This is a genomic window from Streptomyces sp. NPDC088732, assembly GCF_044751205.1.
In the GTDB taxonomy this organism is placed as follows: Bacteria; Actinomycetota; Actinomycetes; order Streptomycetales; family Streptomycetaceae; genus Actinacidiphila.
This window is the reverse complement of the sequence record NZ_JBIVLI010000037.1, coordinates 1-57,671: the sequence shown is the minus strand read 5'-3', so window position 1 is coordinate 57,671 and position 57,671 is coordinate 1. Positions and strand designations below refer to the sequence as shown.

41 protein-coding genes and 1 riboswitch (1 of these 42 running past the window's edge) are annotated in these 57,671 nt (G+C 72.8%); of the genes, 11 read left to right on the top strand and 30 right to left on the bottom strand.

The window, feature by feature from the left end; translation table 11 throughout:
- On the bottom strand, window positions 1-515 hold the 5' portion of the coding sequence (locus ACIP9H_RS39595) for a sulfurtransferase (protein ID WP_401963790.1). Its footprint begins 328 nt before the window's first position; only the first 515 of its 843 coding nucleotides appear in the window; it begins with the start codon at window positions 513-515; the stop codon falls past the left edge of the window.
- Between the two features lie 126 nt (window positions 516-641).
- Here ACIP9H_RS39595 and ACIP9H_RS39590 point away from each other — a divergent pair, with 126 nt between their 5' ends.
- Window positions 642-1,424 (top strand): VOC family protein, encoded by a 783-nt coding sequence (locus ACIP9H_RS39590; RefSeq protein WP_401594562.1) that lies wholly within the window; start codon window positions 642-644, stop codon window positions 1,422-1,424.
- Window positions 1,425-1,470: 46 nt separating this feature from the next.
- Here ACIP9H_RS39590 and ACIP9H_RS39585 read toward each other — a convergent pair whose 3' ends face one another.
- Complete coding sequence (locus ACIP9H_RS39585) at window positions 1,471-2,985, bottom strand: hypothetical protein (RefSeq protein ID WP_401963787.1); 1,515 nt, start codon at window positions 2,983-2,985, stop codon at window positions 1,471-1,473.
- A gap of 154 nt (window positions 2,986-3,139) precedes the next feature.
- Between ACIP9H_RS39585 and ACIP9H_RS39580 the strand changes: the two genes are divergently transcribed.
- The 3 genes from ACIP9H_RS39580 to ACIP9H_RS39570 all read left to right on the top strand — a co-directional run bounded on the left by ACIP9H_RS39580 (window position 3,140) and on the right by ACIP9H_RS39570 (window position 13,200).
- On the top strand, window positions 3,140-8,305 hold the full coding sequence (locus ACIP9H_RS39580; RefSeq protein WP_401963785.1) for a hypothetical protein: 5,166 nt from the start codon (window positions 3,140-3,142) through the stop codon (window positions 8,303-8,305).
- Window positions 8,306-8,345: 40 nt separating this feature from the next.
- Window positions 8,346-8,642, top strand: coding sequence for a WXG100 family type VII secretion target (locus tag ACIP9H_RS39575; RefSeq protein WP_360905839.1), 297 nt, complete (start codon window positions 8,346-8,348; stop codon window positions 8,640-8,642).
- A gap of 91 nt (window positions 8,643-8,733) precedes the next feature.
- Complete coding sequence (locus ACIP9H_RS39570) at window positions 8,734-13,200, top strand: FtsK/SpoIIIE domain-containing protein (RefSeq protein ID WP_401963783.1); 4,467 nt, start codon at window positions 8,734-8,736, stop codon at window positions 13,198-13,200.
- 58 nt (window positions 13,201-13,258) lie between these two features.
- Here ACIP9H_RS39570 and ACIP9H_RS39565 read toward each other — a convergent pair whose 3' ends face one another.
- The 6 genes from ACIP9H_RS39565 to ACIP9H_RS39540 all read right to left on the bottom strand — a co-directional run bounded on the left by ACIP9H_RS39565 (window position 13,259) and on the right by ACIP9H_RS39540 (window position 19,600).
- Complete coding sequence (locus ACIP9H_RS39565) at window positions 13,259-13,870, bottom strand: hypothetical protein (protein WP_401594572.1); 612 nt, start codon at window positions 13,868-13,870, stop codon at window positions 13,259-13,261.
- A 48-nt stretch (window positions 13,871-13,918) separates the two neighbouring features.
- Window positions 13,919-14,194, bottom strand: a complete 276-nt coding sequence (locus ACIP9H_RS39560) for a hypothetical protein (protein ID WP_401594575.1) — start codon at window positions 14,192-14,194, stop codon at window positions 13,919-13,921.
- 177 nt (window positions 14,195-14,371) lie between these two features.
- On the bottom strand, window positions 14,372-15,022 hold the full coding sequence (locus ACIP9H_RS39555) for a thymidine kinase (protein ID WP_360905843.1): 651 nt from the start codon (window positions 15,020-15,022) through the stop codon (window positions 14,372-14,374).
- 42 nt (window positions 15,023-15,064) lie between these two features.
- Window positions 15,065-16,255 (bottom strand): alkaline phosphatase family protein, encoded by a 1,191-nt coding sequence (locus ACIP9H_RS39550; RefSeq protein WP_401594578.1) that lies wholly within the window; start codon window positions 16,253-16,255, stop codon window positions 15,065-15,067.
- Complete coding sequence (locus tag ACIP9H_RS39545; RefSeq protein ID WP_401594580.1) at window positions 16,255-16,842, bottom strand: DUF5998 family protein; 588 nt, start codon at window positions 16,840-16,842, stop codon at window positions 16,255-16,257. Before ACIP9H_RS39545 ends, ACIP9H_RS39550 begins: the two co-directional genes overlap by 1 nt.
- Before the next feature lie 28 nt (window positions 16,843-16,870).
- The gene (locus tag ACIP9H_RS39540; protein ID WP_401594583.1) at window positions 16,871-19,600 is read right to left on the bottom strand and encodes a GNAT family N-acetyltransferase; all 2,730 of its coding nucleotides are present in this window, start codon (window positions 19,598-19,600) and stop codon (window positions 16,871-16,873) included.
- Between the two features lie 133 nt (window positions 19,601-19,733).
- On the opposite strand from ACIP9H_RS39540, the gene ACIP9H_RS39535 reads away from it, so the two are divergent.
- Window positions 19,734-20,015 (top strand): HPr family phosphocarrier protein, encoded by a 282-nt coding sequence (locus ACIP9H_RS39535; protein ID WP_360905847.1) that lies wholly within the window; start codon window positions 19,734-19,736, stop codon window positions 20,013-20,015.
- A 212-nt stretch (window positions 20,016-20,227) separates the two neighbouring features.
- Here ACIP9H_RS39535 and ACIP9H_RS39530 read toward each other — a convergent pair whose 3' ends face one another.
- The 4 genes from ACIP9H_RS39530 to ACIP9H_RS39515 all read right to left on the bottom strand — a co-directional run bounded on the left by ACIP9H_RS39530 (window position 20,228) and on the right by ACIP9H_RS39515 (window position 25,123).
- Complete coding sequence (locus ACIP9H_RS39530) at window positions 20,228-20,920, bottom strand: GntR family transcriptional regulator (protein ID WP_401594587.1); 693 nt, start codon at window positions 20,918-20,920, stop codon at window positions 20,228-20,230.
- A 254-nt stretch (window positions 20,921-21,174) separates the two neighbouring features.
- On the bottom strand, window positions 21,175-21,945 hold the full coding sequence (locus ACIP9H_RS39525) for a M23 family metallopeptidase (protein ID WP_401594590.1): 771 nt from the start codon (window positions 21,943-21,945) through the stop codon (window positions 21,175-21,177).
- Between the two features lie 14 nt (window positions 21,946-21,959).
- Window positions 21,960-22,123, bottom strand: a riboswitch (cyclic di-AMP (ydaO/yuaA leader).
- 259 nt (window positions 22,124-22,382) lie between these two features.
- The gene (locus ACIP9H_RS39520; RefSeq protein WP_401963800.1) at window positions 22,383-23,753 is read right to left on the bottom strand and encodes a M16 family metallopeptidase; all 1,371 of its coding nucleotides are present in this window, start codon (window positions 23,751-23,753) and stop codon (window positions 22,383-22,385) included.
- 17 nt (window positions 23,754-23,770) lie between these two features.
- On the bottom strand, window positions 23,771-25,123 hold the full coding sequence (locus tag ACIP9H_RS39515; RefSeq protein ID WP_401594592.1) for a M16 family metallopeptidase: 1,353 nt from the start codon (window positions 25,121-25,123) through the stop codon (window positions 23,771-23,773).
- A gap of 205 nt (window positions 25,124-25,328) precedes the next feature.
- On the opposite strand from ACIP9H_RS39515, the gene ACIP9H_RS39510 reads away from it, so the two are divergent.
- On the top strand, window positions 25,329-27,779 hold the full coding sequence (locus ACIP9H_RS39510) for a DNA topoisomerase (ATP-hydrolyzing) subunit A (RefSeq protein WP_401594595.1): 2,451 nt from the start codon (window positions 25,329-25,331) through the stop codon (window positions 27,777-27,779).
- A gap of 605 nt (window positions 27,780-28,384) precedes the next feature.
- Here ACIP9H_RS39510 and ACIP9H_RS39505 read toward each other — a convergent pair.
- The 5 genes from ACIP9H_RS39505 to ACIP9H_RS39485 form a co-directional block, all read right to left on the bottom strand.
- Complete coding sequence (locus ACIP9H_RS39505; protein ID WP_401593386.1) at window positions 28,385-29,998, bottom strand: glycoside hydrolase family 13 protein; 1,614 nt, start codon at window positions 29,996-29,998, stop codon at window positions 28,385-28,387.
- 100 nt (window positions 29,999-30,098) lie between these two features.
- The gene (locus ACIP9H_RS39500; RefSeq protein ID WP_401593383.1) at window positions 30,099-30,980 is read right to left on the bottom strand and encodes a carbohydrate ABC transporter permease; all 882 of its coding nucleotides are present in this window, start codon (window positions 30,978-30,980) and stop codon (window positions 30,099-30,101) included.
- A gap of 15 nt (window positions 30,981-30,995) precedes the next feature.
- Entirely contained in the window at window positions 30,996-31,970 is a 975-nt protein-coding gene (locus ACIP9H_RS39495; protein ID WP_401593380.1) for a carbohydrate ABC transporter permease, read from the bottom strand.
- A gap of 42 nt (window positions 31,971-32,012) precedes the next feature.
- Window positions 32,013-33,428: an ABC transporter substrate-binding protein gene (locus tag ACIP9H_RS39490; RefSeq protein WP_401593377.1), complete on the bottom strand. Its 1,416-nt coding sequence runs from the start codon at window positions 33,426-33,428 to the stop codon at window positions 32,013-32,015.
- A 319-nt stretch (window positions 33,429-33,747) separates the two neighbouring features.
- Complete coding sequence (locus ACIP9H_RS39485) at window positions 33,748-34,755, bottom strand: LacI family DNA-binding transcriptional regulator (protein WP_401593374.1); 1,008 nt, start codon at window positions 34,753-34,755, stop codon at window positions 33,748-33,750.
- Between the two features lie 214 nt (window positions 34,756-34,969).
- On the opposite strand from ACIP9H_RS39485, the gene ACIP9H_RS39480 reads away from it, so the two are divergent.
- The gene (locus ACIP9H_RS39480) at window positions 34,970-35,869 is read left to right on the top strand and encodes a sucrase ferredoxin (protein ID WP_401593371.1); all 900 of its coding nucleotides are present in this window, start codon (window positions 34,970-34,972) and stop codon (window positions 35,867-35,869) included.
- Here the strand turns inward: ACIP9H_RS39480 and ACIP9H_RS39475 are convergent.
- The 3 genes from ACIP9H_RS39475 to ACIP9H_RS39465 are packed head-to-tail and all read right to left on the bottom strand — an operon-like array spanning window position 35,836 to window position 38,612.
- Complete coding sequence (locus ACIP9H_RS39475) at window positions 35,836-36,873, bottom strand: ABC transporter substrate-binding protein (RefSeq protein WP_401593368.1); 1,038 nt, start codon at window positions 36,871-36,873, stop codon at window positions 35,836-35,838. The two genes, ACIP9H_RS39480 and ACIP9H_RS39475, sit on opposite strands and share 34 nt — an antisense overlap.
- Window positions 36,874-36,925: 52 nt before the next feature.
- Window positions 36,926-37,807 (bottom strand): ABC transporter permease, encoded by an 882-nt coding sequence (locus ACIP9H_RS39470; RefSeq protein WP_401593365.1) that lies wholly within the window; start codon window positions 37,805-37,807, stop codon window positions 36,926-36,928.
- Window positions 37,797-38,612, bottom strand: a complete 816-nt coding sequence (locus tag ACIP9H_RS39465) for an ABC transporter ATP-binding protein (protein WP_401593363.1) — start codon at window positions 38,610-38,612, stop codon at window positions 37,797-37,799. The genes ACIP9H_RS39470 and ACIP9H_RS39465 overlap by 11 nt, the downstream gene beginning before the upstream one ends.
- A 229-nt stretch (window positions 38,613-38,841) precedes the next feature.
- Here ACIP9H_RS39465 and ACIP9H_RS39460 point away from each other — a divergent pair, with 229 nt between their 5' ends.
- Complete coding sequence (locus tag ACIP9H_RS39460) at window positions 38,842-40,458, top strand: ATP-binding protein (protein WP_401593360.1); 1,617 nt, start codon at window positions 38,842-38,844, stop codon at window positions 40,456-40,458.
- Window positions 40,455-41,150 (top strand): response regulator, encoded by a 696-nt coding sequence (locus ACIP9H_RS39455; protein WP_401593357.1) that lies wholly within the window; start codon window positions 40,455-40,457, stop codon window positions 41,148-41,150. Before ACIP9H_RS39460 ends, ACIP9H_RS39455 begins: the two co-directional genes overlap by 4 nt.
- Window positions 41,151-41,337: 187 nt before the next feature.
- Here the strand turns inward: ACIP9H_RS39455 and ACIP9H_RS39450 are convergent, their stop codons facing one another.
- From ACIP9H_RS39450 to ACIP9H_RS39440, 3 genes are all read right to left on the bottom strand, one after another.
- Window positions 41,338-42,939, bottom strand: coding sequence for a cation acetate symporter (locus ACIP9H_RS39450; RefSeq protein ID WP_401963775.1), 1,602 nt, complete (start codon window positions 42,937-42,939; stop codon window positions 41,338-41,340).
- Window positions 42,936-43,382, bottom strand: a complete 447-nt coding sequence (locus ACIP9H_RS39445) for a DUF485 domain-containing protein (RefSeq protein WP_401593352.1) — start codon at window positions 43,380-43,382, stop codon at window positions 42,936-42,938. The genes ACIP9H_RS39450 and ACIP9H_RS39445 overlap by 4 nt, the downstream gene beginning before the upstream one ends.
- Window positions 43,383-43,565: 183 nt before the next feature.
- Window positions 43,566-45,695: a type IIA DNA topoisomerase subunit B gene (locus ACIP9H_RS39440; RefSeq protein WP_401593349.1), complete on the bottom strand. Its 2,130-nt coding sequence runs from the start codon at window positions 45,693-45,695 to the stop codon at window positions 43,566-43,568.
- A gap of 426 nt (window positions 45,696-46,121) precedes the next feature.
- Between ACIP9H_RS39440 and ACIP9H_RS39435 the strand changes: the two genes are divergently transcribed.
- The gene (locus ACIP9H_RS39435; RefSeq protein ID WP_360912738.1) at window positions 46,122-46,352 is read left to right on the top strand and encodes a hypothetical protein; all 231 of its coding nucleotides are present in this window, start codon (window positions 46,122-46,124) and stop codon (window positions 46,350-46,352) included.
- Window positions 46,353-46,472: 120 nt separating this feature from the next.
- Here ACIP9H_RS39435 and ACIP9H_RS39430 read toward each other — a convergent pair whose 3' ends face one another.
- From ACIP9H_RS39430 to ACIP9H_RS39405, 6 genes are all read right to left on the bottom strand, one after another.
- Window positions 46,473-47,264: a serine protease gene (locus tag ACIP9H_RS39430; protein WP_401963798.1), complete on the bottom strand. Its 792-nt coding sequence runs from the start codon at window positions 47,262-47,264 to the stop codon at window positions 46,473-46,475.
- Window positions 47,265-47,686: 422 nt separating this feature from the next.
- Window positions 47,687-49,258, bottom strand: a complete 1,572-nt coding sequence (locus ACIP9H_RS39425; protein WP_401963773.1) for an RNA polymerase sigma factor — start codon at window positions 49,256-49,258, stop codon at window positions 47,687-47,689.
- Window positions 49,259-49,570: 312 nt separating this feature from the next.
- Complete coding sequence (locus ACIP9H_RS39420; protein ID WP_401963771.1) at window positions 49,571-50,488, bottom strand: FadR/GntR family transcriptional regulator; 918 nt, start codon at window positions 50,486-50,488, stop codon at window positions 49,571-49,573.
- A 92-nt stretch (window positions 50,489-50,580) separates the two neighbouring features.
- Window positions 50,581-52,209 (bottom strand): ATP-binding cassette domain-containing protein, encoded by a 1,629-nt coding sequence (locus ACIP9H_RS39415; RefSeq protein ID WP_401963769.1) that lies wholly within the window; start codon window positions 52,207-52,209, stop codon window positions 50,581-50,583.
- Window positions 52,210-52,241: 32 nt separating this feature from the next.
- On the bottom strand, window positions 52,242-52,958 hold the full coding sequence (locus ACIP9H_RS39410; RefSeq protein WP_401593393.1) for an NUDIX hydrolase: 717 nt from the start codon (window positions 52,956-52,958) through the stop codon (window positions 52,242-52,244).
- A 152-nt stretch (window positions 52,959-53,110) separates the two neighbouring features.
- A complete protein-coding gene (locus ACIP9H_RS39405) occupies window positions 53,111-55,093 on the bottom strand; it encodes a glycogen debranching N-terminal domain-containing protein (protein WP_401963767.1) in 1,983 nt (660 codons plus the stop codon).
- Window positions 55,094-55,220: 127 nt separating this feature from the next.
- Between ACIP9H_RS39405 and ACIP9H_RS39400 the strand changes: the two genes are divergently transcribed.
- The gene (locus ACIP9H_RS39400) at window positions 55,221-56,531 is read left to right on the top strand and encodes an alpha/beta fold hydrolase (RefSeq protein ID WP_401593336.1); all 1,311 of its coding nucleotides are present in this window, start codon (window positions 55,221-55,223) and stop codon (window positions 56,529-56,531) included.
- On the opposite strand, the gene ACIP9H_RS39395 is transcribed toward ACIP9H_RS39400, so the two are convergent.
- Window positions 56,443-57,561: a DUF4192 domain-containing protein gene (locus ACIP9H_RS39395; RefSeq protein WP_401963766.1), complete on the bottom strand. Its 1,119-nt coding sequence runs from the start codon at window positions 57,559-57,561 to the stop codon at window positions 56,443-56,445. The two genes, ACIP9H_RS39400 and ACIP9H_RS39395, sit on opposite strands and share 89 nt — an antisense overlap.
- Between the last annotated feature and the right edge of the window lie 110 nt (window positions 57,562-57,671).

The window sequence follows — 57,671 nt, the reverse complement described above, 5'->3', positions numbered from 1 at the left end:
GCGTCGAGCAGTACACCGCTGCGCGCCAGTTCCGCCGCGCCGTCGGCGTCGAGCAGCGGCAGCCCGCCGGGGACGGCCGTGAAGTCCCCGTCCTCGTCGGCCGGGACGTCCGTCTCCAGGGGAAGGCCGGCCGCCGTCCAGGCGGAGAGGCCGCCGTCCAGCACCCGTACCCGCTCGTGCCCGGCCCAGCGCAGCAGCCACCAGGCGCGGGCGGCCCCCCAGCCCTGCCAGTCGTCGTAGACGACGACGTCGCGGTCCCGGCCGACGCCGGCGCGCCGCATGGCGGCGGCGAACACCTCCACGTCCGGCAGCGGATGGCGGCCGGTGTCACCGGGTGCCCCGGCGAGTTCGGACTCCAGGTCGACGTAGTGCGCGCCGGGGAGGTGGCCCGCCTCGTACTCGGGGCGTCCGGGCGGCCCGCCCATCCGGTAGCGCACGTCGAGCAGGACGGGCCCGCCGTCTGACGCGCCCTTCGGCTGCGCGGCCAATTCGGTTACGGTAATGACAGGATGCATAAGCCCATTGTGGTCACCCGGCGCGGGGACCCTGCGGCGCGGCCCCCGTAGCGGCGCGCCCTGTGGTGCGAGCATTGCTGTGGTACCTCCTCCGCACCCCCGAGCGCCGCTTCCAGGAGAGAACCGATGACCGAGGTAGGGAACCGCCACCCGCACGGGACACCGTGCTGGGTCAGCCTGCTGGCACGCGGTGTCGAGGCCACGCAGGAGTTCTACGGCCACCTGTTCGGCTGGGAGTTCCACCCCGGTCCGTCCTCGCTGGGCACCTATGTGCGCGCCACCTTGGACGGGAAGAGTGTGGCCGGCATCGGCGAACTGCCCCGGGACCGGCATCTGCCGCACGCCTGGACCACGTACTTCGCCGCCGACGACGCCGACAAGACCGCCGAACTGGTCCGGGGTTGCGGCGGCACGGTCGGCGTGGGCCCGCTGGACGCGGACGACGCCGGGCGGCTGGCCATCGCCCTGGACCCGCTGGGCGCGGTGTTCGGGATCTGGCAGGCCGTGCGCCACCGGGGCATCGAGACCTCCGGCGAACCGGGCTCGCCCGTCTGGAACGAACTGGTCACCCGTGAGTCGTCGATGGTCGCCGCCTTCTACTCGCTGGTCTTCGGCTTCGAGACCCAGCACATCGTCTCGACGGACTTCGACTACCTCACCCTGCAGCTCGACGGCCGCCCGGTGGGCGGCATCCACGGCGTCGGCCAGGGTCTGCCGCGCGATCGCGGCGCGCACTGGATGGCGTACTTCGAGGTGGCCGACACCGACGCGGCGGCCCGCCAGGTGGTCCAGCTCGGCGGCAGCGTGCTGCGCGCGCCGCGCGACTCCGCGTACGGGCGGGTCGCGACCGTCACCGACCCCGAGGGCGCGGTGTTCACCGTGATCCGCACGGAGCCGCTGCCGGCCTGAGCCGGTCCGCGGGCCGCCTCGCGGACGGCCCGGACGGCGCCCGGCGTCACCCCGTGCCCGCGTGCGCCGGCGCGCTCTGGACCGGGACGAAGGCCTTGTGGCCGAGGATCCCGGTGTCGACGGTGCCGTCCTCTTCCGCGTACCACCGCCAGTGGGCGCCCGGGACGTCCCCGGCGGCGAGCACGATCCAGCCGCCGTCCCGGGAGGAGAGCCGGGCGAGTGCGGGCAGGTCCTTCTCGGCGGGCGGCCGGGCCAGGACGAGAACCCCGGTGACGGGGCCGGTGCGGGTGGCGCTGCGGATGAGGCCGGCGCCGACTTCCGGTGCGGGGACGGCCATCGGGGACCGGGATCCGCCGCTGACGTCCTCCAGGCCGGGGACGCGCAGCAGTCCGTGCTGGGCGTGCAGGTCGGGCAGTACGGTGCGGGCCGGGTCGACGGCCACCACCGTCAGCGCGTCGCCGTCCCGGCCGACGGTCTCCAGCAGGCTGCGCACCATCGCCGCCAGGGTGTCCCGGGCGACCGGCAGGTCGCCGAGGATGCTGAGGGTCCCGTTGAGCTGGCCGAGGTCGACCAGGACCTGGGCGTGGCCGCGCTCGGTCACGCCCACCCGGGCCAGGAGCGGGAGCGGCAGGCCGGCGGCCAGGTCGCCGTCCTCGACGGAGGCGGGAACTCCGCTGCGCTCCCAGCGGGTTGCGTCGAGGGCGTTCCACCCCTGCGGTGCGGGCGCGGCGGAGGAGACGGCGGCGAGCATCTTGGTGGGGAGCGCGAGCACGCTGTAGACGCGGGTGCTCGCGCCGCCGTGGCCGGTGCCGGGGGCGGCCAGCAGTTCGCGCAGGGTGTGCCGTACGACCGCGAGCGTGCGGGTGTCGGTGACCAGGGAACGCCGCAGGGCGGCCCGGCGCCGGCGGCGCAGCGCGCGCTGGGCGGCGCGCGGCAGGCGCGGGCGCAGCACCCGGGCGGCGGCGCGCACGGCGGTGCCGGCGCGGCGGGCGAACCGGGCCAGGGGGCGGCGGGCGGTGATGAGGACGGTCAGCAGGGCGAGGCCGACGCCGCCGAGGACGAGGGGGCCGACCGGAATCCGTGCGCCGGCGGAAGCCGTTACGTTCTCGGTCCGTCCCGGGGACGTCAACACCGTAGAGGCGGCCGTTGCCCCGGGCAGCGGGCCCACCTGCACGCCGTCACCGGTCGCGTCGTCGGGCAGGCGCAGCGCGAAGCCGGGGACCAGTTGCTCGGGCCTGGTGAACGTGGCGCCGCCGGGGAGCGTGCGGCCGGTGTTGAGGCCGAGGATCTCGGGGAACCGGTCGCCGTCGCCGAGGGTGCGCTCGGCGAGGGTGCGCAGGGTCTCCGCCTGCCCGCCGTTCTCCTCGGGGGAGGTGACGACGTAGTACCTGACGTCGTCCGCGGCGCTCGCCGTGACGGCCGCGCGGGCCGGGGCCGCCGACGCCGTCCGCGCGGGCAGCAGGGCGGTCGCGGCGACGGCGATCCCGAGGGCCAGGACGAGCGCGACCGGGCGCCTGGCCGCGGCCGCGGCGCGGGTGTCCGGATCGTGTGCGGAGCGCAATCTCCATCCTCCTGAGCAGTGCTCGCCCGCAACACTGCTGTCATGGACAGTTCACCCGGGCGCGAGAAAGTTGAGTTGTGAACTGAGCCTAGCCATACCGGAGTTACTACTGGCACGGCCGAGCGGTGAACGATCGGAGAAGGGCGGCTGCGCTATGGCGAGACGGCACACCACGGGGTGGGAAGCGCTCGGTTTCGACAGCGACCCCACCCCGGGCGACCCGGAGGCCATCCGCACCCTCTCCCGGACGTACCGGGACCTCGGCGACCAGGCGGACCAGGCCTACCGGTTGCTCGGCACCGACGCCGCGATCCGGCACGGCAAGGGCCAGGCGATGGCCGCCCTGCAGGACAAGATCAAGGACATGCCGCGCTTCCTGGACCAGACGCGGACGTCCTTCCACTCGGCGGCCGACGCGTACTCCGTCTACGCCGGTGTGCTCACCGAGGCGCAGAGCCTGCTCGACCGGGCGATCGACCAGGGCGGGCCCGTCGCGACGACCGCCTCCGTCGTGGTCCCCGACCTGCCGCAGAACGCCACGCCCGAGGAGACGACCCGTCACGGCGAGCGGGTGACGGAGGTCGGCAACGCCAAGTCGGAGCTGTCGGCGGCGACGGCGCTGGCCCAGCAGGCCCAGCAGATGCGCGCGGACGGGTCCGCCGCGGCGTCCCGGGCCCTGGACGAGGCGGCGGACCAGGCCATTCCGGCACGGAACATCTTCCAGAAGATCGGCGACTGGCTCGCCGACCATCCCATCTTCGAGATCATCATCGGCATCTTCGCCGGTCTCGTCGCGATCTTCTTCCCGGTGGTGGGCATCCTCATCGGCGCCCTCGCCTTCGGCCTGTCGGTGATCCGGATGGTCTCCCAGGGCCATCTGGAGATAGGCGAGTTGATCGTCGGCCTGCTCACCATCGTCCCGGGCGGGGTACTGCTGGGGCAGTTGGGCAGGCTCGGCAACGTCGTCTCGAAGTTCGCGCCGCTGGGCAAGGCGCTGGCGACGGCGGGCCGGGGCGCGGGCACCATGTCGGCCGCGGTCAAGGGCTGGATGAAGACCTCGACCTTCACCCGCAAGGTGCTCACCCCGCTGGGCCGGGGTGTCAACTACGACGGACTCAAGGTCAGACCGGCCTTCGTGGTGACGCAGAAGGCGGTCGCGGAGGGAACCACCGAGTTCGCGCTCGGCGCGACCGCGACGGTCATCTCGGACCTCGCCGCGGGCAAGCAGCTCGACGCGGGAAGGATCCTCGCCGGCGCCGCGGTGGGCGCGGCCGTCGGCGGCGGCTTCGCCGTGCTCGGAGGCACCAAGTTCGCCAACAACCTCAAGGACGCCTTCACCACGGAAGGCAAGTTCAAGAGCAACATCGGCAAGGCGTTCTCCGCGTCGAGCTTCACCCCGGGCAGCCTCCTGCACGTCAACGGCCGGGAGATGCCGCAGAAGACCGGCTTCCACGGCATCACGAGCAAGACCGAGGGCGACCAGACCACCGGCGCGCTGAAGACCAAGGTCACCACGCCGGACGGCACGACGACCGAGACCAAGACCGAGCCGCCCACGCCCAAGCCGGCCGCGACCGCGGACGGCAACCCGCCGCCGGATCCGAAAACCACGACGAAGACCACCACCCCGGACGGCTTCACCTCCAAGACCTCGGGCGGCACCAACACGATCGAGAGCCCGCAGGGCGACAAGGTGACGTACAACGGCACCCGGACCAGTGTGGACACCCCGGCCGGGAACGGCTCGCACCTCACCACCACGCTGACCGACCACGGGTTCAGCACCGCCAACGGCCCGTTCGGCGGGGGCGTCACCCAGGGCGCCGACGGCACGGTCGCCTTCAGCGGAACCGTGGAGGCAGGGACGCACGGCCCGAACCCGCCCGCCTTCACGGTCGGCGCGGGCGGCGACATCCACACCGGGGGCCTCACGGTCCACGACGCGGGCGGCACCACCACGGTGTCCGGGGACGGGGTCTCGGTCCAGCACCAGGGCCAGGTCACCTCGGTGTTCCACGGCGCCCCCGGCAATCCCCCGGTGGTCACGCACGACACCGGGGCCGGGCCGGGCGGGACGGTCGACGTCGGTCTCGCCGGGCACCACGTGACGGCTCCCGCGAACGGCATCGGCGGCGGTGTCGACCTGCCGGGCCACCAGCACGTCGCACCGCCGCAGGCCGACGGCGGTGTCCCGGTCCAGGACAACGGGGTGACCGGCACGCTCCATCCGGACGGCACCGCGACGGTGAGCTCGATCGGCGGACCGGCCACGCACCTGAGCGGCGACGGCTTCACGGTCGTCCCCGACCCCCATTCCCCGCACACCACCGTGCAGTTCGACAGCAGCGCCGGGCACTACGGACTCGATTCCGCGGTGCACGTGACAACGCAGGACGGCCCGTCCGTCAGCACGGACAGCGACGGCATCGTGACCGTGCAGGGCGGCCCGGGCGGGGACGGCGGCACGGCGTTCTTCACCCCGGACGGCGTCACGCTCACCGGTGCCGACGGCGCCCACTTCACCGTCGGCCAGGACGGTGCCTTCACCGCCGGCGGCATCGACCGGGGCGCGGACGGCACGATCACGGCGGGCGGCACCACCGTCCACGCGGACGGCACCGCCGACTTCACCCAGGGCGGGTTCCAGTACCACGTCGGCCCGGACGGTGCGATCACCCCTGTCCCCGGCCAGATCGGCCCTCCGGGGCCGGACGGCGTCCCCACCCAGCCCCCGCCGCCGGCCCAGGCGGCCCCCGGCCACCCGGTGACCCACGGCAACCTCACGGTCTCCGTGGACGGCCACGGAACGCCGACGGTCGGCGTGCAGGGAACGAGCACCGTGGACGGCGGCGGGCATGTCGTCACCACGACGGCCTCGGTCTCCGGCGGCACCACGACCCTCGACTCCGGCGGCTTCCACGTGACGACCGGCCCGAACGGCACGACCGCCACCGGGCCCGGGTTCACCGCCCACAGCGGCCCCGGCGGCATCACGGCGGGGGCTCCCGGCGGGCCGCCCGCGGTGTCGGTGACGCTCGGCCACAACGGCGGGGCCACGGTCGCCGTCGGCGGCAGCACGACGACGCTCGGCCCGAACGGCGCCACGACGCACGTCAACGGCGGCCTGGTGGCCACCGGCGACGGCACGGTCTCCAGCGCGCCGGTCGGGCAGGGCACCACCGTCGACAGCGGCGCGGGCGGCGCGGCCGCGACCGTGAACGACGGCCAGGGCGGGGCGTTCACCGTCCGCCCCGGCACGGACGGCGCCCACCACCCGACCGCCGACATCACCCACCCCGACGGTCAGGGCGCCCCGGTCCGCGCCCAGGTAGGCGCGAACGGGATCAGCTCACAGGGCGTCACCGTGCAGAGCGGGCCGGGCGGCAACGGCGTCAGCTTCAGCCAGCAGGGCAACAGCGGGACCACCACCACGACCTCCTCCGCCGACGGCTCGGTGCACGTGACCGGCCCCGACGGCACCGTCGAGGTCGGCGGGCCGTCCGTCACCGTCACCAACACCTCCGGGCAGAGCGTCAGCAGCGCCCACGGCACGGTCACGGCGGCAGGCAACGGCCACACCACCACGCTCACCCCGGACGGGAACGGCCACTTCACCACGCGGACGGTCGACGACAGGTCCGGCACCGGCCACACCGTCAACGGCAACGGGCAGCTCAGCGTGGAGAATTCACCCAGCGGGGCGACGATCACGGCCACGCACGACGGCGGGGCGGTCCACACCCCGCCGGGCAAGGGCCCCGGTTACGTCGGCGGCCCCCCGCTCGTCGGCGGCGACAACACGCTGACCAACGGAGCGGCCGGCACCACCGTCACCACCCACGGCGCCCACCCGTACGCCGCGCCCGGCAGTACCGTCACCCACAACGGCGACGGGCACGTGACCGTCGAACACGGCGCGGGGACCGGGAGTTACAGCCCCGGCGGTGTCACGCACCTGGGTCCCAACCCGAACGGCCCGGTCGACGCGCACGGCAGTCCCGTCGACACCGGCGGCACCCCGATCGGCAACGGACCGGGTCAGACGCCCGTGTCCACCGTGACCGGCGACGGCCAGGGCGGCATCACCGTGCGGACGCCCGGCGGGGGTCCCGCCATCCATCACACCGGCGGTTTCGGCGGCCGGTCCACGGTGGACACCGGCAACGTCACGGTCACCAAGTCCGACAGCGGCTTCCCCAACGCGACCACCCCGGCCGAGAAGTCCGGTGTCCTGCCCGGCAAGGACAGCCCCTTCGCCCCGCAGGGACCGCCCGCGACCTTCACCGTCGGCGCGAACCACCCGGGCGGCCCGACCGTGCAGGTGCCGATCTGGGGCGGCGGCTCAAGCGTCACCAGCGGCGGCCTCCACGTCGGCCACACCGGCAACGGGACCTTCCAGGTGGGCGGCCCGGGCGGCGCGGGCGACTCCGTCACCGTACGGCCCGACAACAGCCTCGTCGGCGGCCCCGGCGTCCATGTCACCGACCACCCCGCCGTCACCCCGCCGCCCGGACAGCAGGGGCCGTCGGTCCCCGCCCACCAGACGGCCGCGCTCAGCGACGGCACCACGGTCACCACCCTCGGCGGTCCCGCCGCCTTCACCCCGCCCGGCGGGGCCCCGGGCACCACCGTCGACCACGGCACCGCCACCACCACCGACCCCGCCGGCGGTGTGACCATCACGCAGAACCCGCACGGCTCGGCCGACTTCCGGTACACGGGCAACGGCGAGACCACCACGCTGCACGTCGGCCACAGCGGGGTCACCGGGTCGGTGGACAGCAACGGCACCACGCACACCTTCACCGCGGGCGACAGCAGCGCCGTCACCGTCCGGGACGCCGGCGGCACCAAGGTGGCCGGCATCGACGGCGCCGGCGGCTTCACCGAGCAGCACTCGGCCGTGGACGACTACGACTTCAACGTGGGCAGCACCCTGAAGCCCGACGACTACCGGGAGTTCGCCTGGGAGGCCGCCCGCGGCGCGCTCAAGGGCGTCATCCAGAACTTCTCCGTCGCCGGTGTCCAGATCGGCCTGGGCGCGGACCCCACGACCGCGCTGGAGAACGCCGGCCTCGGGGTGGGCACCTCGGTCGCCAACGGTGTCACCAACAAGCAGCTGGAGAACAGCCACATCTTCAACACCAAGGGCCCGGAGGTCCTCTACACCGACATCCCGGTGAAGTTCATCAACACCGCCAACGACAACCAGAACCGGGAACTGCTCAACCCCCCGCAGCCGGAGGGCCCGGTGTCGCTCACCCCCGAGGAACTCGCCCACATCCGGGCCGAGCAGAGCGGGCAGCCCCCGGGCCACTGACCGACCCACCAGCCCGCACCACAGGAGAGGACCAGCCCCCATGCCCCAGTTCGACGTCAAGACCGAGATCACCGACTCCACGTCGGCGACGGTCACCAACGAGTACGACCAGGCCATCGCCCAGCTCCGCAAGATCAAGACCGATATCGACAACCTCCTCGCCGACGGCTATCGCACCCCCGCCGCCGAGACGAAGTTCCGCCCCTTCTTCGAGTCCTTCCACAAGGGCTACAACGACGTCATCGAGGGCCTCCCCGGCATCTCCCAGTACGTCAAGAGCGTCGGCGAGGGCTTCACCGAGACCGACAACCAGCTCGGCAACAGCCTCCCCCACTGACATCCCGAAGGGGCGGACGGGCCGGACATGCCTGCGGTCCGGCCCGTGCCGCTCCGTCCGTTCGCTTCGGAAGGAACCGAGGATCAGCCCCATGCGCCTGACCGTCACCGTCGTCGACCCGGATCCCCGGTCGGGCCGGGCGGCCGACATCGTGATCGACACCGAGCCCGGTGTCCCGGTCGGCGAACTCGCCGGAGAAATCGCCCGGTCCGTGCGCGGTACGGCTCCCGACGACGACCCGCCCGCCCTGTACGCGGGCGCCGAGCGGCTTCCCGAGGAGCAGGCCGTGGCCGCCGCCGGACTGCGCGCGGGCGGCCTGCTCTCGCTCGGGACGCCGCTCGACGTGCCGCCGGCCGGCCGGGAGCCCGAGGGCGTGGCCGAGCTGCGCGCCATCGGCGGCACCGGTGCCGGATCGGTGTTCCGGCTGCCGCCGGGCAACTTCGACATCGGCTCCGCCGCGACGGCCCGCGTCCGCCCGCCCGCGGGCGACCTCCCCGCCGTCGCCGCCCATCTCGTCGTCGCCGTGAACGGCGGCGTCTCGGTACGCGCCGCGCACGGCCAGAGCCTGCGGCTGGACGGCACCGAGCTGACCGGCGACGACTGGCAGGACTGGCCCGTCGGCGGCGTGCTCACCTGCGGGCCCGTCCTGCTGGAACGGGCCGTACCCTCCGCGCCCGACGCCGCCGTGGTCCCCTCGGCCGACGGGACCGGGCTCGACTACAACCGGCCACCCCGGCTGCTCCCGCCCGCCCCGAAGAACCGTTTCACGCTGCCGCGACCGCCCGGCAAGCAGGCCCGCGGCAGACTCCAGCTGCCGATGATCTTCGCACCGCTCGTCATGTCCGGTGCCATGACGGCGCTGACCGGCAACTCCCGCATGCTCCTGTTCGGCCTCCTCTCGCCGGTCATGGCCCTGGTCAGCCAGCTCACCGCCAAACGGCGCGGCAAGGAGACGTACGCGGAGCAACTCGCCGTGTACAAGGAGACCAAGGCCGAGCTCGACCAGGAGGTCGAGGAGGCGGTGCTCGCCGAACAGGCCGCCCGCCGCGCGGCCTGCCCCGACCCGGCCACCGCCCTGCTGATCGCCGCGGGCCCCCGCCGCCGGCTGTGGGAACGCCGGTGGCGGGACGACGACTTCCTGCTGCTCCGCCTCGGGGTGGCCGACCGTCCCGCCTGGGTCGAACTGGACGACCCCGCCGAGGCCGAGCACCGCCGCCGGGTCACCCGCACCACGCACGCCGTGCCCGTCGCGGTCCCGTTCCGCGAGGCGGGCGTCGTGGGCCTGGCCGCCGACGTACGCGCCTCCGACGCGGCGCTGCGGGTCGGCGGCGCCCCCGCCGACGGCAGCGGCGCCGACATCATGGCGTCCCTGGCACGCTGGCTCGTCGCCCAGGCCGCCGTCCTGCACAGCCCCTCCGACCTGCGGATCCACGTGCTGTCCGGCTCGTCGGGCGCGGACCGCTGGTCCTGGGTCCACTGGCTGCCGCACTGCGCCCCGCAGGGCGAGGACACCGTGAGCCTCGTCGGCTCCGGCGCCGAGTCCCTGGGCCGCCGCGTCGCCGAGCTCAGCGCGCTGATCGCCGCCCGCAAGGCCGCGGGCCGCAGCGCCCCGCGCGGTGGCGCCGCCGGGGAGCCCGATGTGCTCGTGGTCCTGGACGGCGCCCGCCGGCTGCGCGCCCTGCCCGGTGTCATCCAGATCCTCCGCGACGGCCCCGAGGTCGGCGTGTACGCGCTCTGCCTGGACGACGAGGAACGGTTGCTGCCCGAGGAGTGCCAGGCCGTCGCGGTCGCCGGGGTCGGCGGTCTGTGGATCCGCCAGGCCGGCGTGGAACCGGTGACCGGCGTCCTCATGGACGCGCCGGAGCCCGTCTGGTTCACCGGCGTGGCCCGCGCGCTGGCTCCCGTGCGGGACGTCGGCGACGACGGCGAGGAGGGCCTGCTGCCCACGTCGGCGCGGCTGCTGGACGTCCTCGGCCTGGAACCGCCCACCGCCGAGGCCGTCGCCGCCGGATGGGCGGTGTCCGCGCGCAGCACCCGGGCCGTCCTCGGGGAGGGCGTCGACGGGCCGTTCGCCGTCGACCTCAAGGCGGACGGGCCGCACGGCCTGATCGCCGGCACCACCGGCTCCGGCAAGTCCGAGCTGCTGCAGTCGCTCGTGGCCTCGCTGGCCGTCGCCAACCGGCCGGACGAGCTGAACTTCGTCCTCGTCGACTACAAGGGCGGCAGCGCCTTCGCCGAGTGCGAACAACTCCCGCACACCGTGGGCATGGTCACCGACCTCGACACCCATCTCGTCGAGCGCGCCCTGACCTCCCTCGGCGCCGAACTGCGCCGCCGCGAGCACATCCTGGCCGACGCCGGCGCCAAGGACATCGACGAATACACGGACAAGCGCGCCCGCCGCGGCGAACTCGGCCCGATGCCGCGGCTCGTCCTGGTCATCGACGAGTTCGCCTCCATGGTGCGCGAACTGCCCGACTTCGTCTCCGGACTGGTCAACATCGCCCAGCGCGGCCGGTCGCTCGGCATCCACCTGATCCTCGCCACCCAGCGCCCCTCCGGCGCCGTCACCGCCGACATCCGCGCCAACACCAACCTGCGGATCGCGCTGCGCACCACCGACCCGGCGGAGAGCCGCGACATCATCGACGCCCCCGACGCCGGGCAGCTCTCGCCCCGCACCCCGGGCCGCGCCTACGCCCGGCTCGGCCACGCCGTCCTGCTGCCGTTCCAGACGGGCCGGATCGGCGGCCGCCGCCCCGACCTCACCGCCGCCGCCGAGGGCGGCCACCCGGCTCCCCTCGTCACCGAACTGCACTGGGAGGAGCTCGGCGACCCGCCGCCCACCCGCCGCGGGGACGGCGAGCAGCGCGCCGTCCAGACCGTCACCGACCTCGCCGTCCTGGTCCAGGGCATCGGCGCCGCCACCGAACTGCTGGGCATCCCCGAACCCCGCCGCCCGTGGCTGCCGCCCCTGCCGGACGCGTACGCGCTGCCCGAGGGCAGCGGCCCGTCCTACGACGCCGAAGGCCGCCTCACCCCGGTCGTGTTCGGCCAGGTCGACGTGCCCGCGGAACAGGCCAGGACCGATCTCGCCTTCGACTTCGACCAGATGGGCCACCTGCACCTCATCGGCGCCCCGCGCAGCGGCCGCTCCCAGGCGCTGCGCACCCTGGCCGCCGCCGTGGCCCGCGACCACAGCACCGCCGACGTCCACCTCTACGGCCTGGACTGCGGCAACGGAGCCCTCCAGGCGCTGGCCGGGCTGCCGCACTGCGGCGCCGTCGTCGACCGCGGTCAGGTCGAGCGCGTCGTCCGGCTGCTCAACCGGCTGGTCGCCGAACTGAACAGCCGCCGGGCCCAGCTCGGCCGCGGCGGCCTCGCCGACCTCACCGAGCTGCGCCGCCGCCGCGCCCCCCTCAAGCGCCCGCCCCACCTGCTGGTCATGGTGGACCGCTTCGAGGCGTTCGAGCGCGACTTCGGCACCTACGACCAGGGCAGCGTCATGGAGAAGATGCTCCTGCTGCTGCGCGAGGGCGCCGCCGTCGGCATCCATCTCGTCCTGACCGGCGACCGGATCCTGACCTCGTCCCGGTTCGTCTCCACCACCGAGGACAAGCTCGTGCTGCGGCTCAACGACCGCAACGACTACTCCGCCGTCGGCGTGCCCTACCGGGAGATACCCGCCGAGCTGCCCGCCGGCCGCGCGATCCGGCTCAAGGACACCTGCAGCGTCCAGATCGCCCTCGTCGACGCCGACCCCAGTGGCGCGGCGCAGGCGGCCGCCCTGGACCGGATCGCCAAACTGACCACCGAGCGGGACCGGGCCGTTCCGGCCCAGCTCCGCCCGTTCCGGGTGGACGTGCTCCCCGACCGGTTCTCCTTCGAGGACGCCCTGGCCCGCGTCCCCGAGGGCGCCTCCCCGCTGTGGGCGATGGTCGGTGTGGGCGGCGACGAACTGGCCGCCGTGGGCACGGACCTGGCCGCCGTCCCCACCTTCGTCATCGCCGGCCCGCCCCGCTCGGGGCGCAGCACGGTCCTGCTCACCATGGCCCGGTCGCTGCTCGCGCGCGGCAACAAGCTGGTCGTCGTCGCGCCCCGGCCCTCACCGCTGCGCTCGCTGGCCGGCCGGCCGGGGGTCGTGGACGTCCTCACCGACCCGGACGTGGCCCTGGCCGACTTCCGCAGGGCCCTGCACGGTGTCGACAGCCCGACCGGCGCCATCCTGCTGGACGACGCCGACATGCTGGCCCACTCCGAGATCGACTCCGACCTCACCACCTTCGCCCGCGGCGCGGCGGGCGACGGCTGGGGCCTGATCGCGGCCGGCAACAACGAGGCGTTCCTCAGCAGCATGACCGGCTGGCAGGTCGCGCTCCGCCGCAACCGCTGCGGGGCGATCCTGGCCCCGCGCAACCTCAGTGACGGCGAACCCGTCGGTGCCCGGCTGCCGCACGGCCTGCTGGGGGCCGATCCCGAACCCGGCAAGGCGCATCTGCACCTCGGGGACGGCAAGTACGTGACCGTGCGCGTCCCCGAGCCGGGCGGCGCGCGCTGAAACAAAGCGACGGGCCCGGACCTCCCCAGGGGGTCCGGGCCCGTCGCGCCTGCGCCACTCAGGACGGGGTGATCACGCCGAAGCTGAACGTCGAGGTGATCGCGTCGAACACGTCGTACAGCGGCTCGGCCAGCGGCAGGTTCGGGCTGGAGCAGGTGATGACCAGCACCTGCCCGCTCTCGTCCGGGAACGGCACCACCGTGTGCATGATCAGCAGGCGGGTCCTGATCCCGTGCGCGACCTCGGCCTCCTCGATCCCCTTCACCCGGCCCACCGGGCCGATCCCCGGCAGCTCCACGGTGCCGAACGTCCGGGTCGTGCCCTCGCCCTGACGGCCGCCGGCGGCCGAGAACTCCTTGCTCAGGTCCTGCAGCGAGAAGCTCTGTCCCGGCGGCGGCGTGACCTTGAAGATCATCACATTCGCCATCAGCAGGCCGTCCTCGTACATCGTGAACGTGCCGGCCGCGTACACCGCCCCGCGCCGCCGCGCGCCCTGCGCGATCCGCCGCACATTGCGGAAGGTCTCGTTGAGCCGGTCCCGCTCCGCCTTGTCCGGCGTCTGCCTCAGCAGCGCGGCGCGGATGCCGGCCAGTGCCTCGCCGGACAGGTCGTACTCCACCCAGCCGTCCGGTATCCGAAGGCCGAAGGCCAGGGTTCCCTCAAGGGCCATCGCCGCGCGCTCCTCTGTCATTCCCGTGTGGACCGGTGGTGGGGTCGGCTACTTCGCGGTCAGGGAGTCCGCGCTCTGGTTGTCGTAGTCGGTGAACGCCTTGACGATCTGGTCGCAGGCGTCCTTGAGCTGGTTCCCCTGGCGCTTGAGCTGGGTCCGCCCGTCGCTCCACGCGCTCTCGAAGTTGCCGCCGGAGTGCGCCAGCGGCGCGCCCACGGCCGTCTCGTCGAAGCCCGTGGGCTTGGTGTCGATGAGTTCCATCACGCGGCCCAGGAGCCCGCTCAGATCCTCCAGCTCGTCACCCGGAATCTGGATCTCTGCCATGGGGGCCTCCCTCTCGGCCGACGGGGACGCGGTGCGCGCAGTGCATCACCGTCAAGAACCTAGTGGCCGCAGGTGTGTTCGGGCTCCGGCGCGATTGAACCCCGCCTGAATCGTTGTCAATCTCTGTGCGCACGGCGGACGATGAACGCGCGCGGCCCCCGGGCCGTCCGGCGGAACTCAGTCGGAGGCGACCGGCAGGACGTCCGGCGAGAGGGCGGAGGCACGGGCCGAGGCGGCGGTCACCCGGCGGCGGTGGTGCCGGCGGCACAGCACCTCGTAGCCGATCTCGTCCCCCGGACCGTGCACGTCGCCCACCACCACCTGGGCACCCGCGACGACCATCTCGCCGCCCACCGTACGGGCGTTGTGCGTGGCCCGCGCCCCGCACCAGCACAGGGCCTCCACCTGCAGCTGCTCCAGCCGGTCCGCCAGTTCGACCAGGCGCTGCGAACCGGGGAACAGCCGGGTGCGGAAGTCGGTGGTGATGCCGAAGGCAAAGACGTCCTTGTCCAGGTCGTCCACGATCCGGGCGAGCTGGTCGATCTGCTCCGGAGCCAGGAACTGCGCCTCGTCCACGATCACGTAGTCCGCCTTGCCGCCCCTGGACAGCAGGTCCACGACGTACCCGTACAGGTCCATCCCCTCGGCGGCCTCCACCGCCTCCGTGACCAGGCCCAGCCGCGACGACAGCTTCCCCTCCCCCGCCCGGTCGTCCCGGGTGAAGATCACACCCTGCAGCCCCCGCGCCGAACGGTTGTGCCCGATCTGAAGCGCCAGTGTGCTCTTTCCGCAGTCCATCGTTCCGGAGAAGAACACAAGCTCAGGCATGAGGGGGCGACGGCCTTTCGGGGTGGGGGGCGAACAAGGGACTCAGGAGCGTACTTCGAGCAGGGGGACCAGTTGCTCGACGGGGGTCATCGAACCGTGCAGGCCCACCATCGAGGACTCCCCCGGCTCCCGGCGCGTGGCGACGACGGCGATGTCGTCCCGGGCGACGGCGACGACATCGCCGATACGGCCGCGCACCCGGTCCTCCACGTGCGGGCCGAACCAGCCCGCCGCGACGGCCTCGTCGCGGGTGGCGACCCACATCTGCTCGCCGAGGACCTCGCTCCACACGGCGTGCACGTCGGCGACGGCACCGGGGACGGCGTAGACGTGCCGGGCCCGGGCCTCGCCGCCGAGGACGGCGACGCCGGCGCCCAGCTCCCAGTCCTCGTCGAAGTCGATCCGCGACTCCGGGTCGAAGGGAATGTCGATCATGCCGTGGTCGGCGGTGACGTAGAGCGCGCTGCGCGGCGGCAGCTGCTCCGCGAGCCGCTGGACCAGGCGGTCGGCCGTCATGAGCTGGCCGCGCCAGGCGTCGGAGTCGACGCCGTGCCGGTGGCCCATCGAGTCCAGCTCGCTGTAGTACGTGTAGACCAGCGCCCGGTCGGACGCGGCGAGCCGCTCGGCGGTGAAGTCCATGCGGTCGTCCCCGGTGAGCCGCCCGTGGAAGGTGCCGCCGCTCAGGGCGATCTTCGTCAGCGGGGTGTGCTGGAACGTCGGCGAGGTGACCTGGCAGGTCTCCACACCGGCGTCCTGGACGAGCTGGAAGACGGTGGGGTGCGGCTGCCACTCCTGCGGCGACGTCCAGGGCTGCCAGCGCAGCTGGTTCATCAGCTCGCCGCTGTCCGGGTTGAGGACGGTGTACCCGGCCAGCCCGTGGGCGCCGGGCGGCAGGCCCGTGCCGACCGACGCGAGCGAGGTCGCGGTCGTCGAGGGGAAGCCCGCGGTGAGCGGCTGCCCGGTACCGCCGGTCGAGGTGCCCAGCAGCGAGGTGAGGAAGGGGGCCTCGTCCGGGTGGCGCCGGATCAGCTCCCAGCCCATGCCGTCCACGAGGAAGACGCAGACGCGGTCGGCCGGAGCCAGCCGCAGCGCGGTCGGCGGGGCCGTGGTCACGCCGAGGCCCGCGGCCACCGCGGGCAGCACGTCGCTCAGCGAGGCGGTGCCGTAGCGCGGGGCGGGCGCGTCGGCGGGGTCCAGTGGCGCGGACTCGTACGGGGGGACGGGATGGGCCATCAGGCGGCCGTGCTCGCTGTCGCCTCGGAGAGTGCCTGCGCGAAGGCGAGGGTCTGGCGGACGGTCTCGGGACCGTCGCCGGCCTCGCTGACCCGCAGGCTCAGGTCGTCGGCCGTGGAGGAGCCCGTGTAGCCGTGGTCGGCCTCGCAGTTGGGGTCGCCGCAGGCGGCGGGCTCCAGGTCGATGCGGCTGACCGCGCCCCAGCCGATGGTGAGCACGACCTCGCGGGGCAGGGTGCCGACGGTGTAGGACTCGGGGTTGGCGACCACCCGGCTGAGCACGACCGAGGAGATGCGCTCCAGCTTGACCGACTCGGTGGAGGTGGTGGCGTACGGCGTCGGGGACGTGTCGTCGGCGCCCTGCTCGTCGGTGTGGCTGACGATGAAGCGCGTGCTGGTCAGGACGAGCACGGTGACGTGCCGGCGGACCTCGTTGGCGTCGAAGGTGGTCTCCTGGTGCACCAGGTACGAGTGGACCGGCTCCCCGCCGACGGAGGCCTCCACGGCCTCGGCCACAAGGGTCGGGTAGTAGCCGCTGCGCTCGATCGCCGCGCGCAGCCCCTGGGTGGTCGTACCGCTCTTCGCCATGCGCACCATCCTAGTGCGGCGCATGTGTTCAGAAGGACGACAGTGCGCGCGGTCCGAGGTCCGTTCGAGCAGGGGGGCGCGCGAGGCGGACGGACGCGCCGAGGACCGTCAGCCCCTCCGCGGCCACGACGACCGGTTCGAGGTCGACGGACACCACCTCGGGCAGGTCGTCGACCAGGAGCGAGACCCGCAGCAGCAGCTCCTCCAGGGCCGGGGTGTCCACCGGCTCGGCGCCGTGCCAGCCGAAGAGGAGCGGGGCGGCCTTGATGGAGCGCACCAGCTGGGCGGCGTCCCGGTCGGTCGCCGGGACGAGGCGGTGCGCGGTGTCGCCGAGCAGTTCCGAGGCCGCGCCGGCGAGGCCGAACGACAGCACGGCGCCCGCGCCGGGGTCGACGGTGGCGCGCACCACGGTGTCCACCCCGCGCGGCGCCATGGCCTGCACGACCAGGTGCAGCTCCCCGGGCTTGCCGAGGCGCGCGGTCAGCTCCTCGTAGGCCCGGCGCAGGTCGTCGGGGTCGGCGAGGTCCAGCCGTACGGCGCCGAGGTCGGCGCGGTGGCGCAGGTGCGGGGCGGTGGTCTTCAGCGCCACGGGGTAGCCGAGGCGGCGGGCGGCCGCCAGGGCGGCGGCCACGTCGGGCGCGGGCAGCGCGGCGCGCACGGCGATGCCGTAGCGGGCCAGGAGCGCGGCGGTGGCGGGCTCGTCCAGGGTGACGCCGGGGGCGCCGTCGACGGCCCGTTCCCCGGTGCCCTCCAGCAGCCGGGCCACGTCGCGGCGGGCCCCTGCCTCATCGACGTCGTCGAACTCGGGCACCCGGCCGGGCGTCCCGGCGTCCCGGCGCCACTGGGCGTGGCCGGCCGCCTGGGCGAGGGCCTTCACGGCGCGTTCGGCGGCGGCGTAGGCGGGGATCCCGGGGACGGCGAGGCGGGTGCCCATGGCCTCCAGCGCGGTGTGCACGACCACCACGGGCTTGGTGCCGCCCGCCTCGGCGACGGCGCGCTCCAGGGCGGCGGCGAGCTCGGGGTCGTCACCGGTCTCGGGGTGGCCCTGCAGTTCGTCGCCGACGCGCGGGATGGCCGTGACGACGACGGCGTCGTGAGCGGGGTCGCGCAGCGCGGCGGTGAGCGCGGCGGCGAAGTCCTCGGGCGTCGCGGAGGTCGTGAGGTCGGCGGGGCGGCCGGGTTCCAGCCCGGCGGTCAGGCACGCGTCGTAGGTGAGCAGGCCGAGCGACTCGGAGTTGCCGAGGACGGCGACGCGGGGTCCGCCCGGCAGCGGCTGGCAGGACAGCAGCAGTCCGGTGTCCAGGAGCTCGGTGACGGTGTCGGTGCGGATGACACCGGCCTGGCGCAGCAGCGCGGAGACGGTGCTGTCGGGGATGCGGGTGACCGGCACGGTGTGGCCGGGCGGCGTGGCCGCGAAGTGGCGGGCGCCCTTGACGACCACGACCGGCTTGACGGCGGCGGTGCGGCGGGCGAGGCGGTAGAACTTCCGCGGGTTGCCGAGGGTTTCCAGGTAGAGCAGCGCGACGTCGGTGGCCGGGTCGTCGTGCCAGTACTGGAGGATGTCGTTGCCGGAGACGTCAGCGCGGTTGCCCGCGGAGACGAAGGACGACAGCCCGGCGCCGCGCCGGTGCAGCCCGGACAGCATGGCGATGCCGATGGCCCCGGACTGGGTGAACAGCCCGAGCCGCCCGGCCCGCGGGGTCTCGGGGGCCAGCGAGGCGTTGAGCCGGACGCCGGCGGCGGAGTTGAGGACGCCGAAGGCGTTGGGCCCGATGACGCGCATGCCGTACGAGCGGGCCTGGCGGACCAGGGCGCGCTGCCTCCGGCCGCCCTCCGCGCCGGACTCGGCGTAGCCGGAGGACAGGACGAGCAGGCCGAGGACGCCGTGCCGGCCGCACTCGGCGACCACCTCCGCGACGTTCTCCGCGGGGACGGCGATCACGGCGAGGTCGACCTGTCCGGGGATCTCCGCGACGGAGCGGTGGGCCGGGACGCCCTCGGGTTCGAGGATCCGCAGGCCGGGATCGAAGGAACGGTTCACCGCGTGCACCTGCCCGGTGAAGCCGCCCTCGGTGATGTGCCGCAGCGTGCTGCGGCCGACGCCGCCGGGCCGCCGTCCGGTGCCGATCACGGCGATCGAAGACGGGCTGAGCAGCCGCGCCACGGACCGGGCCTCGGCCCGCTGCTCGCGGGCGCGCATCACGGCCACCGACTGCTCGGTGGGTTCGAGGTCGAACTCGAGCCGGACGACGCCGTCGGTGAAGCTGCGCTGCTGGGTGTAGCCGGCGTCCGTGAACACCTTGATCATCTTGCGGTTGGCGGGCAGCACCTCGGCGATGAAGCGCCGGATGTCGCGCTCACGCGCCACGGCCGCGACGTGCTCGAGCAGCGCGGAGGCGACCCCGCGGCCCTGGTGCGCGTCCTGGACGAGGAAGGCGACCTCTGCCTCGTCGCTCTCGGTGCGGTCGTAGCGCACGGTGGCGATGAACTCTCCGCCCACCAGGGCCGCCAGCCCCACCCGGTCGCGGTAGTCGTGGTGCGTGAAGCGGTGCACGTCCCGGTCGGACAGCCGCGGGTAGGGCGCGAAGAAGCGGTAGTACTTGGACTCGTCCGAGACCTGCTCGTAGAAGCTGACCAGCCGCCCCGCGTCGTCGGGCCTGATGGGCCGGACATGGGCGATCCCGCCGTCGCGCAGGACGACGTCCGCCTCCCAGTGGACCGGGTACTCACGCTCTTCCGTGGACGGCGGGGTCGTCATGGGGCCAGCGTACGGGCATCGGCACGGGCGGGATCGGTGCGACGATGTCAGGGACGGAAGGGCAGGACCGACCGGTGGGCCCGGCATGGCAGACTGGTCTAGACCTCCTTGGAACGACCCGAAGGACAACACCATGGCTGAGCGCCGCGTCACCGTCGGCTGGGCCGAGGGACTCCACGCCCGTCCCGCAGCGATCTTCGTCCGCGCCGCGACCGCCGTCGGCGTCCCCGTCACCATCGCCAAGGCCGACGGTGCCCCCGTCAACGCCGCCTCGATGCTCGCCGTGCTCAGCCTGGGTGCCGCGGGCGGCGACGAGATCGTCCTGGCCTCCGACGCCGAGGGCGCCGACGCCGCGCTCGACAGCCTGGCGAAGCTGGTGTCCGAGGGCCTGGAAGAGCTTCCCGAGACCGTCTGACCCGCCGCCCGGCATGCCGGGGCCGGTGCCGCGGAATCCGGCCGGATTCCGCGGCACCGGCTTTTCCGGCCACCGGAAGAATTCGACGCGACGCACCGCGGAAACGCGCGGCGACCGCGCACAGGTCAGAATTCGGCCCTATTCTCCCCGTTGTATACGGCAGCGCTGTTAAAACCGACGACCCGGCGTGTGTCCGGCATGTTTCCGTTTCCTCACCGAAGGGTCGCGCCACGGCCCGCGCGCTCCGGGCGGCGCAACCGGTGCACCGCCGCGGCGCGCTCCACATGGCCGGCCATCGCCGCGCGGGCGCGCTCCGCGTCACCCCGGGCGACGGCGTCCACGACGGATGCGTGCTCCTCCCAGGACGCCGCCGCGCGGCCCGGTGAGTCCACCGCGTACACCCAGGCGATCTTGCGCCGCAACTGCGTCAGCAGCGTCACCAGGGTGGGGCTGCCGGAAGCCTGCGCCAGCGTCTCGTGGAACCAGCCGTCGAGCGCCGGCAGGTCGGACAACTGCCCCTGCACGGACCGCTCCTGACCGAGCCGCACCAGCCCGCGCAACACCTTGACGTGCGCCTCCGTACGCCGCTCGGCGGCGCGTGCGGCACCCAGCGGCTCCAGCAGGCCGCGGATCTCCAGGAGGTCCGCCGCCTCCTGGTCGGTGGGCTCGGCCACGGAGGCCCCGGCGTGCCGGCGGGTGCGGACGAAGCCCTCGGACTCCAGGGTGCGCAGCGCCTCGCGGACGGGCACCCGCGACACCCCGTAGCGCTTGGCGAGCTGCTCCTCGGTCAGCCGGCTGCCCGGCGCGAAGTGCCCGCCGACGATGTCGTCACGGATCGCCGCGCACACCGCCTGGGCGGAAATACGGCGCCCCGCGCCGCCCGTCCCGTTCACGTCCGGTCCCACATCGCCGGTTTCCTTTCCCTGCGTGCCGACGGCTGCGGCTCAATTCCGCGTGACGCAGGTGCCGGCGCTTTCGTGGCGACCCTATTCCAGCACGTGGCCGATTCCGGCGGCAGCCCTGAATTCATGGAGCGTTTTTGGACACACGTCCGCGCGCGCCGAAGGCCCCGGCGTGGGGGAGCCGGGGCCTTCGGGGTGGGGGGAGGGGGGTGGAACGGTGGAACGGTGGACCGGTGGACCGGGAGATCAGAAAGCGCTCAGAAGAGGACGCCGTGGGAGCGCAGGTACGCCACCGGGTCGACATCGGAGCCGTACACCGGGGTGGTCCGGGCCTCGAAGTGCAGGTGCGGGCCGGTCACGTTGCCCGTGGCGCCCGACAGGCCGATCCGGGTGCCGGCGGACACCGCCTGGCCGACCGAGACCGCGATCGAGGACAGGTGGCCGTACTGGGTGTACATGCCGTCCGCGTGCCGGATCACGACGTTGTTGCCGTACGAACCGCCCCAGCCGGCCTCGACGACCGTGCCGGCACCGGCGGCGTGCACGGGCGTGCCGATGGCCGCCTGGAAGTCCACGCCGGTGTGGTAGCCGGACGACCACAGGCTGCTGGTCGCGTGGTACGGGGTGCCGATGGCGCCGTGGACCGGCAGCATCCAGGAGGTGAGGGACGTGCGGGCGCGGGAGCGCGAGGCGTGCGCCGCGCCGTCGCGGGCCGCGGCCCTCGCCTTGGCGCGTACCGCGGTGGCCTTGGCGGCGGCCTCGGCCTTCTCGGCCGCCCGCACCTTCGCCACGTGCGCGACGTGCGCCGCGTGCTGCTTCGCGGCCTTCTTCGCCGCGGAGACCGCCGCCTTGCGCTGCGCGTCCGCCTGCTCGGCCAGGTGGTCCGCCAGGTCGCCGCTGACGGCGGCGCACTTGGCGAACGCGGAACGCTCGGTGTCCGCGGCCTGCGCGGAGGTGGTGAGCGTACCGGCGGTGACGGCGGTGAACGCGGCGGCGCAAGCGACGGTGGTGCGTATGGTGAACGCCATGGGCAGGCGGGGATCCTTTCCTTCCTTCTCGCCTACCGGGTTAGCTGACGGGTTCGGAGCAGGAAGGTCTCCTACGGGAGCCCCGGTGAGGGCAGGCCCGATTCACCCCAGGGGACGACTCATGTGGGTCCCCGGCTCCCCAGGCTCACGCCCGACGGGGACTCGGCGATCGTTGCTCCGGTGCCGCGGGAGGCGGCTGATTCCGCCGGACAACCCGAGGACGCTAACCGCGCCCCTGCGGCGGTTCCAAAAAAATCCGGGCTTTTGTGCGGGATGCCACACCGACCCCCAACCGTCACCAACCGTTCCCCGAACGGCAAAACCCCAGTTCCCACCGGGTGCAGCGGCGCCCTGCGCGGCTGGAGCCCTGAGCCCACACGCACCGCGGCCCCGGGCGCCGATGGGGCGTCCGGGGCCGCGGTGCGGGCGGGGTGGCGTCAGGCGCCCGTGACGACCGTCACGGGGCCGATGCCGAGGTCGCGGACCGGGTCGGCGATCACCGAGGCGTCACCGACCAGCACGACCACGAGGCGGTCCAGCGGGAACGCGGCGACGGCCGCCGCCGTGGCCTCGACCGTGCCGGTGGCCGCCAGGCGCTCGTACAGCCGCGCCTGGAAGTCGTCGGGCAGTGACTGCTCGACCTGGTCGGCGAAGGTGCTGGCGACGGCCGAGGCCGTCTCGTAGCGCAGCGGGGCGACGCCCACGAGGTTCTGGACGGCGACGTCCCGCTCGTCGTCGGTGAGCCCCTCCGCCGCCAGGGTGCGCAGCACCTGCCAGGTGTCGGCCAGCGCCGGCGCGGTGACGTCGGTCGCCACGGAGCCGCTGATGCCGAGCAGCGAGATGCCGGTGCCCTCCGGCGTGGAGAGCAGGACCTGGCCGAAGGCGCGGACGCCGTAGGTGTAGCCCTTCTCCTCCCGCAGCACGCGGTCCAGGCGCGAGGTCAGCGTGCCGCCGAGGCAGTACGTGCCGAGCACCTGGGCCGGCCAGACCGGGTCGTGGCGGTCCGGGCCCGTCCGCCCGATGAGCACCTGGGTCTGGACGGAGCCGGGGCGGTCGACGACGATCACGCGGGCGGTGTCGTCCGCGGTGATCGACGGCAGCGGGCGGCGCTCGGCGGGCTTGCCGCTCCACTCCCCCAGGGTGCTGCCGAGCAGCGCGTCGAGGTCGATGCCCGTGAGGTCGCCGACCACGACCGCGGTCGCGGTGGACGGCCGTACGTGCGCGTCGTAGAAGGCGCGGACGGCCGGCGCGTCGATCCGCGAGACGGTCTCCTCCGAGCCCTGACGCGGCCGGGAGCACCGCAGTTCGGCGGGGAAGAGCTCCTTGGACAGCGCCATGGCGGCGCGCCGCGCGGGGTTGGCGAGCTCGTGGGGGATCTCGTCGAGGCGGTTGCCCACCAGGCGCTCGATCTCGCTCTCCGGGAACGCCGGGGCGCGCAGCGCGTCGGCGATCAGGCCGAGGGCCTTGTCCAGGCGCGAGGCGGGGACCTCCAGCGAGACCCGCACGCCGGGGTGGTCGGCGTGCGCGTCGAGGGTGGCGCCGCAGCGCTCCATCTCGGCCGCGAACTCCTCGGCGGTGAGCTTGTCCGTACCCTCGGACAGGGCGCGGGCCATGATCGTGGCGACGCCGTCCAGGCCCTCGGGCTCGGCGTCGAGCGGCGCCGCGAGCAGCACCTCGACGGCGACGACCTTCTGGCCGGGGCGGTGGCTGCGCAGCACGGTCAGCCCGTTGGGCAGCTGGGAGCGGTCCGGGGCCGGGAAGTCCCAGGGCTTGGGGTCGCCCGGCCGGGGCTGCGGGTGGAACGTCATGGTGCTCTGGACGTCGGTCACTGGTCCGCGCCCTCCTCGTCCTCGTCGGAGTCCTCGCCGGGGGCCGCCGCGGAGCCGGTGGGCTCGTACACGAGCACGGCGCGGTTGTCGGGCCGCAGCGTCGCCGCGGCGATGGCACGCACCTCGTCGGCGGTGACCTCCAGGACCCGCTTGACCGCGGTCAGCGCCAGCTGCGGGTCGCCGAACAGCACGCTGTAGCGGCACAGTTCGTCGGCGCGGCCGCCGACCGTGGCGAGCCGGTCCAGCCACTCGCGCTCCAGCTGGGCCTGGGCCCTTTCCATCTCCTCCGGCGTCGGCCCCTCTTCGGCGAAGCGGGCCAGCTCCTCGTCGACGGCGGCCTCGATCGCCGGCACCTCGACACCGCTGGACGTCTTGACGTCCAGCCAGCCGAGCGACGGCGCACCGGACAGCCGCAGCAGGCCGAAGCCGGCCGCGACCGCGCTGCGGTCCCGGCGGACCAGCCGGTTGTGCAGCCGGGAGGACTCCCCGCCGCCCAGGATCGTGAGCGCCAGGTCGGCCGCGTCGGCCTCGCGGGTGCCGTCCTTCGGCAGCCGGTACGCGGCCATGAGGGCACGGGAGGGGACGTCCTCCTCGACGACCTCGCGGAGCTGCCCGCCGATCACCCCAGGGAGTGAACCGTCGCGCGGCGCCGGCTTGCCGTCGTGGGACGCGATGGTGCCGAAGTACTTCTCGACCCAGGCCAGCGTCTGCTCCGGGTCGATGTCGCCGACCACCGCGAGGACGGCGTTGTTCGGGGCGTAGTACGTCCGGAAGAAGGCGCGCGCGTCCTCCAGGGAGGCGGCGTCCAGGTCGGCCATCGAGCCGATCGGCGTGTGGTGGTACGGGTGCCCGTCCGGGTACGCCATGCCGGTCAGCCGCTCGAACGCGGTGCCGTAGGGCACGTTGTCGTAGCGCTGACGGCGCTCGTTCTTCACCACGTCGCGCTGGTTGTCCAGGCTCTCCTGGTCCAGCGCGGACAGCAGGCTGCCCATGCGGTCGGCCTCGAGCCACAGGGCCAGTTCCAACTGGTGGGCCGGCATGGTCTCGAAGTAGTTGGTCCGCTCGAAGCTCGTGGTGCCGTTGAGGGAGCCGCCGGCGGCCTGGACCAGCTCGAAGTGGCCGTTGCCCTTGACGTTCGCCGATCCCTGGAACATCAAGTGCTCGAAGAGGTGGGCGAGTCCGGTACGGCCCTTCACCTCGTGACGGGAACCGACGTCGTACCAGAGGCAGACCGCGGCGACCGGGGTGAGGTGGTCCTCGGAGAGCACCACACGCAGGCCGTTGGCCAGGCGGTGCTCGGTCGCGGTGAGGCCGCCGGATTCTGCCTCCGGCGTGGCCGTGTGACCCATGGGCAAGCTGTCCTTCCCGTCGCGTACTCGTTGTTTCGTGCGTAGACCTGCCACTCTAGGCAGCGGACAAACAGCCTGCGAAGTTCCCGTCACCGGCGCGCAGGAGCCGGGGGGTGGTCGGGGCTGTCGGCGGCGCGGTCCACAATGGTCCGCGTCAGTCACGTGTCCACACCCGATGAGGTCCAGCCGAAGGAGCAGCGCCCTGATGGCCCGCCGCACCACGAAGACCCCGCCGCCGGACGATTTCGAGGAGCGGATCCTCGACATCGACGTCGTCGACGAGATGCAGGGGTCCTTCCTCGAGTACGCCTACTCGGTCATCTACTCGCGCGCGCTCCCCGACGCCCGCGACGGGCTCAAGCCGGTGCACCGCCGGATCGTGTACCAGATGAACGAGATGGGGCTGCGTCCCGAACGCGGCTTCGTGAAGTGCGCCCGTGTCGTCGGCGAGGTGATGGGCAAGCTCCATCCGCACGGCGACGCCTCGATCTACGACGCCCTGGTGCGCATGGCGCAGCCGTTCTCCATGCGGGTGCCGCTGGTCGACGGCCACGGCAACTTCGGTTCGCTCGGCAACGACGACCCGCCGGCCGCCATGCGCTACACCGAGTGCCGCACGGCCCCGGCCGCGATGCTCATGGTCGAGTCGATCGACGAGGACACGGTCGACTTCGCCCCGAACTACGACGGGCAGGAGCAGGAGCCCGTCGCCCTGCCCGCCGCGTATCCGAACCTGCTGGTCAACGGGGCCTCGGGCATCGCCGTCGGCATGGCGACCAACATGCCGCCGCACAACCTGGGCGAGGTCGTCTCCGCCGCCCGGCACCTGATCCGCTACCCGAACGCGGACCTCGAGACGCTGATGCGCCACGTGCCGGGCCCCGACCTGCCCACCGGCGGCCGCATCGTCGGCATGGACGGCATCCGGGACGCGTACGAGACCGGGCGCGGCACCTTCAAGATCCGCGCGACGGTCTCGGTCGAGGAGGTCACCGCCCGCCGCAAGGGTCTGGTGGTGACCGAGCTGCCGTTCACGGTCGGCCCGGAGAAGGTCATCTCCAAGATCAAGGACCTGGTCGGCTCCAAGCGCCTCCAGGGCGTCGCCGACGTCAAGGACCTCACCGACCGCGAGCACGGACTGCGCCTGGTCATCGAGGTCAAGAACGGCTTCCACCCCGAGGCCGTCCTGGAGCAGCTGTACAAGCTCACGCCGATGGAGGAGTCCTTCGGCATCAACAACGTGGCCCTGGTCGACGGCCAGCCGCTCACGCTGGGCCTGAAGGAGCTGCTGGAGGTCTACCTGGACCACCGCTTCGAGGTGGTTCGCAGGCGCAGCGAGTTCCGCCGCGGCAAGCGCCGCGACCGCCTCCACCTGGTCGAGGGCCTGCTGGTCGCGCTCGTCGACATCGACGAGGTCATCTCGATCATCCGCTCCAGCGACAACGCGGCCCAGGCCAAGGAGCGGCTCGTCGAGCGCTTCTCGCTGTCGGAGATCCAGACCCAGTACATCCTCGACACGCCGCTGCGCCGCCTGACCCGCTTCGACCGGATTGAACTGGAGTCCGAGCGGGACCGGCTCACCGCGGAGATCGAGGAGCTGACCCGGATCCTGGAGTCCGACGCCGAGCTGCGCAAGCTGGTCAGCACCGAGCTGGCGGCGGTGGCGAAGAAGTACGGCACCGATCGCCGCACCGTCCTGCTGGACTCGACGGCGGCGCCGATCGCCGCCGTGCCGCTGGAGGTCGCCGACGACCCCTGCCGCGTCCTGCTGTCCTCCACCGGGCTGCTGGCGCGCACCGCGAACGGCGAGGCCCTGGCACCGGGCGACGGCAAGCGCGTCAAGCACGACGTGATCGTCTCGGCGGTGCCGACGACCGCGCGGGCGGACATCGGGGCGGTCACCTCGACCGGGCGGCTGCTGCGGATGGCGGTGATCGACCTGCCGATCCTCCCGGAGACGACGGGCGCGCCGAACCTGGCGGGCGGCGCTCCGCTGGCGGAGTTCCTGTCGCTGGAGCCGGACGAGCAGGTGGTGTGCCTGACCACGCTGGACGAGTCCTCGCCGGGTCTGGCGCTCGGCACCGAGCAGGGCGTCGTCAAGCGCGTCGTGCCGGACTACCCGTCGAACAAGGACGACTTGGAGGTCATCGCCCTCAAGGACGGCGACCGGATCGTCGGCGCGGTGGAGCTGCGCACCGGCGAGGAGGACCTGGTCTTCATCACCGACGACGCCCAGTTGCTGCGCTACCCGGCGGGCCAGGTGCGCCCGCAGGGCCGCCCGGCGGGCGGCATGGCGGGCATCAAGCTCACCGAGGGCGCCAAGGTGATCTCGTTCACGGCGGTGGACCCCTCGGCCGACGCCGTGGTCTTCACCCTCGCCGGCGCCCGCGAGGTGCTGGACGGGGCGGAGGAGAGCACGGCCAAGCTCACCCCGTTCGACCAGTACCCGCGCAAGGGCCGGGCGACCGGCGGCGTGCGCTGCCAGCGCTTCCTGAAGGGCGAGGACGTGCTGCTGCTGGCCTGGGCCGGTGTGGCGCCCGCGCGTGCCGCCACCTCCGCCGGTACCCCCGCCGACCTTCCGCCGAAGGACCCGCGCCGGGACGGCTCGGGTGTGGCGCTGACCAAGCGGGTCGCGGTGGTGGCCGGCCCGGTGTGACGGGCGCGTGACAGCGGCGAGGGGCGGGGGCCCCCGGCGGGGGCGCCCCCCCCCCGGGAACCGCGGGCGCACCCAAACCCCCCCCCCCCCCCGGACGGGGCGGCGGGGGGGCGGGGTCGGGGGGGGGGGGGGGGCGCCCCAGGGGGGGGGGGGGGGGGGCGGGCGGGGTGTGGGGGGGGGGTCACGGGGGGGGGGGGCGCGGCCCGGGTCGGGGCCCCCGCCCCTCGGCGTACGCGGTCAGGACGCGTACGCCCCCGGCCCGCCGTGACGGACGGCGGGCCGGCCGGTTGTCGGGCTCGTGCGCAACGGGCGTGTGGAGGGCGGCCGACGGGCAGGGACGGCGGGGAAGCGTCGCCGCCGGCCGTCGCGAGGGACTGTGTGCCCGGGGGCGAGGTACCCGTGCCGCCGGACCGGGACTCGGCGTCCGCGCCGCGGAAGGGCGGGCGGGCGGGCCGTGAATCGGTCGGTCCGATGGCGCCGGTGACCCTGCGGGGGCGGACGGCCTTCGCCGCGCGAAGGCGTCGGTGCCGCCTTGGACAACGCTGTCCGAAGGCGGCACCCCTGAGCGGGAGCGGAGGAATCCCGGGGGCGTTGCCCGGCGCCGGCTACTCGCCCAGGCGCAGCCAGACCGCCGTGTCCCGGGGCAGCCGGCCGTCCTCGTCGAGCGGCCCGCTGGCGAGCAGGACCTGCCGGTGGCCGGGGAGGTCCACCGGGGCCGCCGACAGGTTGACCACGCAGGCGAAGTCGCCGTCGCGGCGGAAGGCGAGCACCTCGCCGGTGCTGTCGAGCCAGCTCATCGGCCCCTCGCCGAGGCCGGGTTCGGCGCGGCGGAGGTCCAGCGCGGTGCGGTACAGCGTGAGCACGGACTCCGGGTCGGCCTGCTCGGCCTCGGCCGTGTACCGCGCCCAGCCGTCCGGCTGGGGCAGCCACAGCTGCTCGCCGCCGAAGCCGTACGGCGGCGCGTCCCCGGACCAGGGCAGTGGTACCCGGCAGCCGTCACGGCCCGGGTCGGTGCCGCCGGAGCGGAAGTACATGGGGTCCTGGAGCCGGTCGGCCGGGATGTCCTCGACCTCGGGCAGGCCCAGCTCCTCGCCCTGGTACAGGTAGACCGAGCCGGGCAGGGCGAGCGTGAGCAGCGCGGCGGCGCGGGCGCGGCGCGTGCCGAGCTCCAGGTCGGTGGGGATCCCGTGGGCCTTGGTCTTGAAGTCGAAGCCGGTGTCGGCGCGGCCGTAGCGGGTGGCCGTACGGGTCACGTCGTGGTTGGCCAGGACCCAGGTCGCCGGGGCGCCGACGGGCGCGTGCACGGACAGCGTCAGCTCGATCGAGGCGCGCAGCCGTGCCGCGTCCCAGGGGCAGGCCAGGAAGTCGAAGTTGAAGGCGGTGTGCAGCTCGTCGGGGCGCAGGTAGCGGACGAAGCGCTCGGCGTCCGGCAGCCACACCTCGCCGATCAGGACGCCGCCGTAGGAGTCCGCGATGGTGCGCCAGGACCGGTAGATCTCGTGGAGTTCGTCGCGGTCGATGTAGGGGTGCGGGTCGCGCCCCTCCTCGAAGTCGGGCAGCAGCGGGTCCTTGGCGACCATCGCCGCCGAGTCGATGCGCACGCCGGCGACGCCGCGGTCGAACCAGAAGCGGAGGACGTCCTCGTGCTCCTTGCGGACCGAGGGGTGGTCCCAGTTGAGGTCGGGCTGCTCGGGTGCGAACAGGTGCAGGTACCAGTCGCCGTCGGGCAGCCGGGTCCAGGCGGGGCCGCCGAACTGGGACCGCCAGCCGTTCGGGGGCAGTTCGCCGTTCTCGCCGCGTCCGGGACGGAAGTGGAACAGCTCGCGCTCCACACTGCCCGGCCCCGCGGCGAGCGCCGCCTGGAACCACACGTGCCGGTCGGAGACGTGGTTGGGGACGATGTCGATGATCGTGCGGATGCCGGCGCCGCGGGCCTCCGCGATGAGCTTCTCGGCCTCGGCCAGGCTTCCGAAGGCGGGGTCGATGGCCCGGTAGTCGGCGACGTCGTAGCCGCCGTCGGCCAGCGGCGAGGGGTACCAGGGGCTGAACCAGAGGGCGTCGACGCCCAGCGCCGCCAGGTACGGCAGTCTGGACCGCACCCCGGCGAGGTCGCCGGTGCCGTCCGCGTCGCCGTCGGCGAAGCTGCGTACGTACACCTGGTAGATGGCGGCGCCGCGCCACCACTCGTCGGTGGCCTCGGTCGGCTGGGTGTCTGCCACGTGACTGGTCCTTTCGGGCAGCTGGGACCACGCCGCCGGCCCTCACGGCGGGCGGCGTGGTGCTGGTGGGAAGCGGCGTCGCGGTGGACGGGTGCGGGCCTCAGCCCTTCAGACCGCCGGCGGTCAGGCCGCTCATGATGTTGCGCTGGAACACAAGGAAGATCAGCAGGGTCGGGACGGAGGCCATGGCGATGGCCGCCAGGAGCCAGTTCTCCGGGACGCCGCTGGCGAGCGAGTAGATGCCGACGTTGAGCGTCTGCTTCGTCGGATCCGGCAGGGTGAGCATCGGCCAGAGGAAGTCCTTCCAGACCCCGACGATCGCGAAGATGGAGACCACTCCGAGGATCGGGCGGGAGATCGGCAGGACCACCGACCACAGGGTGCGCACCGGGGAGGCCCCGTCGATCGCGGAGGCGTCCAGCAGTTCCTGCGGCACCGAGTCGAAGAACCTCTTCAGCAGGAAGATGTTGAAGGCGTTGGTGACCGAAGGCAGCCAGATCACCCAGGGCGAGTCGAGCAGGTTGCGCTGGAAGATCGGCACGTCCAGCACGGTCAGGTACTGCGGCACCACCAGCACGGTCGCCGGGATCATCAGCGTCGCCAGCATCATCCCGAGGATCACGTTGCCGAGCACCGGGCGGAGTTTGGACAGCGAGTAGGCGGCCGCCACGTCGAGGACCAGCTGGAAGGCGAGCGCCCCGAACGCGTACCAGAGGGTGTTGAGCAGTAGGTGGTACAGGTCCATCACGGACCAGGCGCTCTTGTAGTTCTCGGGGTGGAAGGAGTGCGGGAAGGCGGTCGGCGGGATCTGCGCGAACTCCTGCGTGGACTTCAGGCCGTTGGCGGCCATCCAGTACAGGGGTCCGAGGAAGACCAGCGTGAAGGCGGCGACCACCAGGAGGAGGACCGTCCGGTAGAGGATCTTGCCGCGCCGGCTCGCGAGTTGCGTCGGCGATATCAGCGTTCGCGTGCTGCTGCTCATCGGTGGGTCCCCGCCCTACTCGTCCGCGGCACGGCTGAGCCGCACGTACCCGGCGGAGAAGACCGCCAGCAGCACCAGCAGCACCAGGCCGAGCGCCGCGGCGCCGCCGTAGTTGTTGAAGTTGAACGCGTACTGGTAGATCAGGTAGACGACGGTGGTCGTGGAGCCCTCCGGCCCGGAGCCGCCGGTCAGCAGGAAGGGCTCGGTGAAGACCTGCATCGTGGCGATGATCTGCATGAGCAGCATCAGCGAGAGGATCAGCCGGGTCTGCGGGATCGTCACGTGCCAGATCTTGCGCAGGAGTCCGGCCCCGTCGAGTTCGGCCGCCTCGTACAGCTCGCCGGGAATGCCCTGGAGGGCGGCCAGATAGATCAGGGTGGCGCCGCCCATGTTCATCCAGGTGGACGCGATGACCACCGACAGCATGGCGGTGTCGGTGGACTGCAGCCATTGCTGGGCGGGCAGGTGCAGCGTCTCGAGGATGCGGTTGAACAGGCCGTACTCGGGGTTGTAGAAGTTCTTGAACAGCAGCACCGAGGCGACCGGCGGCAGCATCACCGGCAGGTACACCAGCAGCCGCAGATAGCCCTGCGCGTGCCGCAGTTCGTTCAGCAGCAGTGCGACGAAGAACGGCACCGCGAAGCCGAGCAGCAGCGCCAGGCCGGTGAAGAGCAGGGTGTTGCGCCAGGCCTGCCAGAACGCGGGGTCGTGGAAGACGTAGTTCAGGTTGGACCAGCCGGCCCAGGTGGTCTGCCCGTCCTTGGTCTTCTGGAAGGCCAGTACGAACTCCCGGACCATCGGGTACCAGGAGAAGAACGCGAAGCACAGCACGGCGCCGATCAGGAAGCCGTACGCGGTGAGGTTGCGGCGCAGGGAGCGGCCGGCCCGCCCCGGACGGTGGGGATCCGGGGCAGGGCGGCGTGCCGAGCGGCGCGACCGGCTCTTCGCGGGAGTGCTGGCGGGCAGGGTGGGGGCGCTGGGGGCCGACATCGTTACTCCTGAGTGCCGGGGGGCCGGGGGTCCGGTCCGGAGCTACTGGTTGGCGAGGACCTGGTTGACCTGGGTCTCCGCGGTGGACAGCAGCTTGGCGGCGTCCGCGTTCTTGTTGGTCAGGACGCCGGACATCACGTTGTCCAGGACCTTGTAGATCTCCTGGGCCTTGGCGGGCTCGGCCTTGCCCGGGATCGGGTTGTCCATGAAGGCGCGGAAGTTCTCCACCGGCATGGTGGCGCTGGCCGCCTTCAGCTGGTCGTCGCTGGTCTTGCTGGCTCCGGTGAAGAAGGCCGGCTGGGGCAGACCGACGGGCAGGCCGTCCGCCTTGGACCGGGAGTACTCGAACTGGCCCTTGCCCGGGGTGAGGGTCTTGAAGTTCAGCCAGGCGATGGCGGCCTTGATCTTGTCGGGCGAGCTGCCCTTCTTGATCATGTAGTCGTTGCCGCCGAAGAGGGTGGCCTTGCCGCCGGGGATCGGCCCCATGCCGAAGTTGGCGTAGTCGGCGCCGAGCTGCTGGACCATGTACGTGATGTCGTCGGGCGCGGCCAGGAACATGCCGAGCTTGTCCGTCGCCATCTGCTTCTGCAGGTCGCCCCACTTGAGCAGCTGGGTCTGGCCCATGCTGTTGTCGGTCCAGCGCATGTCGTGCAGGTTCTGCACGACCTGCTTGCCGAGGTCGTCGTTGAACGCCGCCTTGGTGCCGTCCGCGGAGACGACGTCGCCGCCCAGGCCGTACATCGTCGCGGTGAAGTGCCAGCCGCCGGTGTTCTGCGCGCTGTAGTCGCCGTAGCCGGCGATGCCCTTGCCGAGGCCCGCGATGGCCTTGGCCGCGGTGCGGACCTCTTCCCACGTGGCCGGGGGCTTGTTGGGGTCGAGCCCGGCCTGCGTGAAGAGCTTGCGGTTGATGAGCAGGCCCATGGTGTAGTTGCTGGTGGGCACGCCGTAGAGCTTGCCGTCCTTCTTCAGGACGCCCAGCACGTTGGGGTCGATGTCCTGGAGCGCGGGGACGGTCTTGTCCGTCACGTACGCGGAGATGTCCTCGGCGCCGTCGTTGTCCAGCACCTGCTGCAGGTCGGTGAAGTACGTGTAGAACACGTCCGGCTGGGACTTCGCCTTGAGCGCCGCGGTGAAGCGGGCCGGCTCCTCGCACTGACCGGGCGTCGACTTACCGTCGATGGTCACGTTCGGGTACTGCTTGTTGAAGGTGGCGACGTCCTCCTTCCACTCCTTGAGCTCCGCCTTCTTGGCGGCCGGCGGCATGCAGTCGATGGTGAGCGTGACCTTGGCCTTCGGGTCCAGCGGGGCGGCCGGGTCGGACGATGAACCGCCGCCGGCCTTCTCGTCGTTGTCCGCGCTGCTGCTGGTGCCGCAGGCGGTGAGGGCGACCAGGGCCAGCGCGGAGACGAGCGTGGCCGCGGAGGCACGGCGGGCGGGGCGGAACCAGGAGCTTCTCATCGGTGGTCCCCTTCGGGCATGAGCGTGGAAGGCCCCCTGCTACGCACAGCGGGGGCGCCGCACACTCAAGCACTCCTGGCAGATGTCCGCAAGATGTCGCGCAGTTTTCGCAAAAGACTGACGAGCTTGCGCAGGTGGGCTGCTAACCGTTTCCACGGCGGAGGAGGGGGCTGACCGGCGGGACCTGCCGTCCACGGGCGGCCGCGCCGCGGTCCTGCCGGGACCGGGGAGGGGTCCTGGCGCCCAGGACGCGCGAGAGCCCGCGGTGCCGGGCACCGCGGGCTCTGCGGGGGTTGCGCCGTCGTACGGCGCGCGGGGCTCAGGCGCGCACCGGTCCCGTCGTACCGCGGACGACCAACTCGGGCTCGTACAGGAGCTCGTCGGAGGCGACCTGCTTGCCCGCGATCTTCAGCGCGAGCAGTTCCACCGCGGTGCGCCCCATCGCCTCGATCGGCTGGCGCACGGTCGTCAGCGGCGGGTCCGTGCAGGTCATGAACGCCGAGTCGTCGTACCCGACCACCGAGACGTCCTGCGGCACCGACAACCCCATCCGGCGCGCCGCGCGCACCGCGCCCAGCGCCATCGGGTCGTTGGCGCAGATGATCCCGGTGACCCCGCGCTCCCACAGCTTCGCGGCCGCCGCCTGGCCGCCCTCCAGGGTGAACATCGCCCGCCCCACGTGCTCGTCGGGCAGCGACGAGCCGGTCGCCGCGGCCACGCCGCGGGCCGCCGCCAGCTTGCGCCGCGACGGCACGTGGTCGGAGGGCCCCAGCAGCAGGCCGATCCGCTCGTGGCCGAGCGAGGACAGATGCCGCCACGCCTGCTCCACCGCCACCGAGTCGTCGCACGAGACCCTCGGGAAACCCAGGTGCTCTATGGCCGCGTTGATCAGCACGACCGGCAGATTGCGTTCCGCGAGCAGCCGGTAGTGGTCGTGCGGCGCGTCCGCCTGCGCGTACAGGCCGCCGGCGAACACCACGCCGGAGACGTGCTGTTGCAGCAGCAGCGACACGTAGTCCGCCTCCGACACCCCGCCCGCGGTCTGCGTGCACAGCACCGGCGTGAGCCCCTGCTGGGCCAGCGCCGCGCCGACGATGTCGGCGAACGCGGGGAAGATCGGGTTCTGCAGCTCGGGCAGCACCAGCCCGACGAGCCGCGCCCGGTTCCCCCGCAGCTGTGTGGGCCGCTCGTACCCCAGCACGTCCAGTGCCGTCAGCACCGCCTGCCGGGTGCCCTCGGACACCCCCGGCTTTCCGTTCAGCACCCGGCTGACGGTGGCCTCGCTGACCCCGACCTTCTTCGCTACTTCGGCAAGCCGTCGCGTCATGCGTGCAAGCATACGACATGCCATGCAAGTGGTTTGCGCTCTTGCGCAAGACCGTTGGGACCCGCGGTATCCGGGTAAGCCATCGGTACAGCCGGGACGGGAGCGCCATCCTTCCCGGGGCAGAGGCGGACATTCCGGACGCCCGGGCCACGGTCCGCGCCGTACGGGAGGGGTTGGAGAGCCGCACGAGAGTCGGAAGGTTAGGCTTACCTTCATGACCACCTGCACGACCGCGTCGAGCTCCTTGGCGGAGCCCGTCGCCGCGACCGCGGCCACCGCGCGCACCTGGCTGCTGCTGGAGCAACCGGGGCCGTGGGGGCCCAAGGCGCTGACCGGCAGCCATCTGGACCCGCGGGTGGGCCGGGCGCTGGAACGGGCCGCCGCGGGGACCGGGGTGCGCGTCGGGCTGATCCGGCGGCCCGGGCCGCACGCGGACCGGCGCCGCGACATCCCCCGGCGCACAGCCTACGTGGCGCACACGGTGCCGGGACGCTCCTGGGTGCGGGAGGCGGTGCTGGAGGACCCGGAGACCCTGCTGGGGCTGGACTTCGCGGCGCTCGGGCACGGAGACCACCGCGGCTTCGGAGTGCCGTACGAGGGCGACCCGCTCGCCCTGGTGTGCACCAACGGCAGGCGCGACCGCTGCTGCGCGCTCAACGGCCGCCCGCTGGCCGCCGAACTCGCCGCCGCACAGCTCGGTCACGTGTGGGAGGTGACCCACCTCGGCGGCCACCGCTTCTCGCCGACGATGCTCGTGCTGCCGTACGGCTACGCCTACGGCCGTGTGGACCTCGCCCTGGCCAGGCAGGTGCTGGAGGCCACCCGCGAGGGGCGCGTCGTACTGGAGGGCTGCCGCGGGCGCTCCGCCTGGGAGCGCCCGGGCCAGGCGGCCGAGCTCGCCGTCCGCCGGCTGACCGGTGAGGACCGGGCGGGGGCGCTGAGCGTGGACGGCACCCGCGTACGGCACGTCGACGGCAGGGTCTGGGACGTCGGGGTGACCGCGGTCGCGGCCGAGCCGCCCCGGCCCGAGAGCTGCGGGGCGGCCCTGGGGGCGCCGCTGCGCATGGAGATCAGCGGCATTCAGCCGGCGCTCTTGACGAACTCCGTGGTGTAGGTCCTGCTCAGGTCCACCTTCGCGTTCTGCAGGTTCGGGTTGAACGCCTTGAGGACCCGCTCCACGGTCTCGGGGCCGCCCTCCGGCATGACCCCGTCCTTGGTGAACATCGGCAGCGTGCTCTCGATGGACTGCGTGTAGAGCTCCTGGCCGCCGCCCTGTGCGTAGTCCGCAGGCATCTTCGCGGCGATCTCGGCGGCGCTGTGCGCGGACATCCATGCGAGCGTCTTCACGAAGGCGTTGGCGAGCTTCTGCACGGTCTCCTTGTGCCCGTTCACCCACTCCGTCTGCATGTACAGGCTGGAGGAGGGGTAGAGCCCGCCGAGCGCCTGCCGGGAGCCCTCGGGGGTGCGCATGTCGATCAGCACCTTGCCGAGCTTCTTGTCCAGGATCGTGGCCACGGTCGGGTCGGTGGTCATGCCGCCCTGGATCGAGCCCTGCTCCAGCGCGGAGATGAAGGTCTGGCCCGCGCCCACCGCGACCGGCGTGAACTCGCTGGTCTTCACACCATTGCTGACGGCCAGGTACTTCGTCAGGAAGTCCGTGGACGAGCCGATGCCGGTCACGCCCATCTGCTTGCCCTTGAAGTCCGCCGCGCCCGCGATGTCGCCCGCCGCCTTGTTGGAGACGATCTCCACCTCGCCCGGGGCCTGCGAGAACTGGACCACCGACTCCACCTCCTTGCCCTTGACCTGGAGGTCGAGCGTGTGGTCGTAGAAGCCCACGGTGCCCTGGACGTCGCCGGAGACCAGCGCGGTCTCGGCCTGGACGCCGGCCGGTTCGGTGAGCAGTTCGACGTCCACGCCCTCGGCCTTGAAGTAGCCGAGCCGCTCGGTGAGCATCGCGGGGAGGTAGATGACCTTGTCCAGGCCGCCGACCATGATCTTGACCTTGCCGCCGGAGCCGGAGCCGGAGGCCGAGGAGTCGCCGCCGCAGGCGGTGAGCAGGGTGAGGGCGACGGCCGAGGCGGCGACGGCAGCGGTGGCTCTGAGGGGTGCGCGCATCTGGTTCACGTCCTTGTGGGAAGCGGTCGGAGGGGGTGTGGGGCAGCGGGGGTCAGCGGTCGGAGCCGGCCTCGGCCGGCTTCCAGCGGAAGAGCCGCTTCTCCAGGAAGGTCAGCAGGCCCTCCGCGAGCAGCGCGACGACCGCGAGGACGGCCATGGCGGCGTACACACCGGCGGAGTTGAAGGTCCCCTGCGAGGCGGCGACGAGCAGGCCCAGGCCCTTGGTGGCGCCGATGTACTCGCCGACGATGGCGCCGATGAGGGCGAAGCCGAAGCTCACGTGGAGGCTGGTGAAGATCCAGGAGGTCGCGGAGGGCACGACCACCTGCAAGGTGACCTGGCGGTTGCCGGCGCCCAGGATGCGGGAGTTGGCGACCAGGTTGCGGTCGACCTCGCGGGCGCCCTGGAAGGCGTTGAAGAAGACCGGGAAGAAGACCAGCACCACTGCCGAGGCCACCTTCGACGCCGGGCCGAGGCCGAACCAGATGAGGAAGATCGGCGCGAGCACGATGCGCGGCAGCGCGTTGAGCACCTTGATGTAGGGCCCGAGCACATCGGCCAGGAAGCGGATGCGCCCGAGCACGATCCCCAGCACCACACCGGCGACGACGCCGATCGTCCAGCCGAGCAGGGCCTCGTAGAGCGTGTACCAGATCTGCTCCCACAGCGAACCCTGCGCGGTGCCGTCCACCGCCCAGGTGCGCATCTGCTCCCAGATCCGCGACGGCATCGAGAAGTGGAAGGGATCGACGGCCCCGGCACGGGCCAGCCACTCCCACAGGCCGAGCACGGCGATCAGCAGCAGGACCCGGCTGCCCTGGACGAGGTAGACGCGGTTCCGGGCGGCGCGGGCGCGGGACCGCGCCCGGTCGGTGCCCCCGCCGGCGTCCTTGGTGACAGCGGCCGCCGGGGCCGCCGCGGTCTCAGGCGGCATCGGCCGCACCCCTCTCGCGGGTGATGCGGACCTCTTCGCCGAGCGAGGCCCAGATCTCCCGGTAGATCTCGATGAATCGCGGCTCCAGCCGCACCGTCTCGACCTTGCGCGGGCGCGGCAGGTCGATCTCGAAGATCTCCTTGACCGTCGCCGGTCCGGCGGTCATGACGACGACCTTGTCCGCGAGCGCGATGGACTCCTCCAGGTCGTGGGTGACGAAGACGACCGAGGCGCCCGTGCCGGACCACAGCTCCAGCAGCTCGTCCGACATCAGGGCGCGCGTCTGCACGTCCAGGGCCGAGAACGGCTCGTCCATGAGCAGGATCTCGGGATCGTTGACGAAGGTGGCCGCGAGGGCGACGCGCTTGCGCTGACCGCCCGACAGCTGGTGCGGGTAGCGGTCCTCGAAGGCGGTGAGACCGACCCGGGCGAGCCATTCGCGGGCCCGCTCCCTGGCCTCGGCCTTGGGCACGCCGCGGAAGCGGGGACCGGCCATCACGTTGGACAGCACGGTGCGCCAGGGGAAGACCGCGTCCTGCTGGAAGACGAAGCCGACCTTGCCGCCGATGCCGCGCACCGGCTCGCCGGCCACCAGCACCTCGCCCTCGGTGGGCTCCTCCAGCCCGCTGACGAGGGTCAGCGTCGTGGACTTGCCGCAGCCGGTCGGTCCGACGACGGCCACGAACTCCCCTCGCCCGACGGTCAGGTCCAGATCGCGCACGGCGGTGTGAAGGGCCCCGGACGGGGTCCTGAAGGCCTTGCTCGCACCCCGCAGTTCGATGGCGGGGCTGGGGTGTGTGCTCATGCGCCGGGACGCTAGATGCGGCCCGGGCCACCGCGGCAGCCTTGCGGTCACAACTCCGCCTTGTGCCCACAACCCCCTGTTCTGCTCGTTCTGCTCGCGCTACAACAACGAAAGGGCCACAGGGGCTGGGCAGCGCACCCCGGCGCCGTTTACGTTGCGTTCACAGCCAGGCAAACGGACGAGCGACTTCCGCATGGACGCGGACCGCTGGGAAGGACAGGGGGACGTCATGCGCATCCGGTGGCCACGCCGCGTCTTCGCCCAGGTCCTGCTGGTCCAGCTGGTCCTCACCACCGGCGTGATCACCCTGGCCACCGGCCTGTTCCTCGCCCCGCTCAGCTCGCAGCTCGACCAGCAGGCGATGCGCCAGGCCCTGTCGATCGCCCAGACCACCGCCGCCACCCCCGGCCTCGCCCGCGACCTGCTCGGCAGCCGCCCCGGCGTCACGGGCCCGGTGCAGCAGGAGGCCGAACGCATCCGGCGCGCCACCGGGGCGCTCTATATCGTCGTCATGGACACCCACGGCGTGCGCTGGTCGCACACCGACGTGACGCAGATCGGGCGGCATGTGTCCACCGACCCCAGCGTGGCGCTCGGCGGCCAGGAGATCATGCAGATCGACCGGGGCACCCTCGGCCGCTCCGCGCGCGCCAAGGTGCCGCTGCGCGACGACGGCGGGCGCATCGTGGGCGCGGTCTCGGTCGGCATCGCGTACGACAGTGTGCGCGAACGGCTCCTGGCGACCGTCCCGGTGCTGCTGCTGTACGCGGGCGCCGCGCTGGGCGTCGGTGTGCTGGCGGCCCTGCTGGTGTCCCGGCGGCTGCAACGGCAGACGCACGGGCTGGCGTTCGCCGATATCTCCGCGCTGCTCGACGAGCGCGAGGCCATGCTGCACGGCATCCGTGAGGGCGTCATCGCGCTCGACGGCCGGGGCAGGATCCGGCTGCTCAACGACGAGGCGCAGCGGCTGCTCGGACTCGGCCCGGAATCCGCCGGACGCGCCCTGGACGACGTACTGCCCGCGGGCCGCACGACCGACGTGCTGACCGGCCGGGTCGGGGGCACCGACCTGCTGACCGTCAGTGGTGCCCGGGTGCTGGTCGCCAACCGGATGCCCACCGGGGACGGCGGCGCCGTCGCCACCCTGCGCGACCGTACGGAACTGGAGCGCCTGGGCCGCGAACTCGACAGCACCCACGGTCTGCTGGACGCACTGCGCGCCCAGGACCACGAGCACGCCAACCGCCTGCACACCCTGCTGGGCCTGCTCGAACTCGGCCTGTACGACGCGGCGGTGGACTTCGTCGCCGAAGTGGCCGACGGTCGGCGGGCCTCCGCCGAGCAGGTGGCCGAACGCGTCCACGACCCGCTGCTGTCGGCGCTGCTGGTCGGCAAGTCGGCGATCGCCGCCGAACGGGGCGTGACCATGACGGTCTCCCCCGCCACGCTGCTGCCCGATCGCGTCGTCGACCCGCGCGACCTGGTCACCGTGCTGGGCAACCTCATCGACAACGCGCTCGACGCGGCGGGCTCCACGGTCGAGGTCGAACTGCGTGCCGAGGGCACGACCGCCCTGCTGCGGGTGTCCGACGACGGGCCGGGAGTGCCGCCCGAGGCCCGCGAGCGGATCTTCGCCGAGGGCTGGACGACCAAGGCCTCCCCCGCGCACCGGGGCCGCGGGCTCGGACTCGCACTCGTGCGGCGGCTCGCCGGGAGGTACGGCGGCACGGCCCGAGTCACCGCCCGTGCCGGGGGCGGCGCGGTCTTCACCGTCGTCCTGCCCGAGGCGCTGGCCGCGTCCGGGCCCACGCCGGCGGAAACCGTGTCCGCAGGAGGAGCGCGATGATCGATGTCCTCGTCGTGGACGACGACTTCCGCGTCGCCGAGATCAATTCCGCGTACGTCGGCAAGGTTCCCGGCTTCCGGGTCACCGCGCGCGCCCACACCGCCGCGCAGGCGCTGGCGACGCTGGAGCGCACGCACGTCGACCTGGTGCTGCTGGACCACTACCTGCCCGACGAGACCGGCCTCACCCTGGTGCGGCGCATGCGCCAGCTCGGCCACCACGCGGACGTCATCATGGTCACGGCCGCGCGGGACGTGGCGACCGTGCAGGCCGCGATGCGCTTCGGCGCGCTGCAGTACCTGGTCAAGCCGTTCAGCTTCGCCGGACTGCGGGTGAAGCTGGAGGGGTACGCGGCCCTGCGCCGGACGCTCGACGGTGTCGGTGGCGGGGGCGGCGAGGCCGGCCAGGAGCAGGTCGACCGGATCTTCGGCGCACTGCGCACCGCCGTCGCGGCCCCGGCGGAACTCCCCAAGGGGCACTCGGCGCCGACCGCCGACCTCGTGCGCAGGGTTCTCACCGAGTCGGCGCAGCCGCTGTCGGCGCACGAGGTCGCGGCACGGGCGGGGATCAGCCGCTCCACCGCCCAGCGGTACCTGAAGTTCCTGGAGCGCGAGGGGCGGATCAGCCTCACCCTCAAGTACGGCGACACCGGCCGCCCCGAGCACCGGTACGCCTGGGCCAGGGCCGGCTGACCCTGCCGGCCATGTGCCCCGTGACGCATCAGCCCCTCGGGCACATGCGCCGCGGCGCCCACGCCGGGGCGATGACGGAGATCACGGCGAGGCCGAACAGCCCCCCTGGGAGGGCCGTTGAGGGCCCGCGGAGGATCTCCCGCCCACCCCCGGCCGGCAGGGGCCCACAGGACCGCCGCACGGCCTCCTACGCCGCGCCGGCGCCCGTGAGGGCGCGGACCTCCACCTCGGCGTACGCGTCGGCGTCGGCGGGCTCGCGGGAGAGCATCGTCCCGGCCCAACCGGCCAGGAAACCCAGGGGGATCGACACCAGCCCCGGGTTCTGGAGCGGGAAGAAGGCGAAGTCCACCCCCGGGAAGAGCGAGTCCGCACTGCCGGAGACCACCGGCGACAACACCACCAGTGCCACCGCCGGGACCAGCCCGCCGTACACCGACCACACCGCGCCCCGGGTGGTGAACCTGCGCCAGAACAGGGTGAACAGCAGCACCGGCAGATTGGCCGACGCCGCCACCGCGAACGCCAGACCCACCAGGAACGCCACGTTCTGCCCCTGCGCGAACAGGCTCAGCCCGATCGCCACGCCGCCGATCCCGACGGCCGCCAGCCGGGCCACGCGCACGTCCTCGTGCTCGCGGCGCGTGGTGCCGGGGCGCGGCCGGCGCAGCGTGGCGTACAGGTCGTGCGCCACGGAGGCGGAGGACGCCAGGGTGATGCCCGCGACGACGGCGAGGATCGTGGCGAAGGCGATGGCGCCGACGACGGCGAAGAGCACGGTCCCGCCCGTCGAGCCCGCGCCCCCGCCGAGGTCGAGGGCGAGCAGCGGCACGGCGGTGTTCCCGGCCGCGTTGGAGGTTCGGACGGCGTCCGAACCGACGACGGCGGCCGCGGCCACACCCAGCACGATGATCATCAGATAGCAGCTGCCGATGAGGCCGATCGCCCAGACCACCGAGCGCCGGGCCGAACGCGCCGTCGGCACGGTGTAGAAGCGGGACAGGATGTGCGGCAGACCGGCCGTCCCGAGCACGAGGGCGAGGCCGAGACTCATGAAGTCCAGCCGGGAGGTCCAGTTCCCGCCGTACTTCAGGCCCGGTGCGAGGTAGGCGCGCCCGTGGCCGCTGCCGTCGGCCGCCGCGCGCAGCAGGCCGCCGAGGTCGCCGTGGAAACGGATCAGGACCAGCACCGTGAGGGCGAGCGTGCCGCCCATCAGCAGCACCGCCTTGACGATCTGGATCCATGTGGTGGCCCGCATGCCGCCGAAGGTCACGTAGAACACCATGAGCGCGCCCACCCCGACCACGGTCCAGGTGCGCGCGGCCGAGCCCTGGCCGCCGAGCAGCAGCGCGACCAGGCTTCCGGCACCCACCATCTGCGCGACCAGGTAGAGCACGGAGACGACGACCGAGGCGCTGCCCGCGGCGATCCGCACGGGCCGCTGCTTCATCCGCGCGCTGAGGACGTCGGCGAGGGTGTAGCGGCCGCAGTTGCGGACCAGTTCCGCGACGAGGAAGAGCACCACCAGCCAGGCGACCAGGAACCCGACCGAGTAGAGCATGCCGTCGTAGCCGAAAAGCGCGATGAGGCCGGAGATGCCGAGGAAGGTGGCGGCGGACAGGTAGTCGCCCGCGATGGCGAATCCGTTCTCCAGGGGCGAGAAGAGCCTGCCGCCCGCGAAGAACTCGACCGAGGAGCTGCGCCGCCGCCCCGCCCAGGCGGTGATGGCGAGGGTGACGGAGACGAAGACGGTGAAGAGGACCAGCGCGAGTCCCTGGTGGTTGCCGGTCACCGCATCCGCTCCTGGGTGTCCCAGCGCAGTTCCAGGGCGGCCCGGTCCCGGCGCAGCCGGGCGTGCCGGGCATAGGCCCAGGTCAGCAGGAAGGTCGAGGCGAACTGGGCGAGTCCCAGGGCCATGGCGACATTGAGCTCGCCGGCGACGGGCCGGGCCATGAGGCGGGGCGCCGCGGTCGCGAGGACGACGTAGAGCAGGTACCAGGCGAGGAAGGCGAGGGTCGCCGGGAAGACGAACCGCCGGTAGCGGCCGCGGACTTCCTGGAACGGACCGCTGCGCTGCACCTCCCGGTACACGGCGGCGCGACCGGACGGCCCGGCCTGTGGGGGTGAGGGCGCCGGCGGGGGTTGCGGTCCCTCCCAGTCCCCGGCGGCCAGGGCGTCGTACCAGGGGTCGTCCACCCGCAGCCCGCTGGGCTCCGCCCCGTCGTGCTCTTTCACGGACTCTCCTCGCTTCACGGACCGTTCGGCCGTGCGCCCAAGCATGGACATTGCGGGAAGAGCCGGGAGGCCCCAAGCAGAAACCTTCACCCCATCAGGTGACGATCCCCCACCCCGGGGGGTGGGGGACGACACCTTCGCCTAAAGGACCTGGCGGGGCGGCCCTGCCGGGCCGGGCGGACCTCAGGCGTCGATGCGCGAGCGGTCCAGGGTGGCGGCGGAGTTGGTGATGAACTCGCGGCGCGGCGCCACCTCGTTGCCCATCAGCAGGTCGAACGCCAGCTCGGCGCCCTCCAGGTCGCTGATGTTGATCCGGCGCAGCGTCCGGTGGCGCGGGTCCATCGTCGTCTCGGCCAGCTGGTCGGCGTCCATCTCGCCCAGGCCCTTGTACCGCTGGATGTTGTCCTTGAAGCGGATGCCCTTGCGCTCGAACTCCAGCAGCGTGTCGCGCAGCTCGCGGTCGGAGTACGTGTACACGTACTTCTCCTGGCCCTTGCGCGGGTTGGTGAGCTCCACGCGGTGCAGCGGCGGGACGGCGGCGAAGACACGGCCGGCCTCGACCATGGGCCGCATGTAGCGCTGGAAGAGCGTCAGCAGCAGGCACCGGATGTGGCTGCCGTCGACATCGGCGTCGGTCATCATGATGATCTTGCCGTAGCGCGCCTGGTCGATGTCGAAGGTGCGGCCGGAGCCGGCTCCTATGACCTGGATGATCGCCCCGCACTCGGTGTTCTTGAGCATGTCCGAGACCGAGGACTTCTGGACGTTGAGGATCTTGCCGCGGATCGGCAGCAGCGCCTGGAACTCGGAGTTGCGGGCGAGCTTCGCGGTGCCCAGCGCCGAGTCGCCCTCGACGATGAAGAGTTCGCTGCGGTCCACGTCGTCGCTGCGGCAGTCGGCGAGCTTGGCCGGCAGCGACGAGGACTCCAGCGCGGTCTTGCGGCGCTGCGCGTCCTTGTGCTGCCGGGCCGCGATCCGGGTGCGGGCCGCGGCGACGGCCTTCTCCAGCACGGCGCGGGCCTGCTGCTTGTCGTCCCGCTTGGTGGAGGTGAGGAAGGCCTTCAGCTCGCGGGAGACGACGTTGGAGACGATGCGGTTGGCCGCCGAGGTGCCGAGCACCTCCTTGGTCTGGCCCTCGAACTGCGGCTCGGCGAGCCGGACGGTCACGACCGCGGTCATGCCCTCCAGGGCGTCGTCCTTGACGATGTCGTCCTCGGCGACGCGCAGCAGCTTGTTGGCGCGCAGCACCTCGTTGACCGTCCGCGTGATGGCCCCCTCGAAACCCCGGACGTGGGTGCCGCCCTTGGGCGTCGCGATGATGTTCACGAAGGAGCGCAGCGTGGTGTCGTACCCCGTGCCCCAGCGCAGCGCCACGTCGACGCCGAGCTCGCGGGTGACCTCGGTGGGGCTCATGTGGCCGCGGTCGTCCAGGACCGGGACGGTCTCCTTGAAGGTGCCGCTGCCGGACAGCCGCAGCACGTCGCAGATCGGCTTGTCCGGGGTGAGGTAGTCGGCGAACTCGCTGATGCCGCCGTCGAAGTGGAAGGTGTCCTCGACCGGCTTGCCGTCCTCGGAGCCGTTGTCGGCACGCTCGTCGCGGACGACGATCGTCAGTCCGGGCACCAGGAACGCGGTCTGCCGGGCGCGCTGGTGCAGCGTGTCCAGCGAGAGCTTGGCGTCCTTGAGGAAGATCTGGCGGTCCGCCCAGTAGCGCACCCGGGTGCCGGTCCGGGTCCGCGGCACCTTCCTGGGCTTGTCGAGCCCGCTCTCCGGCTCGAAGTGCGCCTCCGGGCCGGGCTTGGCGAAGCGGCCGGGGACGCCTCGCCGGAAACTGATGGCGTGGGTGTGGCCACCGCGGTCGACCTCGACGTCCAGCCGGGCGGACAGCGCGTTGACGACCGAGGCGCCCACGCCGTGCAGACCGCCGGAGGCCGCGTAGGACCCGCCGCCGAACTTGCCGCCCGCGTGCAGCTTGGTCATGACGACCTCGACACCGGACAGGCCGGTCTTGGGCTCGATGTCGACGGGGATGCCGCGGCCGTTGTCGCGCACCTCGACCGAGTTGTCCTCGTGGAGGACGACGTCGATGTGGTCGCAGTGACCGCCGAGGGCCTCGTCGACGGAGTTGTCGATGATCTCCCAGAGGCAGTGCATCAGGCCGCGGCTGTCGGTGGAGCCGATGTACATGCCCGGGCGTTTGCGCACCGCCTCCAGGCCTTCGAGTACCAGCAGATGCCGCGCGGTGTAGTTGGAGCCGTCACGATCTGCACCGGTCAGCAACGCGGTGGACGGCACGGATGTTTCGGCGGTCACGCGGGACGTCTCCTCGATGAAGTTCTACAGCCGTATCGGTCAGAGGGTACCGAGGCCGCGCGCGGCCGTTTCGCCGCGACCCGGTATGCGGTCCATGCTAGCCCCCTCTCGAAGAGATGTTCGATCCCTCGTTTGAGTGATACACATGTCACGTTCCACTGGAGGCATGAACCATTTAGGCTGCGGGCACGTCCTCATCAACAACCGGCAAGCCAGCCGGCGGGACATAACTGAAGAATCTGACCAGTTCCGCCTGATTGCCCCGAAGACGACAAATAACCACACCAGAGGATCATTCGCCGCCAATCGGTAGCATCCAGCCGCTACAACAACGGTTTCCAGGAAAAAGGCACGAGCGGGAACAGTTTCGGCCTGGTTGGATGTTGACCCTGGTACGACAGCTCGTCGAGCTAGAGAAGAGGCGACGTGACTACAGTTCTGACCCCCGCGAGCCCGCTGACGGCGGCGGACCGCTGCGACCGTTGCGGCGCCCAGGCCTACCTGCGCGTCGTACTGATCAGCGGCGGTGAGCTGCTCTTCTGCGCGCACCATGGGCGTAAGTTCGAGCCCGAACTGAAGAAGATCGCTGTGGAAATACAGGACGAGACCGGCCGCCTCACGGCCACGCCGACCGTTGCGGCGGATGACGAACGCTGACGCATAGGACTGCGAGAGCTTTCAACGGGCGGCCTCCGCGAAGGAGGCCGCCCGTTGGCGTGTCCGCTGCCGGTCACCGCGGCGGAGGGGCACCGCGGTGCACGATCATCCATCAACCGGTCACGAGTGCTGCCCGACCAGCCCGGAGACCGACGAGACCCTGGTGTAGACCCCCGGTTGGCCCGCCTCGGCGCAGCCGGATCCCCAGGACACCAGACCGATGAGGCGCTGCCCCGCCACGAGCGGGCCGCCGCTGTCCCCCTGGCAGGAGTCCCGGCCCCCGGTGAGTTCACCCGCGCACACCATGGAGCCGGACATGTACTTGCCGTCGACGCTCCCCGGATAGGCCTTCTGGCACACCGAGTCGGGGAGCACCTTGACCGGGGCCGCCCGCAGGGTGTTCGAGTAGGTACCGAGCCCCGTCGTGTCGCCCCAGCCCAGGACCTTGGCCGGGGTACCGGAACGGTAGACCGTGTTGTCGCCGGGCTTCGCCATCGGGATCGCCGCCGACGCCGGAAGCCGTCCGGCGAGCGTGACGACGGCCACATCGCCGTTGTTGGTCGCCGGATCGTAGGCCGGGTTCACCCAGATCTTCCGGACCGGCACCTCCCTGCCCCCGGCGCCGCTCAGGTCCGTGCGTCCGCCGATGACGCGCAGATCGGGCACCTCCCTCCAGTCCCCGCCGAGCGCGGCCGGGGTGAAGCAGTGCGCGGCGCTCACCACGGTGGCCGGCCCCACCAGGGCACCGGCGCAGAACTGCCCGGAGCGCGTCGTCCCGTACCGCGAGCGGCTGGAGATGGCCACGGCCCAGGGGTACTGCTGGGTCGACACCGGCGCCCCGCCTATGACGGAGCCGGCGGCGCCCTGCGACGGCGCCTGCGGGCTCGCCACGTCCGAGGCGTCGCGGGGCACTTCGGGTGCCGCCGGCGCCGCCACCCGGCCGAGTCGCGCGGCGGACTCCGCGCCCCCGGCTATGGACTGCCGCGCCGGCTCGGCGGCCGAGGCCCCTTCGCCCTGCCGCGACACGGCCTCGGGGACGGCGGCGCCCACCGCCTCCGGGGCCACGGGTTCCACGCCCGGCACGGCGGGCTCAAAGGTGGCGGCATACGCGGTGTACGCGGGGGCCACCAGCGGCATCGCGAGCGCGGATGCCAGCGTCAGTCCGCCGATCATCGAGCGGATCGAGGAACGCATGCACTCTCCTCACCCTCCGGATCAATAAGTGCACTCAGCGTGACCCGGAGGACCCACCCCCGCATCCGGAGAGATCTCCGGAAACGCCGACGGGCCCGCGCCGCCAATGGCGGTCGCGGGCCCGTGGGAACCGGTCCGGATCAGTCCAGGTAGTCGCGGAGCACCTGGGAGCGGGACGGGTGGCGCAGCTTGGACATGGTCTTCGACTCGATCTGGCGAATGCGCTCACGGGTGACCCCGTACACCTTGCCGATCTCGTCGAGGGTCTTCGGCTGGCCGTCGGTCAGGCCGAAACGCATCGAGACCACGCCTGCCTCGCGCTCACTGAGCGTGTCGAGGACGGAGTGCAGCTGCTCCTGGAGAAGCGTGAAGCTGACCGCGTCGGCCGGGACGACCGCCTCGGAGTCCTCGATCAGGTCGCCGAACTCGCTGTCGCCGTCCTCGCCCAGCGGGGTGTGGAGGGAGATCGGCTCGCGGCCGTACTTCTGGACCTCGATGACCTTCTCCGGGGTCATGTCGAGTTCCTTGGCCAGCTCCTCCGGGGTGGGCTCGCGGCCCAGGTCCTGGAGCATCTGGCGCTGGACGCGGGCCAGCTTGTTGATGACCTCGACCATGTGCACCGGGATACGGATGGTGCGGGCCTGGTCGGCCATCGCGCGGGTGATCGCCTGGCGGATCCACCACGTCGCGTACGTGGAGAACTTGAAGCCCTTGGTGTAGTCGAACTTCTCGACCGCGCGGATCAGACCCAGGTTGCCCTCCTGGATCAGGTCCAGGAAGAGCATGCCGCGACCGGTGTAGCGCTTGGCCAGTGAGACCACCAGACGGAGGTTGGCCTCCAGCAGGTGGTTCTTGGCCCAGCGGCCGTCCTCGGCGATGATCTCCAGCTCGCGTTTGAGCTTGGGGGCGAGCTTGTCCGCCTGGGCCAGCTTGTCCTCGGCGAACAGACCGGCCTCGATGCGCTTGGCGAGCTCCACCTCCTGCTCGGCGTTGAGGAGGGGGACCTTGCCGATCTGCTTCAGGTAGTCCTTGACCGGGTCGGCGGTGGCGCCGGCCGCGGCGACCTGCTGCGCGGGCGCGTCGTCCTCGTCGTCGTCGGAGAGCACGAAGCTCTCCGCCTCGGCCTCGGCGGCCGGGACGTCCTCGTCCTTGCCGGGCGCGACCTCCTCGAGGAGTTCCTCGCCCTCGACGAGCTCGTCGTCCTTCTTGGTCTTGGTCTCGGCGGCGGCCGTCTTCTTGGCCGTCGTCTTCTTGGCGGCGGTGGTCTTCTTGACCGCGGTCTTCTTCGCCACCGCCTTCTTGGCGGGCGCCACGCCCTCACCGGCCACGTCCGCCACCGCATCCGCCTCGCCGGCGGACGCGGGCGCCGCGGCGGCCTTGGCCGCCACGGTCTTCTTGACCGGCGCGGCCTTGGTCTCGACGGTCTTGGTGGCAGTACGCTTCGCCGGGCTCTTGGCTGCGACGCTCTTACGGGTGCGCTTGGGCGCCTCAGCGGCACTCACCATCAGCGTCACACCCTCCTCGTCGAGGACCTGGTTGAGGCTGCGCAGAACGTTCTTCCACTGGGTTGCCGGGATCTGGTCCGCTTCGAAGGCTCGGCGCACGTCGTCGCCGGCGATCTGACCCTGAGCCTTACCCCGCTCGATGAGCGCCATCAGAGACTCGGACTCGGCGATCTCCGGCGGGAGCGTACGGGATGTGCTGGCCGACACGAACAACCTCTCGGAACGATGGAAAACGACTACGGTGGAACCGCTCAGCAACTCAGCGTCATGTTCGTCGCGGATATTCCTCGCGCGGCCGCCACCTCTTACCTCATCGCGCTGCTCGCGAGAGCGTTACGCCCGACTCCACGTGGTCCGAGTCACACCCCGGAACGGCATCAACCAGTCGATAGCCGGACACTCGCCGTGAACGCGCAGGCCACATCCGTCCACCCGGCCGGGGCGGACGGCTCCGCCGCCGGGCCCGGAGGGTGTGGGCCGGCGGCGGAAATCGGTGCCGTCTCCGGTTCCTCCGGGCGATCAGTGCTCGCGCGGGGCGGGAACGACATGGTCGGGGGTCCCCGCGGGGCCAGGCTCGGTGTGCACGGCCAGCAGCTGGCGCATGACGGCCTCCGCCTCGGCACCGTCGGAGGCGGCCAGCGCCTCGACCACCCGCGCGTGGAGGGCGACGGAGTGATCGCCGGGGCGCTCGCAGCCGGTGACGGGGCCGCCGGAGACCTGGAGGGCGGCGGAGACGATGCCCGCCAGGTGCTCCAGCATGCGGTTCCCCGCGACCTGCAGCAACAGGGCGTGGAACTCCGCGTCGGCGCGGGAGAAGGTCAGCCCGTCGCCCTGGCCGACGGCGTGCGCCATGATCTCGGTCATGTCGGCCAGGCGCTGCTGGATGTCCTCACGGCCGTGGCCGGCGGCGAGGCGGGCGGCGAGCGGCTCGATCGTCCAGCGCAGCTCGAACAGCTCACGGCGCTGGTCGTCCCGCTGCGGACCGAAGGCCCGCCACTCGATGATGTCGGGGTCGAGCAGATTCCAGTCGGCGACGGGCCGGACCCGGGTGCCGACATTGGGCCGGGCACTGACCAGGCCCTTGGCCTCCAGTACACGCAGCGATTCGCGGACGACGGTACGGGAGACCTCGAAGCGCTGGCCGATCTCCTCCGGGACGAGCGGGCGGTCGGCACCCAGATCGCCGGAGACGATCATCTGGCCGAGCTGCTGGACGAGTTGGCCGTGGAGCCCGCGGCCACGGCTGCCGCCCGCCCGGCGGCCCACCCGGCCCATGTCGGCGTCACCGCCCTCCCAGGAGGGCGCGCCGCCCATCCGGTCCGGCGAGGAACCGGCCGAGACGTCGGCGTACGGATAGCGGTCGAGCTCGCCACCGCCGACGAGGCTGGGGTCGACGGAGCGGGCGGCGGTCATCATGGTGTGCGCAAGGGTACTCACGCATCATTTGTCGGCGATGAGACCCGGCACCTTGAGGGCTTTGCTGAAAAGCACACGAAAGGGTGAGCACTCATCACCTGATAATTGACGCTTTATCGGAAGGAAATGGGGTTTCTCCGGCGCAAGACCGTTGCCACATAGGCACACAACAGAGCGAAGAGCGACAAGACGAAGGAATACCGGACGGGTTGGGTCGCCAGCCGCACCGCGTCGATCGCCGGAGCCGTCGCCGCACGGCGCACCACCGGCGCCACCAGCAAGGGCACCGCCAGCACACCGGCCAGGCCCAGCGCGGTGGTGCGGAACACCCCGGCCGCCAGCACACCCGCCCAGCAGCACACCAGCGCCAGCACTCCCCACGTCACCGAGATACGCGCCAGCGCCGGCAGACCGGGCAGCCCGTGCCCGCCCAGGAAGTACGCCTCCACCGCTCCCGCCAGGGCCGCACCACCGGCGATCACCAGCGCCGCACCACCGTTGACGACGAGCTTGGCCAGCAGCAGGCGCAGTTGGCGCGGCACGGGCGCGTTGGCGGGCGCCAGTGCCGGGTACCGGAACTCCTGGCCGTACGAGAGCGCGCCGAGCAGCCCGCCCCCAAGGGCGGCCGGGGGAAGTGGCAGTGAACGCGCCCAGCCGGTCAGCAGCCGCAGGGAGACCGCGTGGTGCCCCGTGCGCAGCAGCACCAGGGTGGAGAGGGCGGACCCCAGCACGCCCGCCAGGGCGATCAGCCATGGGCCGCGGATGCCCGCGAGGCGCCGCAGTTCGTAGCGGACCGGACGGGCGGGCCCCGCGGGCGGGAGCGCCTCGCGCACCGGCGCCAGGCTGACCGTGCCGGGCGCGCGGTCGCCGCGCGGCGACTCCGGGACGCCGGTGTCGCCCACCTCGTCCGCGAGGCGGTGCAGCAGGATGCCGTGCCGGAAGGCGGTCTCCCCGATCCGGGCCGTGGTCGTCCCGTAGACGCAGATACGGCTGCCGCTCTCGTGGGTGATCTCGGTCTCGTCGTCGGTGAGGAGCAGCGCCAGGCGTTCGGCCTGCGGCGACTGCACGGCGACGTACGGCCGCAGCCGTCCGCGGCCGAACTCCACGGCGGACTGGTCGGCGACGAGCCGCCCCGCGTCGAGCGTGACGATGCGGTCCGCGAGACGTCCGGCCGTCCGGGGGTCGCTCACCGTGACGACGACCGTTCCGCCGCGCGCGGCATAGGTCTTCAGCAGCCCGTACAGCCAGGCGGTGTCGCGGGGCGACAAGTCCTGGGCGGGGTCGTCGAGCAGGAGGGCGGGAGGGTCGCCGAGCAGGGCGGCGGCGACGCCGAGGCGGCGGTCCATGCCGAGCGAGAACTCGCCGAGGCGCCGGTCCGCCGCGTCGCGCAGGCCCACGATCTCCAGGACCTGGTCGGCGCGTTCGGCGGGCGCGCCTGCCGCCGCGGCCAGCATGCGCAGGTGGCCGCGGGCGGTGCGGGAGGGATGTCCGGGGACGTCGCCGAGGAGCACGCCGACGACATTCGCCGGATGGGCGTGACGGTGCAGGGGCCGGCCGCCGAAAAGGGTGATGCCGCGGCCGGGTTCGAGTTCGAGCATCAGCCGCAGGGCGGTCGACTTGCCCGCGCCGCTGTCGCCGAGCAGGGCGGTGATCTCCCCGGGGCGGGCGTCAAAGGTGAGGTCGTCCACGGCGGGTGCTTCGTCGCCGCGGGACGCGCTGGTCAGTCCGATGGCCTGGATCACCCCTGCACGATAACGTGCGAAAGGTCCGAAATTTACACCTCTGGCCGCAACATGGGCGGATTGAGGATGGTGGCCCCACCCGCACGGAACAACTGTGCGGGCCGACCGCCCTGACGGGTCGTCGTACCGCCGGTGGGGACGAGGAATCCGACCGTGCCCGTCACCTTGCGGTGGAAGTTGCGGGGATCGAGGACGACACCCCACACGACCTCGTAGACCCGGCGCAGTTCACCGACGGTGAACTCGGGCGGGCAGAAGGCGGTGGCCAGCGCGGAGTACTCGAGCTTGGAGCGGGCGCGTTCGACACCGTCTCCCAGGATCCGCGCGTGGTCGAAGGCGAGGGCACCGTCCTCGCCATTGCGCAGCAACTCCCCCACCGGGGCCCAGCGGGCGCTGCGCGCGTCGCCGCCGGCGCGGGGGGCGGGCAGGTCGGGGGCGAGCACCAGGTGCGCGACGCTCACCACCCGCATGCGGGGGTCGCGCTGGGGATCGCCGTACGTGGCCAGCTGCTCCAGATGCACCCCCTTGCCGGCGCGGAGCCCGGTCTCCTCCTCCAGTTCACGGGCGGCGGCCTCGGCCAGGTCCTCGTCGCCGCGCACAAAGCCGCCGGGCAGCGCCCACCGGCCCTGGTACGGCGGCTCGCCGCGACGGACCGCGAGCGCGCACAGGGCGTTGCTGCGCACCGTGAGCACGACGAGGTCGACGGTGACGGCGAACGGCGGGAAAGCTGACGGGTCGTAGGGCGGCATGTCCGCGATCATAGTCGTCTTCTTGACGATAAGCAGCAGGTTGGAAGGATGACGGGTCCCGCTCTCGGCCGGTTGTTCGACGTGGTGGAGGAGCGGGCGAAGCGGCCGGGACCACGTCGGGCCGAGCGGCGCGGCGGGGTGCCCGGCACGGCTCAGGAACCGAGCTGAAGGCCGGCCGCGGCGTCCTCGACCACGGCCGTCCCGAACCGGCCGACCCGGACCGCGAACGGCTCGCCGGCGACCGTCAGCCCGGCGAGCCGCAGTTCGCCGAGGGGCGCGCAGCCCACGGGACGGACGGCGACGACGCGCTCGGGGACGTCCGGGCGGATACCGGCGAGGGAGGTAAGCAGCTGCACCGCCCCCGCGGCCGCCACCGCGGCGGGACGGGAAGCGGTCGGATGCGGGGCGGGGACGCGCCCGGGGGCACGCTGCTCGCCCGCGTACATCTCGGGCAGCCGGTGGCCGAAGACGGCGGCCGCGTCGAGCACGCCGCGCAGCAGGGCGGCGGCCTCCCGCTCGTAGCCGTGCGCGGCCAGGCCTGCGACCGCGACGGCGGTCTCGTGGACGCGCACGGCTCCTCCGCGGTGCCCGAAGGGGTTGTGGCCGGGCGCGGCGGCCGACAGTGTGCGCAGCCCCCAGCCCGAGTCGAGCTCCGGCGCCGCGAGCAGGCGGGCGAGCTGCTCGGTCTGCGCCTTGTCCAGCAGTCCGGGGGCGGCCTCACCGCCGCCGGCCAGTCCGGTGTCCAGCAGGTGCGCCGCCGCCGAGCCGAGATGCGGCACCGGTCTGCCGTCCGGGGTGAGGGCGGCGGCGGGCCGGCCCCCGGCCCGGTCGTCCAGCCAGAAGTCCTCGCGGAAGCGGCGGCGCAACGCCTCCGCCCGCTCGCGCCACTCCTCGGCACCCGGGCGCCCGTAGGCCTCCAGCAGGTCCGCGCCGTGCAGCATGGCGCGGTGCGCGTGCGCCTGCACGTCGCAGCGCAGGGGACCGCCGGGCGCGGGGTCGGGCATGTACCCGCCGGAGGTCAGGGACGAGCGCAGCCACCGCAGGGAGCGCTCCGCCGCGGGCAGCAACTGCTCGGCCTCCCGTTCGTACATCCCCCAGCGGCGCGCCTCGGCGAGCACGGTGACGAAGAGCAGCCCGGCCTCCACACCCGAGGACGTGGGGGGCAGGTGCGGCCCGGCGTGCCGCAGCGGACCGGGCACCTGGCCGGTCTCCGGGTCCTGCCGGCGGGCCAGGGTGCGCAGGGTCCCGGCGGCCAGCCGCGTGCCGAGCGGCAGCAGCATGCGCGCCGCCCACACCGCGTCGGCCGGGGCCAGACCGAGCCGCCACGGTGCCCCGGCCGCCACATGGGCGTCGAGCGGATGCCCGGGCTCCCTCAGCAGCAGCGCCCGCAGGTCGTCGAGGGCGGTGCCGAGCAGCGCCGCCGCACCGCTGTCCTCGCTCTCGATGTACGCCGCGGACCACGGCACGGCGGGCGGTCCGGACGCCGGTCCCGACGGCTGCGCCCCGGCGGGCTCCAGGACCACCCGCAGCTCGATTGTGCGGGACGCCCCCGGCGGCAGCACCAGGTCCCAGCTCAGCAGGCCGGCCGAGGCCATGGCGTTGTCGGGCCCCGGCTCGGCGACGACCCGGACCCGTCCCCCCTCGCCGGCCCACAGCAGCCCCGCGTCGCAGACGCTGGCAGGCAGTTCGGGACCGGACGCCCCCGAGGCGATCGCCGGCAGCTCCGCGAGATCGCACGCGAGGGACACCTCGCACGGGATGCGCACCTCGCGCGGCCCGGTGTTGTGGACCGTGATGCGCTCGGTACCGCCCGCGGAGCGCAGGCGCTCCACGGTCAGGGCAGGGTCGGGGGCGGTGTCACCGGGCACCCGCGCGACCGCGGTGAACCGCGCTTCCCCGGCCGCCACTGGCAGACCCTGCACCGGCACCGGCACCGCCCCCGCGAGCCGGAACTCGCAGCGGGCCAGCACACGCCGCCCGGCCTGGTAGAAGCCGTCCAGGCCCTCGCCGCGCAGCTGCCCGTCCCGGCCCGAGACCGCGAGCGAGGGGGCCGCGACGGAGATCACCGCGTCGTGCACCGCCTGCGGCGCCCGCTCGGCGCGGGAGGACGACCGATGGGCCGGATGCGGGGCCATGCCATCTCCTCGTCGGCTCGGGCGGGCCGTGCCGCCGCTACCCGGTGAACGCCCGTGTGGGCACTCGGGTCACGCGCCGTCTACCGTTTCTGATCGGGAAATCGTTCGTATCAGCGGAAAGAGAGCCATGGCCGTCTACCGCCAGCCAGGGACCGTCATCACCGACCGCACCTTCCAGGTACCGCTCGACCACGCGGAGCCACGTGGCGAGCAGATCGAGGTGTACGCCCGCGAGGTCGTGGCGGTCGGCAAGGAACGGGAGCCATTGCCCTGGTTGTTGTTCCTTCAGGGCGGCCCGGGGGGCAGGTCGCCGCGGCCGCTGGGCCGCGACGGCTGGCTCACCCGGGCGCTGGACGACTACCGGGTGCTCCTTCTCGACCAGCGCGGCACCGGCCGTTCGACCCCCGCCAACCGGCAGACCCTGCCGTTGCGCGGCGACGCCGCCGCCCAGGCCCGGTATCTGGAGCACTTCCGCGCCGACTCGATCGTGCGGGACTGCGAGCTGATCCGCCGTGAACTGCTCGGCCAGAGCGTGCAGTGGAGCCTGCTGGGGCAGAGCTTCGGCGGCTTCTGCACGCTGACGTATCTCTCCGTCGCCCCCGAGGGGATTCGCGAGGCGTTCGTGACGGGCGGTCTCGCGGGTCTGCGCAGCAGCGCCGACGACGTCTACCGGGCGGCCTACCCCCGGGTGGAGCGCAAGGTGGAGGGGCACTACGCGCGTTACCCGGAGGACGCGGAGACGGTCCGCGCCCTGGCGCGGCACCTTCGGGAGCACGAGGTGACGCTGCCGGGCGGCGGGCTGCTGACTGCCGAGGCGCTCCAGTCCCTCGGCCTGATGCTGGGCACGGGCACCGGCTCGCACACGCTGCACTATCTGCTGGAGGACGCGTTCCTGCCGGGCACCGGCCGTCCGCAGCTGTCCGACTCCTTCCTGGCCGAGGCGCAGGGCCATCTGTCCTTCGCGGGCAATCCGCTCTACGCGGTGCTGCACGAGTCGATCTACGGCCAGCGCTCCGTGTCGCCGCGGGGCACCGGCTGGGCGGCCGAGTCCGTGCGCGGCGAGTTCCCGCAGTTCGACGTGGACAAGCGGCTGGCGGACGACGCGCCGGTGCTGCTGACCGGGGAGATGATCTACCCCTGGATGTTCTCCGCCGACCCGGCGCTCGCCCCGCTGGCCGACACCGCCGAGCTGCTGGCCCGGCGGGAGGACTGGCCCGACCTGTACGACCCGCGCCAACTGGCGGTGAACGAGGTGCCGGTGGCCGCGGCGGTGTACCACGACGACATGTACGTCGACACGGCCGACTCGCTGGCGACCGCGCGGTCGGTGCGCGGCCTGCGGACGTGGGTCACCGACGAGTACGAGCACGACGGGCTCCGGGTGAGCGGCGGCCGGGTCCTCGACCGGCTGATCCGGCTGGCCCGCGGCGAGCTGTGAGAAGGGCGGCGCGGCGGGCCTGCCCGGCGCGCCGCCGGCGCAGGTAGCGGCGCAGCGGCTCGGGTGAGATCCCGTTGTTGACCGCCGCGTTGAGCAGCCGGGCAAAGGTGTAGTCGGGGGCGAGGTCCAGTGCGCGGCCGAAAGCGACGCGCGCGGTGGCCTCGTCCCCGGCGGCCCAGGCGACCCAGCCGGCCAGTGTCAGCGGTGCGGCGGCGTGCTCGTGGTAGGGCTCGACGCAGCGGCGGGCGAGTGCCCGCCACAGGCGCAGGGCGGGGTCGGTGTGCGGCGGGTCCATCCACTCCGCGGCCCGGTCGCGGGTGTCGCGGTCCTGCAGGCCGAGGATCATCGCGGCGGCCTCGTCGTCGCCCAGCAGGCCGTCGTCCCGCCGGTCGCCGATCGGTCCGTCGTCCTCGGGGTCGGCGACCCTGAACCGGTCCAGTGCCGCTTTGAGCAGCCGCAGCGTCGTACGCCGCACCTCGTCGGAGTCGTCGCGCTCCAGCATGCGCGGCACCAGTCCGGCGGCAGCCGCGTCCAGCGCCTCCTCCCGCGCGAGGGCTGCCGTCGATCCGCCCGGGGGCGGGGTGAAGCGGTCCTCGATCTCCTTGCGCGAGCCGCGCACCCGGATGCCCGCGTAGGCGGCCGCGGCCGCCATCACCGAGTCGCCGGAGGGCGGGACCGCCGCGCCTTCGGGAGGTCCGCACTCGCTTTCCGGGCAGGAGTACGACCACCAGCGCCCGGCGGACACGCACAGCGCCTCCACCACGGGCACGTCGAGACGGCCGCAGGCCACGCGCAGTCCCTGGGCCAGTGGCCGGAGCCGTTCCATGACCTGCCCGGGGGCCTCCCCCTCGGCAGGGTCCTGGACGAGGAAGAGCACGATGGCGTCGGGGTGGGCGCCGCGCTGGGCACTGCCGGTGACGAGGCAGTCGGCCAATTGCGCCGCCGCGTCGGGCCACTCGTCGGGGTTGCGGGGGATGCCCAGCCGGGCGCGGCCGCCGAAGCGGCCCCGTTCTCCGTGGAGGGCGATCAACAGGACACTGTCGTCCGGCGAGAAATGTGGCTAGGGGTTGTGGTTACTGACTGGAGTGTCGCCTGATCAGGGGCACGGTTTGCGGTCTGTGAGTTCACCGACGAGCCGAA

Excerpts from the sequence above, each read along its gene's own strand:
- ACIP9H_RS39575 (WP_360905839.1), top strand. The coding sequence starts at position 8,346 with ATGCCCCAGTTCGACGTCAAGACCGAGATCACCGACTCCACGTCGGCG.
- ACIP9H_RS39480 (WP_401593371.1), top strand. The coding sequence starts at position 34,970 with ATGACCACCTGCACGACCGCGTCGAGCTCCTTGGCGGAGCCCGTCGCC.
- ACIP9H_RS39550 (WP_401594578.1), bottom strand. The coding sequence starts at position 16,255 with ATGGCCCATCCCGTCCCCCCGTACGAGTCCGCGCCACTGGACCCCGCC.
- ACIP9H_RS39520 (WP_401963800.1), bottom strand. The coding sequence starts at position 23,753 with ATGACGTTCCACCCGCAGCCCCGGCCGGGCGACCCCAAGCCCTGGGAC.
- ACIP9H_RS39510 (WP_401594595.1), top strand. The coding sequence starts at position 25,329 with ATGGCCCGCCGCACCACGAAGACCCCGCCGCCGGACGATTTCGAGGAG.
- ACIP9H_RS39555 (WP_360905843.1), bottom strand. The coding sequence starts at position 15,022 with ATGCCTGAGCTTGTGTTCTTCTCCGGAACGATGGACTGCGGAAAGAGC.
- ACIP9H_RS39565 (WP_401594572.1), bottom strand. The coding sequence starts at position 13,870 with ATGGCCCTTGAGGGAACCCTGGCCTTCGGCCTTCGGATACCGGACGGC.
- ACIP9H_RS39410 (WP_401593393.1), bottom strand. The coding sequence starts at position 52,958 with ATGCCGCCCTACGACCCGTCAGCTTTCCCGCCGTTCGCCGTCACCGTC.
- ACIP9H_RS39590 (WP_401594562.1), top strand. The coding sequence starts at position 642 with ATGACCGAGGTAGGGAACCGCCACCCGCACGGGACACCGTGCTGGGTC.
- ACIP9H_RS39515 (WP_401594592.1), bottom strand. The coding sequence starts at position 25,123 with ATGGGTCACACGGCCACGCCGGAGGCAGAATCCGGCGGCCTCACCGCG.
- ACIP9H_RS39400 (WP_401593336.1), top strand. The coding sequence starts at position 55,221 with ATGGCCGTCTACCGCCAGCCAGGGACCGTCATCACCGACCGCACCTTC.
- ACIP9H_RS39525 (WP_401594590.1), bottom strand. The coding sequence starts at position 21,945 with ATGGCGTTCACCATACGCACCACCGTCGCTTGCGCCGCCGCGTTCACC.
- ACIP9H_RS39460 (WP_401593360.1), top strand. The coding sequence starts at position 38,842 with ATGCGCATCCGGTGGCCACGCCGCGTCTTCGCCCAGGTCCTGCTGGTC.
- ACIP9H_RS39580 (WP_401963785.1), top strand. The coding sequence starts at position 3,140 with ATGGCGAGACGGCACACCACGGGGTGGGAAGCGCTCGGTTTCGACAGC.
- ACIP9H_RS39500 (WP_401593383.1), bottom strand. The coding sequence starts at position 30,980 with ATGAGCAGCAGCACGCGAACGCTGATATCGCCGACGCAACTCGCGAGC.
- ACIP9H_RS39545 (WP_401594580.1), bottom strand. The coding sequence starts at position 16,842 with ATGGCGAAGAGCGGTACGACCACCCAGGGGCTGCGCGCGGCGATCGAG.
- ACIP9H_RS39560 (WP_401594575.1), bottom strand. The coding sequence starts at position 14,194 with ATGGCAGAGATCCAGATTCCGGGTGACGAGCTGGAGGATCTGAGCGGG.
- ACIP9H_RS39490 (WP_401593377.1), bottom strand. The coding sequence starts at position 33,428 with ATGAGAAGCTCCTGGTTCCGCCCCGCCCGCCGTGCCTCCGCGGCCACG.
- ACIP9H_RS39485 (WP_401593374.1), bottom strand. The coding sequence starts at position 34,755 with ATGACGCGACGGCTTGCCGAAGTAGCGAAGAAGGTCGGGGTCAGCGAG.
- ACIP9H_RS39455 (WP_401593357.1), top strand. The coding sequence starts at position 40,455 with ATGATCGATGTCCTCGTCGTGGACGACGACTTCCGCGTCGCCGAGATC.
- ACIP9H_RS39495 (WP_401593380.1), bottom strand. The coding sequence starts at position 31,970 with ATGTCGGCCCCCAGCGCCCCCACCCTGCCCGCCAGCACTCCCGCGAAG.
- ACIP9H_RS39465 (WP_401593363.1), bottom strand. The coding sequence starts at position 38,612 with ATGAGCACACACCCCAGCCCCGCCATCGAACTGCGGGGTGCGAGCAAG.
- ACIP9H_RS39540 (WP_401594583.1), bottom strand. The coding sequence starts at position 19,600 with ATGACGACCCCGCCGTCCACGGAAGAGCGTGAGTACCCGGTCCACTGG.
- ACIP9H_RS39570 (WP_401963783.1), top strand. The coding sequence starts at position 8,734 with ATGCGCCTGACCGTCACCGTCGTCGACCCGGATCCCCGGTCGGGCCGG.
- ACIP9H_RS39470 (WP_401593365.1), bottom strand. The coding sequence starts at position 37,807 with ATGCCGCCTGAGACCGCGGCGGCCCCGGCGGCCGCTGTCACCAAGGAC.
- ACIP9H_RS39535 (WP_360905847.1), top strand. The coding sequence starts at position 19,734 with ATGGCTGAGCGCCGCGTCACCGTCGGCTGGGCCGAGGGACTCCACGCC.
- ACIP9H_RS39475 (WP_401593368.1), bottom strand. The coding sequence starts at position 36,873 with ATGCGCGCACCCCTCAGAGCCACCGCTGCCGTCGCCGCCTCGGCCGTC.
- ACIP9H_RS39405 (WP_401963767.1), bottom strand. The coding sequence starts at position 55,093 with ATGGCCCCGCATCCGGCCCATCGGTCGTCCTCCCGCGCCGAGCGGGCG.